At 63.7% G+C, this 55,044-nt stretch carries 55 protein-coding genes and 2 pseudogenes; 21 read left to right on the top strand and 36 right to left on the bottom strand.

Annotated features, from left to right (window positions below; genetic code table 11):
* Window positions 1-58: 58 nt before the first annotated feature.
* From NKI35_RS27605 to NKI35_RS27590, 4 genes are all read right to left on the bottom strand, one after another.
* The gene (locus NKI35_RS27605; protein WP_352741947.1) at window positions 59-1,045 is read right to left on the bottom strand and encodes a Gfo/Idh/MocA family protein; all 987 of its coding nucleotides are present in this window, start codon (window positions 1,043-1,045) and stop codon (window positions 59-61) included.
* A gap of 78 nt (window positions 1,046-1,123) precedes the next feature.
* The gene (locus NKI35_RS27600) at window positions 1,124-1,699 is read right to left on the bottom strand and encodes a YceI family protein (RefSeq protein ID WP_352741945.1); all 576 of its coding nucleotides are present in this window, start codon (window positions 1,697-1,699) and stop codon (window positions 1,124-1,126) included.
* A gap of 68 nt (window positions 1,700-1,767) precedes the next feature.
* On the bottom strand, window positions 1,768-2,346 hold the full coding sequence (locus tag NKI35_RS27595) for a cytochrome b (protein ID WP_023681382.1): 579 nt from the start codon (window positions 2,344-2,346) through the stop codon (window positions 1,768-1,770).
* A 149-nt stretch (window positions 2,347-2,495) separates the two neighbouring features.
* Window positions 2,496-3,386 (bottom strand): LysR family transcriptional regulator, encoded by an 891-nt coding sequence (locus NKI35_RS27590; protein ID WP_023687444.1) that lies wholly within the window; start codon window positions 3,384-3,386, stop codon window positions 2,496-2,498.
* Window positions 3,387-3,482: 96 nt separating this feature from the next.
* Between NKI35_RS27590 and NKI35_RS27585 the strand changes: the two genes are divergently transcribed.
* Window positions 3,483-4,478 carry an aldo/keto reductase gene (locus NKI35_RS27585; protein WP_352560028.1) on the top strand — a complete coding sequence of 332 codons (996 nt, stop codon included), beginning with the start codon at window positions 3,483-3,485 and terminating at the stop codon, window positions 4,476-4,478.
* Window positions 4,479-4,626: 148 nt separating this feature from the next.
* On the opposite strand, the gene NKI35_RS27580 is transcribed toward NKI35_RS27585, so the two are convergent.
* From NKI35_RS27580 to infC, 8 genes are all read right to left on the bottom strand, one after another.
* Window positions 4,627-5,229, bottom strand: coding sequence for a nucleotidyltransferase family protein (locus tag NKI35_RS27580; protein ID WP_023703776.1), 603 nt, complete (start codon window positions 5,227-5,229; stop codon window positions 4,627-4,629).
* Window positions 5,230-5,389: 160 nt separating this feature from the next.
* Complete coding sequence (gene pheT / locus NKI35_RS27575) at window positions 5,390-7,798, bottom strand: phenylalanine--tRNA ligase subunit beta (protein WP_023703775.1); 2,409 nt, start codon at window positions 7,796-7,798, stop codon at window positions 5,390-5,392.
* Window positions 7,799-7,800: 2 nt separating this feature from the next.
* Complete coding sequence (locus NKI35_RS27570; protein ID WP_023696009.1) at window positions 7,801-8,247, bottom strand: GFA family protein; 447 nt, start codon at window positions 8,245-8,247, stop codon at window positions 7,801-7,803.
* Complete coding sequence (pheS, locus tag NKI35_RS27565) at window positions 8,244-9,296, bottom strand: phenylalanine--tRNA ligase subunit alpha (RefSeq protein WP_032885996.1); 1,053 nt, start codon at window positions 9,294-9,296, stop codon at window positions 8,244-8,246. Before pheS ends, NKI35_RS27570 begins: the two co-directional genes overlap by 4 nt.
* A 296-nt stretch (window positions 9,297-9,592) precedes the next feature.
* Entirely contained in the window at window positions 9,593-9,994 is a 402-nt protein-coding gene (gene rplT, locus NKI35_RS27560) for a 50S ribosomal protein L20 (protein WP_023672281.1), read from the bottom strand.
* A gap of 39 nt (window positions 9,995-10,033) precedes the next feature.
* Window positions 10,034-10,237: a 50S ribosomal protein L35 gene (gene rpmI, locus NKI35_RS27555; protein ID WP_006201248.1), complete on the bottom strand. Its 204-nt coding sequence runs from the start codon at window positions 10,235-10,237 to the stop codon at window positions 10,034-10,036.
* 183 nt (window positions 10,238-10,420) lie between these two features.
* Window positions 10,421-11,059, bottom strand: a complete 639-nt coding sequence (locus NKI35_RS27550) for a methyltransferase family protein (protein ID WP_023681388.1) — start codon at window positions 11,057-11,059, stop codon at window positions 10,421-10,423.
* A 132-nt stretch (window positions 11,060-11,191) separates the two neighbouring features.
* Complete coding sequence (infC, locus tag NKI35_RS27545; protein WP_023744911.1) at window positions 11,192-11,728, bottom strand: translation initiation factor IF-3; 537 nt, start codon at window positions 11,726-11,728, stop codon at window positions 11,192-11,194.
* A gap of 248 nt (window positions 11,729-11,976) precedes the next feature.
* On the opposite strand from infC, the gene NKI35_RS27540 reads away from it, so the two are divergent.
* From NKI35_RS27540 to NKI35_RS27525, 4 genes are all read left to right on the top strand, one after another.
* Window positions 11,977-12,747 carry an alpha/beta hydrolase gene (locus NKI35_RS27540; protein WP_352741942.1) on the top strand — a complete coding sequence of 257 codons (771 nt, stop codon included), beginning with the start codon at window positions 11,977-11,979 and terminating at the stop codon, window positions 12,745-12,747.
* A 6-nt stretch (window positions 12,748-12,753) separates the two neighbouring features.
* Window positions 12,754-13,896, top strand: a complete 1,143-nt coding sequence (locus tag NKI35_RS27535) for a benzoate/H(+) symporter BenE family transporter (protein WP_352741940.1) — start codon at window positions 12,754-12,756, stop codon at window positions 13,894-13,896.
* Window positions 13,897-14,013: 117 nt separating this feature from the next.
* Window positions 14,014-14,499 carry a DUF2852 domain-containing protein gene (locus tag NKI35_RS27530; protein WP_023672286.1) on the top strand — a complete coding sequence of 162 codons (486 nt, stop codon included), beginning with the start codon at window positions 14,014-14,016 and terminating at the stop codon, window positions 14,497-14,499.
* Between the two features lie 198 nt (window positions 14,500-14,697).
* On the top strand, window positions 14,698-15,456 hold the full coding sequence (locus NKI35_RS27525) for a M48 family metallopeptidase (RefSeq protein WP_023702070.1): 759 nt from the start codon (window positions 14,698-14,700) through the stop codon (window positions 15,454-15,456).
* An 18-nt stretch (window positions 15,457-15,474) separates the two neighbouring features.
* Here NKI35_RS27525 and NKI35_RS27520 read toward each other — a convergent pair whose 3' ends face one another.
* On the bottom strand, window positions 15,475-15,693 hold the full coding sequence (locus NKI35_RS27520; RefSeq protein ID WP_023672288.1) for a hypothetical protein: 219 nt from the start codon (window positions 15,691-15,693) through the stop codon (window positions 15,475-15,477).
* A 109-nt stretch (window positions 15,694-15,802) separates the two neighbouring features.
* Between NKI35_RS27520 and NKI35_RS27515 the strand changes: the two genes are divergently transcribed.
* The 6 genes from NKI35_RS27515 to NKI35_RS27490 all read left to right on the top strand — a co-directional run bounded on the left by NKI35_RS27515 (window position 15,803) and on the right by NKI35_RS27490 (window position 21,445).
* Window positions 15,803-16,462, top strand: a complete 660-nt coding sequence (locus tag NKI35_RS27515) for a phosphoribosylanthranilate isomerase (RefSeq protein ID WP_352741938.1) — start codon at window positions 15,803-15,805, stop codon at window positions 16,460-16,462.
* 28 nt (window positions 16,463-16,490) lie between these two features.
* A complete protein-coding gene (trpB, locus tag NKI35_RS27510) occupies window positions 16,491-17,741 on the top strand; it encodes a tryptophan synthase subunit beta (protein ID WP_352741936.1) in 1,251 nt (416 codons plus the stop codon).
* Between the two features lie 2 nt (window positions 17,742-17,743).
* A complete protein-coding gene (gene trpA, locus NKI35_RS27505) occupies window positions 17,744-18,583 on the top strand; it encodes a tryptophan synthase subunit alpha (protein WP_352741934.1) in 840 nt (279 codons plus the stop codon).
* Window positions 18,584-18,684: 101 nt separating this feature from the next.
* Complete coding sequence (gene accD / locus NKI35_RS27500; RefSeq protein ID WP_023687437.1) at window positions 18,685-19,611, top strand: acetyl-CoA carboxylase, carboxyltransferase subunit beta; 927 nt, start codon at window positions 18,685-18,687, stop codon at window positions 19,609-19,611.
* A 62-nt stretch (window positions 19,612-19,673) separates the two neighbouring features.
* Window positions 19,674-20,999, top strand: coding sequence for a bifunctional folylpolyglutamate synthase/dihydrofolate synthase (locus NKI35_RS27495; RefSeq protein WP_352741932.1), 1,326 nt, complete (start codon window positions 19,674-19,676; stop codon window positions 20,997-20,999).
* A 26-nt stretch (window positions 21,000-21,025) separates the two neighbouring features.
* Window positions 21,026-21,445: a VOC family protein gene (locus tag NKI35_RS27490; protein ID WP_023696003.1), complete on the top strand. Its 420-nt coding sequence runs from the start codon at window positions 21,026-21,028 to the stop codon at window positions 21,443-21,445.
* Window positions 21,446-21,467: 22 nt separating this feature from the next.
* Here the strand turns inward: NKI35_RS27490 and NKI35_RS27485 are convergent.
* The 14 genes and pseudogenes from NKI35_RS27485 to NKI35_RS27420 all read right to left on the bottom strand — a co-directional run bounded on the left by NKI35_RS27485 (window position 21,468) and on the right by NKI35_RS27420 (window position 39,858).
* Window positions 21,468-21,715 (bottom strand): annotated as a pseudogene (locus NKI35_RS27485) (plasmid stabilization protein).
* Between the two features lie 72 nt (window positions 21,716-21,787).
* Complete coding sequence (locus tag NKI35_RS27480; protein ID WP_023696001.1) at window positions 21,788-22,069, bottom strand: cupin domain-containing protein; 282 nt, start codon at window positions 22,067-22,069, stop codon at window positions 21,788-21,790.
* 131 nt (window positions 22,070-22,200) lie between these two features.
* Window positions 22,201-22,524, bottom strand: a complete 324-nt coding sequence (gene trxA, locus NKI35_RS27475; protein ID WP_023672297.1) for a thioredoxin — start codon at window positions 22,522-22,524, stop codon at window positions 22,201-22,203.
* Window positions 22,525-22,597: 73 nt separating this feature from the next.
* A complete protein-coding gene (gene addA / locus NKI35_RS27470; RefSeq protein WP_352741930.1) occupies window positions 22,598-26,116 on the bottom strand; it encodes a double-strand break repair helicase AddA in 3,519 nt (1,172 codons plus the stop codon).
* A complete protein-coding gene (addB, locus tag NKI35_RS27465; RefSeq protein ID WP_286489094.1) occupies window positions 26,113-29,250 on the bottom strand; it encodes a double-strand break repair protein AddB in 3,138 nt (1,045 codons plus the stop codon). Before addB ends, addA begins: the two co-directional genes overlap by 4 nt.
* Complete coding sequence (locus NKI35_RS27460; RefSeq protein WP_031193990.1) at window positions 29,247-29,951, bottom strand: nucleotidyltransferase family protein; 705 nt, start codon at window positions 29,949-29,951, stop codon at window positions 29,247-29,249. Before NKI35_RS27460 ends, addB begins: the two co-directional genes overlap by 4 nt.
* 14 nt (window positions 29,952-29,965) lie before the next feature.
* Entirely contained in the window at window positions 29,966-31,477 is a 1,512-nt protein-coding gene (gene tsaE / locus NKI35_RS27455; RefSeq protein WP_352741928.1) for a tRNA (adenosine(37)-N6)-threonylcarbamoyltransferase complex ATPase subunit type 1 TsaE, read from the bottom strand.
* Window positions 31,478-31,485: 8 nt separating this feature from the next.
* Window positions 31,486-34,050 carry a sensor histidine kinase gene (locus NKI35_RS27450; protein ID WP_023672300.1) on the bottom strand — a complete coding sequence of 855 codons (2,565 nt, stop codon included), beginning with the start codon at window positions 34,048-34,050 and terminating at the stop codon, window positions 31,486-31,488.
* A gap of 307 nt (window positions 34,051-34,357) precedes the next feature.
* Complete coding sequence (gene ahcY, locus NKI35_RS27445; RefSeq protein ID WP_023681401.1) at window positions 34,358-35,758, bottom strand: adenosylhomocysteinase; 1,401 nt, start codon at window positions 35,756-35,758, stop codon at window positions 34,358-34,360.
* A gap of 205 nt (window positions 35,759-35,963) precedes the next feature.
* Complete coding sequence (locus NKI35_RS27440) at window positions 35,964-36,254, bottom strand: HPr family phosphocarrier protein (RefSeq protein WP_023672303.1); 291 nt, start codon at window positions 36,252-36,254, stop codon at window positions 35,964-35,966.
* Window positions 36,251-36,652: a PTS sugar transporter subunit IIA gene (locus NKI35_RS27435; protein ID WP_023672304.1), complete on the bottom strand. Its 402-nt coding sequence runs from the start codon at window positions 36,650-36,652 to the stop codon at window positions 36,251-36,253. The genes NKI35_RS27440 and NKI35_RS27435 overlap by 4 nt, the downstream gene beginning before the upstream one ends.
* A gap of 164 nt (window positions 36,653-36,816) precedes the next feature.
* On the bottom strand, window positions 36,817-37,278 hold the full coding sequence (locus tag NKI35_RS27430; protein WP_352595151.1) for an HPr kinase/phosphorylase: 462 nt from the start codon (window positions 37,276-37,278) through the stop codon (window positions 36,817-36,819).
* A 12-nt stretch (window positions 37,279-37,290) separates the two neighbouring features.
* A complete protein-coding gene (locus NKI35_RS27425) occupies window positions 37,291-39,072 on the bottom strand; it encodes a sensor histidine kinase (protein ID WP_023672307.1) in 1,782 nt (593 codons plus the stop codon).
* Window positions 39,073-39,156: 84 nt separating this feature from the next.
* Complete coding sequence (locus NKI35_RS27420) at window positions 39,157-39,858, bottom strand: response regulator transcription factor (RefSeq protein WP_010912942.1); 702 nt, start codon at window positions 39,856-39,858, stop codon at window positions 39,157-39,159.
* A 346-nt stretch (window positions 39,859-40,204) separates the two neighbouring features.
* Between NKI35_RS27420 and NKI35_RS27415 the strand changes: the two genes are divergently transcribed.
* The 4 genes from NKI35_RS27415 to NKI35_RS27400 all read left to right on the top strand — a co-directional run bounded on the left by NKI35_RS27415 (window position 40,205) and on the right by NKI35_RS27400 (window position 44,373).
* Window positions 40,205-41,815: a phosphoenolpyruvate carboxykinase gene (locus NKI35_RS27415; RefSeq protein WP_023672308.1), complete on the top strand. Its 1,611-nt coding sequence runs from the start codon at window positions 40,205-40,207 to the stop codon at window positions 41,813-41,815.
* Window positions 41,816-41,901: 86 nt separating this feature from the next.
* Window positions 41,902-42,336: an alternative ribosome rescue aminoacyl-tRNA hydrolase ArfB gene (gene arfB / locus NKI35_RS27410; RefSeq protein ID WP_023672309.1), complete on the top strand. Its 435-nt coding sequence runs from the start codon at window positions 41,902-41,904 to the stop codon at window positions 42,334-42,336.
* Window positions 42,337-42,489: 153 nt separating this feature from the next.
* Window positions 42,490-43,119, top strand: a complete 630-nt coding sequence (locus NKI35_RS27405) for an alpha-ketoglutarate-dependent dioxygenase AlkB family protein (RefSeq protein WP_023681406.1) — start codon at window positions 42,490-42,492, stop codon at window positions 43,117-43,119.
* Between the two features lie 123 nt (window positions 43,120-43,242).
* Window positions 43,243-44,373, top strand: coding sequence for a phosphatase PAP2 family protein (locus NKI35_RS27400; RefSeq protein WP_352741926.1), 1,131 nt, complete (start codon window positions 43,243-43,245; stop codon window positions 44,371-44,373).
* On the opposite strand, the gene coaA is transcribed toward NKI35_RS27400, so the two are convergent.
* The 9 genes from coaA to hisB all read right to left on the bottom strand — a co-directional run bounded on the left by coaA (window position 44,360) and on the right by hisB (window position 50,194).
* Window positions 44,360-45,319, bottom strand: coding sequence for a type I pantothenate kinase (gene coaA, locus NKI35_RS27395; RefSeq protein ID WP_023672313.1), 960 nt, complete (start codon window positions 45,317-45,319; stop codon window positions 44,360-44,362). The two genes, NKI35_RS27400 and coaA, sit on opposite strands and share 14 nt — an antisense overlap.
* 132 nt (window positions 45,320-45,451) lie before the next feature.
* Window positions 45,452-45,775 (bottom strand): phosphoribosyl-ATP diphosphatase, encoded by a 324-nt coding sequence (locus NKI35_RS27390; protein WP_352653149.1) that lies wholly within the window; start codon window positions 45,773-45,775, stop codon window positions 45,452-45,454.
* Window positions 45,776-45,783: 8 nt separating this feature from the next.
* Complete coding sequence (hisF, locus tag NKI35_RS27385) at window positions 45,784-46,590, bottom strand: imidazole glycerol phosphate synthase subunit HisF (RefSeq protein WP_023687423.1); 807 nt, start codon at window positions 46,588-46,590, stop codon at window positions 45,784-45,786.
* Complete coding sequence (locus tag NKI35_RS27380; RefSeq protein WP_352653147.1) at window positions 46,587-47,423, bottom strand: arginase family protein; 837 nt, start codon at window positions 47,421-47,423, stop codon at window positions 46,587-46,589. Before NKI35_RS27380 ends, hisF begins: the two co-directional genes overlap by 4 nt.
* Window positions 47,420-48,166, bottom strand: a complete 747-nt coding sequence (hisA, locus tag NKI35_RS27375) for a 1-(5-phosphoribosyl)-5-[(5-phosphoribosylamino)methylideneamino]imidazole-4-carboxamide isomerase (protein WP_352519343.1) — start codon at window positions 48,164-48,166, stop codon at window positions 47,420-47,422. The genes NKI35_RS27380 and hisA overlap by 4 nt, the downstream gene beginning before the upstream one ends.
* Before the next feature lie 3 nt (window positions 48,167-48,169).
* Window positions 48,170-48,460 carry a DUF1330 domain-containing protein gene (locus tag NKI35_RS27370; RefSeq protein ID WP_023672318.1) on the bottom strand — a complete coding sequence of 97 codons (291 nt, stop codon included), beginning with the start codon at window positions 48,458-48,460 and terminating at the stop codon, window positions 48,170-48,172.
* A gap of 1 nt (window position 48,461) precedes the next feature.
* A complete protein-coding gene (gene hisH, locus NKI35_RS27365) occupies window positions 48,462-49,112 on the bottom strand; it encodes an imidazole glycerol phosphate synthase subunit HisH (protein ID WP_023695990.1) in 651 nt (216 codons plus the stop codon).
* Between the two features lies 1 nt (window position 49,113).
* Window positions 49,114-49,590 (bottom strand): DUF2628 domain-containing protein, encoded by a 477-nt coding sequence (locus NKI35_RS27360; RefSeq protein ID WP_023695989.1) that lies wholly within the window; start codon window positions 49,588-49,590, stop codon window positions 49,114-49,116.
* 4 nt (window positions 49,591-49,594) lie between these two features.
* Complete coding sequence (hisB, locus tag NKI35_RS27355) at window positions 49,595-50,194, bottom strand: imidazoleglycerol-phosphate dehydratase HisB (protein ID WP_023672321.1); 600 nt, start codon at window positions 50,192-50,194, stop codon at window positions 49,595-49,597.
* Window positions 50,195-50,430: 236 nt separating this feature from the next.
* On the opposite strand from hisB, the gene hslV reads away from it, so the two are divergent.
* The 6 genes and pseudogenes from hslV to NKI35_RS27325 all read left to right on the top strand — a co-directional run.
* On the top strand, window positions 50,431-50,982 hold the full coding sequence (hslV, locus tag NKI35_RS27350; RefSeq protein ID WP_023672322.1) for an ATP-dependent protease subunit HslV: 552 nt from the start codon (window positions 50,431-50,433) through the stop codon (window positions 50,980-50,982).
* Entirely contained in the window at window positions 50,972-51,499 is a 528-nt protein-coding gene (locus NKI35_RS27345; protein ID WP_352463450.1) for a GNAT family N-acetyltransferase, read from the top strand. The genes hslV and NKI35_RS27345 overlap by 11 nt, the downstream gene beginning before the upstream one ends.
* Before the next feature lie 4 nt (window positions 51,500-51,503).
* On the top strand, window positions 51,504-52,103 hold the full coding sequence (locus tag NKI35_RS27340; RefSeq protein WP_352741923.1) for a DUF2585 domain-containing protein: 600 nt from the start codon (window positions 51,504-51,506) through the stop codon (window positions 52,101-52,103).
* A 4-nt stretch (window positions 52,104-52,107) separates the two neighbouring features.
* Window positions 52,108-53,421, top strand: a complete 1,314-nt coding sequence (gene hslU / locus NKI35_RS27335) for an ATP-dependent protease ATPase subunit HslU (RefSeq protein WP_023703756.1) — start codon at window positions 52,108-52,110, stop codon at window positions 53,419-53,421.
* A gap of 274 nt (window positions 53,422-53,695) precedes the next feature.
* Entirely contained in the window at window positions 53,696-54,652 is a 957-nt protein-coding gene (locus NKI35_RS27330) for a DUF1402 family protein (protein WP_352463452.1), read from the top strand.
* Between the two features lie 91 nt (window positions 54,653-54,743).
* Window positions 54,744-55,044, top strand: a pseudogene (locus NKI35_RS27325) (IS4 family transposase); the annotation flags it as partial.

Here is a 55,044-nt window from a genome sequence, read left to right as displayed (position 1 = left end):
TCCGCATGCACAATGCGGACGCCCTTCTCCCATGAAATTACCGGCTAAGATTGGTGTATCAGACGGCTTCCCAGCCTTCCTTGCCGCCGGCGCGGAAGATGGCGTCGATGACCTTCTGGTTGAGCACGGACTCCTCCAGCGTGAAGACACGCTCCTTGCCACCCTGTGCCGCCCTGGCAAACGTCTCGACCTCGCGCCGGTATTGCTGCGTGCCGGGAAAGCGGAACACCTGCGCCTCCGTATGGTTCTGGTTGTGCAGTTCGATGCGGTGATGGTCGTAGAGCCCGGCATTGAACGGCGAGAACACCTCGATGAACCCTTTCTCGCCGTGGAACACCATCACCTGCCGCGCCGCCATCTGCGTCGACAGATAGAAGGACAGTTCGAAATCGCCGAAATCGGCGCGGATCGAGGAATAGATGTCGGTGCCGAATTTCTTGTCGCGCTCGATCGTCGCCTGCACGCGCAGCGGCTCCTTGCCGGTTGAAAACCGCGTCGACACCGTCGGATAGACGCCGATATCAGGCAGCGCGCCGCCGCCGAGATCGAGCTGGTTGCGCATGTTGGTGGGATCGACATTGTAATAGGAGAAGGCGCCCTGCACATGGCGCAGCCGGCCGATGGCGCCATCGGCGATGAGATCGCGCACCTTGATCCATTGCGGGTGGTAGATGACCATGAAGGCCTCGCAGACCAGCACCTTCTTCTGGTCGCGCAGCTTGATCAGCGGTGCGATGTTCTTGGCGTCGAGCGCCAGCGGCTTTTCCACCAGCACATGCTTGCCCGCTTCGATGGCCTTGGCCGTCCACTCGACATGCTGCGAGGTCGGCAGCGGGATGTAGACGCCGTCGACGTCTTTCGAAGCGAGCAGCTCCTCATACGAACCAAAGGCATGCCTGGCGCCGAACCGCTCGCCCAGGGCCTCGGCCTTCGACAGGTCGCGGCTGGCGATCGCGGACAAAACGCCATTCTCGGCCTCGACGATTGCCGGCAACAATTGCTCGCGGCCGATCTTGGCCGTCGACAAAACACCCCATCGGAACATCAGGCTTCTCCTATCGATTTACAGGCGAGGAGGTTTGCCCGAAATTGCGGGAAAAGCCAATGCGGATCGCTGGTCCTGCTAGCCTCGCTTGCCCGTCAGCGTCATGTCGAAATTGACGATATTCGAATAGATCGGCGTGCCGACATCCATGCCGTAGCGGGAGCGCAGCACCTTGCCGGTGACGTGGAATTTTATGACGCCACCCTTCAGCCCGCCGAGCTCGGCAGTGAACTTTTCCGCAAACGTCTTGCCGCGCGCCGTCAGCCGGCCGCTGACCAGCGCCGTGGTGTCGCTGGTGCGGGTGACGCTGGTCGAGCGGAACTGGATTTCGGGGCTGTTGGCGACGTCGAATACCGCATCGGAGCGCAGGAACGCGTCGATGCGGCCCTGGCCGGTGCCGACGCTTTCGGGATAGATGGTGAAGTTGACCGCGGAACGGCCGACATCGCTGTTGTCGATGCGGATGGAGCCCTTGAAGCGGCCAAAGACGCCGTCGAGGCCGCCGCCACCGACCTTGCCGATGGAGAAGCGAATGCTGGAGCTGGTCGGGTTGACCGTGTAGCTGCCGGCTGCGTCGCCGAGGTCCACAGCGGCGGAGACAGGCATGGCAAGGCAAGCGGCAACAGCCGCCAATCCGAAGATGCGCGCATACATGGGTTTTGTCCTTCTGGGGCAGGCGAAGTGTTGCGCCCTCACTCCAATGAACGAATGCGCGGCGCGCGCTATTCCATGTCCTGATCTGACGAAGGCGTGATCATGCGCGTGAGCACGCTGTCGCGCAGCCAGAAATGATGCCGCAGCGCCGCCAGCGCATGCAGCGCAACCAAGGCAATGCCGGCATAGGCGAGATACCAGTGTGCTGCCGCCCAGAAGTTTTCCGCCGCATCGGACACGCCGAGCGGCAGGTTCGGCATCACGAAAAGGTTGAACGGCATGCTGGGGATCTCCAGCATCGACACCGAAACCAGTGCCCAGCCGGACAGCGGCACCGCGAGCTGGAAGCCATAAAGTGCCAGATGCGCCAGCGGCGCCGTCCGACGCTCCAGGCCTCCGACCGAGGCCGGCAAGGCCGGGGCCGCATTGCCGAGCCGCCAGGCAATGCGCAGGATGAGGAGGCCGAGCAGCAGGAAGCCGAAGGATTTGTGCAGCTGGATCAGCTCGAAGGCGGTGCGCTGGCTGGTCAACCGCACCATGATGAAGCCGAGCATGAACTGGCCGATGAACAGGATGCCGATCAGCCAGTGGAGGACGATCGCCGCCCAGCCGTAGCGGGTTGAGTTGTTGGTGATGAATGCCGGCATGGCTGGTGAACGAATGGCAGCTGGGCTTTCTTCCACCCTCCCCCTTGTGGGGAGGGTCGGCGCGAAGCGACGGGGTGGGGGTAGCGCCCTACGAAGACTCCCACCCCGATCCGCTACGCGGATCGACCCTCCCCACTAGGGGGAGGTGGCTAAGCACCGACCTTGAAGAAATCCACAAACGCCCGCAGCGCCGGGCGCATCTGGCGGCGGCTGGGGTAGTAGACGAAGAAACCGTCGAAGGGCGGACACCAGTCTTCCAGCACGCGGATCAAGCGACCGTCGGCGAGCGGCGCGCGCACATAATCGTCGAAGACGAAGGCGAGCCCAGCGCCGTCGACCGCCGCCTGGGCGATCAGATGGTCTTCGTCGAGGATCAGCGGCCCTTGCGCCGCGATCTCGATCTCTTCGCCATCCTTCTCGAATTCCCAGCGGTAAAGAATGCCGCTGGAAAAACGGAAGCGGATGCAGCGGTGGTCGGCAAGATCGCGCGGATGGCGGGGTCTTGGCATGGTCGCGAAATAGGATGGCGCGCCGACCACGGCGCCGCGAAGGTCCGGTCCGATGCGCACCGCGATCATGTCGCGCTGCAGGCTCTCACCGAGCCGCACGCCGGCATCGAAGCCGCCTTCGACGACGTCGGTGAAGCGATCCTCGATGACGATTTCCAGGACGATGTCAGGATAGGCCGCGGCAAAGCCGCCGAGCCTGGGCGTCAATGCCAGGTGGGCCGCGGTGCGCGGCACGGTCAGCCGCAGGTTCCCGGCCGGCCGGTCGCGCGCCTCGATCGCCGTTTCCAGCGCCAGATCGATCTCGGACAGCGCCGGCCGCAGCCGTTCGAGCAGCTGCGCGCCCTCCTCCGTTGGTGCCACGCTGCGGGTGCTGCGCGCCAAAAGCCGCACGCCCAGCCGCGCCTCCAGGCTGGACACGGCATGGCTCACTGCCGAGGGCGCGATGGCCAGTTCGCGCGCCGCGCCGCGAAAACTACCGCATTGGGCGACTGTTGCCAGTACAGCGAGTTGAGAAAGATGCGCTCGGTTCATTGCTCTATTTTATAGAACAGCCCGTGCGAATGACAGCTAATTATCGAACGTAAAGCTAGGCGCTATCTCTGTTTCATCGCAACAAGGAGATGCGCCATGAAAACCCGCAAACTTGGTACTGAACTCGAAGTCTTCCCCGTCGGCCTCGGCTGCATGGGTATGAGCTTCGCATATGGCGGTCAGGCCGAGGCGGATGCAATCGCCACGCTGCGCCGCGCTGTCGAGATCGGCGTGACGTTTTTCGACACCGCCGAAGTCTATGGTCCCTTTGAGAACGAGATCCTTCTCGGCAAGGCGTTGAAGCCGGTGCGCGACAGGGTGACGATCGCCACCAAATTCGGCTTCAAGATTTCCGAGGAAGGCTCAGGCCTCGAACGCATGGTCGGCGTCGACAGCCGCCCGGAGCACGTCAAGGCAGTGGCGGAAGCCTCGCTGAAACGGCTCGATACCGATGTTATCGACCTCTACTACCAGCACCGCGTCGATCCCAACGTGCCGATAGAGGACACGGTCGGCGCCATGGCGGAACTGGTGCGCGACGGCAAGGTGCGGGCGCTGGGCCTGTCGGAGGTCAGTGCCACCACCATCCGCCGGGCGCACGCCGTGCATCCGATCGCTGCCGTGCAGAGTGAATATTCGCTGTGGAGCCGCGACCCCGAAGACGAAGTGTTCGATGTCTGCCGCGAACTCGGCATCGGCTTCGTCCCCTACAGCCCGCTCGGTCGCGGCCTGCTCACCGGCACCATCGCCAAGCCCGAGGCCCTCAGCGACGACGACTGGCGCCGGACCTTGCCGCGTTTCCAGGCCGACGCCATGGCCGCTAATGCCAAGGTCGTTGCGACGCTGGAAAAGCTGGCGGTGGAAAAAGGCGTCACCTCGGCCCAGCTGGCGCTGGCCTGGGTGCTGCACCAGGGCGACTTCATCGTGCCGATCCCCGGCGCAAGAAAGATCCGCCATCTCGAGCAGAACACAGCGGCGGCCGGGATCGAGCTGAGCGCGGCTGAGGTCGCGGCGATTGGAGATGCGCTGTCGCCGGACAAGGTGGTTGGCAAGCGCTATACGGAGGAACTGTTGGCGCTGGTGAATGGGTGAGTGCCTTTACCCTCCCCCTTGTGGGGAGGGTCGATCCGCGAAGCGGATCGGGGTGGGGGTCCTCGTGAGGCGCACCCCCACCCCGTCTCTCTGTCTCCGCCTCGCTGCGACAGCGAGCCGACCCTCCCCACAACGGGGAGGGTAAGTCTCACCACGGCACCACCGTAATCTCCGGCCAGCACGCCTTCGCCCTCGCCCCCTTGGCCTCATGCGTGCGCCTGTTATCCATCAGCCGGTTGGGCGTGATGCGAAACGCGAAGAGGTCATCCAGCTCGAACGGCGCCACGACCTCAAGCTGCCCATCTGCATCGTATCGCACCCCGACCGCATGCGTCTTCGAAGCAAAATAGCTCACCGACTCGCTGGAACTCGTATAGCGCGGGCAGGGCTGGCCGAATTTCTGCGGATACCACAGATGCACCCGTGCCTGGTTGCGCACCTCGGCCGGCAGAGCCAGCCCCTCGAAATGCTGCGCGGCTCGACGGATGACCGCGTCCTCGGCCTCGTAGGACAGGTCGCTGTCATCGAAGTAGAAGAGATCGACATCCTTGATGCCGTAGCCCGGCGCCTTGCCGGTCAGGTGGTTCCAGACGCTGTTGTAGAGCGCACCGGACACCACCAGCCAGTCCGGCAACGCCAGCGTGCGGGCCCGCTCCAGCGCGTCGCTGACGAGCGCATCCGCCAACACCATGGCGAGAAACGCTTCGCGCTGGGCTTCGAACGGCAGACCGGAATAGCGCAGATGGTCCATCGCCCTTTGGAGAGCGATTCGCAACTGCCGGCAATCCTCAGAAGCAATTCCAGGAAAGGTGTGTAGCGGTTTTACTGGGAAAGCGCGCCGCGCTTTCCCTAAGACGCGCTTTCCCTAAGAATTGCGTGAAGTCGAAATACGTAGGGCGGCGTTAGCCGCTCTACGTTCTCAGCATGCCGCCCGTTTGCTTGCCAACATTGTCGACGATGCGCTTGGCCAGCGCCTCGAAATCCTCGTCGGTGAGCGTCTTTTCAACCGGCTGGATAGATACTTCGATGGCAATCGACTTCTTGGCGGTCCCGAGAGATGCCCCCTCGAACACATCGAACACCGAAACGCCGGTGACCAGCTTCTTGTCGGCGGCGAGCGCCGCGCGCACCAGCGCGCCGGCCTCCACCGTCTTGTCGACGACGAAAGCAAAGTCGCGCTTCACCGCCTGGAAGGCGGACAGCTCCAGCTTTGGCTTGGTTTTCGTCGGCTTGGCCTTCGGCTCGGGCACGGCGTCGATATAGACCTCGAAACCGCAGATCGGTCCGGAAACGTCCAACCCCTCCAGCGTCTTCGGGTGGAACTCGCCGAACGTGCCGAGCACTGTCTTCGGGCCGAGCTTGATCGTGCCGGAGCGGCCGGGATGATACCAGGCCGGACCGCCTGGCTCGATCTGCAGCCTGTCGACCGGCGCGCCGCAGGCTTCCAGCGCTGCAATCGCGTCGGCTTTGGCGTCGAACACGCCGACCGGACCGGAATTGCCGGCCCAACTGCGGCCGGAACCGTCGAGCTTGGCGGTGCCGCGGCGCACACCGGCGGCAACGCGCCGCTGCTGGTCGGGGCCGTCGCCCTCATAGGTACCGGAGACCTCGAACAGCGCGACATCGCCGATGCCCTTGTCGGCATTGCGCTGCGCGGCGACGATCAGGCCGGGCAACAACGAGGGCCGCATATCGGACATGTCGGCTGCAATCGGATTAGCGAGCTTCAGCGCCGTCTGGCCGCCGCCGAACAGTTCGGCGTGTTTGGCCGGGATGAACGACCAGGTGAGAACCTCCAGCATGCCCCGCACGGCGAGCGAGCGCTTGGCAGTGCGGGTGCGAACCTGCAGCGTCGTCAGTATCTTGGAGTTGACCGCGTCATGCGCGCCGAGCGGCTGCGGCGCGATGTTGTCGACGCCGTGGATGCGCATCACTTCCTCGACCAGGTCGGCCTTGCCGTCGACGTCAGGACGCCAGGACGGCACAGCGACATCGACGACGTCGCCCGAGCCTGACGGCTTGAAGCCGAGGCGGGTCAGGATGTCGAGGCTTTCCGCCTTCGGCACCTCGATGCCGGTCAGCCGCTTCACTTCCGAGATCGGGAAGGAAACGATCTTCGGCTTGTAGCCGGCATAGCCGACCACCTCCGTCTCGGTCGGCTCTCCGCCGCAGAACTCCAGCACCAGCTTTGTCGCCAGCTCGACGCCGGGCACAATGAATTCCGGGTCGACGCCACGCTCGAAACGGTAACGGGCATCGGTGATGATGCCGAGCGTACGGCCGGTGCGGGCCGTGGTGATCGGATCCCAAAGAGCGGATTCGATCAGCACGTCCGTGGTGTTCTCGTCGCAGCCGGAATGCTCGCCGCCCATGACACCGGCGATCGATTCGACGCCATTGTCGTCGGCGATCACGCACATCTGCGGCGTCAGCGTGTATTCGCGCCCGTCAAGCGCCAGCACCTTCTCGCCGTCGCGTGCGCGGCGCACGACGAGATTGCCGGCGACCTTCTTGGCATCGAACACATGCAGCGGCCGGCCACGGTCGAAGGTGACGTAGTTGGTGATGTCGACCAGCGCGCTGATCGGGCGCAAGCCGATGGCGATCAGCCTTTGCTGCAGCCATTTCGGCGACGGCCCGTTCTTCACGCCTTTCACCAGGCGCAGCGCGAAACCGGGGCAGAGCTCCGGCGCCTCGATGGTCACCTTGACCGGCGTTTCACCTTTGCCAAGGACCGCTTCGACCGGCGCGGTCTTGAGCCGGCCAAGCCCGCTTGCCGCCAGGTCCCGGGCGACGCCGTAAATGCTGGTCGCATCCGGCCGGTTCGGCGTCAGATTGATCTCGATCACCGGATCGTCGAGATGCGCGTAAGCCGCGAAGCTGGTGCCGACAGGCGCATCGGCCGGCAGGTCGATAATGCCATTGTGCTCATCCGACAGCTCCAGCTCGCGCTCGGAACACATCATGCCATGGCTCTCGACGCCCCGGATCTTGCCGACGGTCAGCGTCACGTCGATACCGGGCACATAGGCGCCGGGCGCGGCGAAGGCGCCGATCAAGCCGGCGCGGGCATTCGGCGCACCGCACACCACCTGGACAGGGGCTGCGCCATTGCCGGTGTCGACGGTCAGCACCCGCAGCCGGTCGGCGTCGGGATGCTGCACCGCCGTCAGCACCTTGGCGATGACGAACGGCTTCAGGCCGGCCTTGTCGTCGACATGCTCGACTTCGAGGCCGATCGAGGTCAGCCTCTCGACGATCTCGTCGAGCGTGGCGTCGGTGTCGAGATGATCCTTGAGCCAGGAAAGGGTGAGTTTCATCACTATGTTCCGTTTTGTCTGTACCCGCCCGGACCTTGTCCATCGGGTCTGGGTACGCTTGTCTTCAAATGGCGCGGCAAGTCGTCGGGCATATGCACGAAGGGCAGCTGCTCGCGCACATAGGCATGGTGCGTCGGCCGGAAATAGGCCGGCATGTCCATGGCGCCCAGCATGAAATAGATGTGGTCTTCCAGCCGCTCGTCGACATAGGCGATAGGCGAGCCGCAAATGCCGCAGAACGAGCGCGTCACCGGCCCGTTCTCGTACATCTTCAGCGCCTTGCCGGTGAAAGCCACCTGCTCGGTCAGGAAGCCGACAAAGGCCGACACCGGCGCGCCGCTGGCGCGCCGGCAATCGCCGCAATGGCAATAGCTGATATGGTGCGGTTCGACTGATGCCTCGAACCGTACCGCGCCGCAGCGGCAGCCACCCGTGTGCGGCGCCGTCATGCGGAAAGACCTCCGAACAGCGTCGGCATGTCGAGCGGCCTGAAACCGTAATGCGACAGCCAGCGCACATCGGCGTCGAAGAAGGCGCGCAGGTCCGGCATGCCGTATTTCAGCATGGCGATGCGGTCGATGCCCATGCCCCAGGCAAAGCCCTGATATTCGTCGGGATCGAGCCCGCCGGCGCGCAGCACATTGGGGTGGACCATGCCGCAGCCGAGGATCTCCATCCAGTCGGAGCCTTCGCCGAATCGCACTTCGCCGGGCCGCGAGCGGTCGCACTGGATGTCGACCTCGAGGCTGGGCTCGGTGAACGGGAAAAAGGACGGCCGGAAGCGCATCTTGACCTGCGGCACCTCGAAGAAAGCCTTGCAGAATTCTTCCAGCACCCACTTCATGTTGGCGACATTGGCCGATTTGTCGATCACCAGCCCCTCGACCTGATGGAACATCGGCGAGTGGGTAGCGTCGGAATCCTGCCGGTAGGTCTTGCCGGGAATGACGATGCGGATCGGCGGCTTCTGCTTCTCCATGGTGCGGATCTGTACCGGCGAGGTGTGCGTGCGCAACAGCTTGCGCTCGCCCTTTTCGTCCGGCTGGAAAAAGAAGGTATCGTGCATCTCGCGCGCCGGATGCCCTTCGGGGAAATTCAGCGCGGTGAAATTGTAATAGTCGCTCTCGACATCGGGACCTTCTGCGATGGCAAAGCCGAGATCGCCGAAGATCGCCGCGATCTCGTCGATGACCTGGCTGATCGGATGGATGCGGCCGCGCTCGGCCGGCGATTGCCGCACCGGCAGCGTCACGTCGACCGTCTCGGCGGCAAGGCGCGCCGTGACCGCCACATCCTTCAGCTCGACCTTGCGTGTCGTCAGCGCTTCGGTGACGCGGTTCTTCAGGCCGTTGATCGCGGGGCCCTTGACCTGGCGCTCCTCGGCGCTCATCGCGCCCAGTGTCTTCAGCAATTCCGAGATCGACCCCTTTTTGCCGAGAGCCGCGACGCGCACGGCTTCGATAGCAGCCTCATCGGCGGCCGACGCGACGTCGGCCATCAGGGAGTTTTCGAGAGTATCCAAGCCGGTAGCTATGTCGTTCACGGTCAAACTCGCTGTGTTGGGAGTCAACTTTGAGGTGAAAGTCACTTTCAAGTTGAAAGTTCAGCCATAAGAAAAACCCGCGCCAGCCGTGCCAGCGCGGGTTCCCCAATCAGAATTGCGAATGCTGGGAAGCGCTGGGCTCGGAGCCCGATCCCGAAAAGTTGCAGACTTTTCGGAAAGATCGCGCTCCTCGCTAAATTTCCCTGAGCATGATGTTGTCCAAAAAGTCAGCAACTTTTTGGCATCATGCTCTAGGCGACAGCGCTTTCAAAAGCATTCGGGGTGGTGTTCTTCAGATATTCGAGCGCGACCTTGGCCTTGGCCACGAGTGCGGCGAACGCCTGCGGTTCATGGATGGCCATGTCGGACAGGATCTTGCGATCGATCTCGATACCGGACTTGTTGAGGCCGTCGATGAAGCGGCCATAGGTCAGGCCATGCTCGTGCGTCGCGGCGTTGATGCGCTGGATCCACAGCGCGCGGAACGAGCGCTTGCGGTTCTTGCGGTCGCGATACGCATACTGCATCGACTTTTCGACCGCCTGCTTGGCGATGCGAATGGTGTTCTTGCGGCGGCCGTAGAAGCCTTTCGCGGCTTTCAGGACCTTCTTGTGCTTGGCGTGCGAGGTGACGCCTCTTTTTACGCGTGCCATGTCATGATCTCCTTAAACGCTGTTCCTGAAACCGAATGCTCAGAGGCCGTTCGGCAGAAAATTCTTGATGACCTTCTTGCCATCCGGTTCAGCCAGAACCATCGTGCCGCGGGCATTTCGAATGAACTTGTTGGAACGCTTGATCATGCCGTGACGCTTGCCGGCCGCAGCCGACAGGACTTTACCCGTACCTGTGATCTTGAACCGCTTCTTGGCGGCCGATTTGGTCTTCATCTTGGGCATTTTGCTACTCCGTATTGGTGGCGCACAATCGCGCTTCTTGTTCGCTTCGGGCGGACCAAAGCCCGAAAAGCAAATGAAACCGCCACGGCATGCCCTGCCGGGCGGTTTTCTTGGAACGGCGGTCCTATACGTCAAAGCGGGCTGGCGCGCAACACCCGAGCGGCTGCGACGCTCTCTCCGCGATCAGGGCAGCCTAAACAGCACCGGCAGAATGCCCGATTGCTGGGCGCCATCGATGGTCTCGAACACCGGCAACGCCACCAGAAACACCAGCCCGTCGAGCAAGGTGGTCAGCAAGAGGCGCGGCTTGAAGCTGCCGGTGTCGCCTTCCTGGTAGAGCGACAGCTGGGGGAAGAAACGCGGCACCCGCGCCAGATAGGCTGTATAGGGCGCGCCGAGAACCTCCTTGAGATACCGTTCCTCGCGCAGGATGACGATGTGGAAGGCGCCGGCGCACAAAAGCGCAAACAGGACGATGCCGGAGAACGAGCCGATCTGCGCCCCGACGCCGGCGGCGGCAACGGTCGAGAACACGTAGAGCGGATTGCGGGTGATCGAATAGGGGCCGCCGGTGACCACTTCGGAGGATTTGCGCCCGCCGATATAGAGTGTCGACCACAAGCGGCCGACGACGCCAAGGAAGATCAGCAGCACGCCGACCATCTCGATCGTTTCATGCACCGGGGTATCGGGCGGGAAGGTCGACTGGCCGAACAGCAGTGCCGCAAACAGCACCACCACCAGCACCGCAAGCACCATCCGGCGCATGTGCTGGTAGCCGCCCAGCTCCTTGATGGGCGCAGGGTTGATTTCATTGGCCATGTCGGGAATCCGATCGTCGAGAAGCTTTGCCGGCGATCGCGGCGTCTGGACAGGAGAATCGGCGTCCCGCCGATCGCCGGGACGCCATGAGACAGGATTCAGGCGGATTTAGAGCGCAACGCCCGAACTGATCTAGCGCGGGGCCAGCACCATCATCATCTGGCGGCCTTCCAGCTTCGGCTCGGCTTCGACCTTGGCGATGGTAGCCGTCTCCTCGCGCACCTTGTTCAGGAGCTGCATGCCGAGTTCCATATGCGCCATCTCGCGGCCGCGGAAGCGCAGCGTCAGCTTGACCTTGTCACCTTCCTCGAAGAAGCGCCGCACGGCCTTCATCTTGGTTTCGTAGTCATGGCTGTCGATGTTCGGGCGCATCTTGATCTCCTTGATCTCGATGACCTTCTGGTTCTTGCGCGCCTCGGCCGCCTTCTTCTGGTTGGCGTATTTCAATTTGCCGAGATCGAGAATTTTGACGACAGGCGGCACCGCATTGGGCGAGATCTCGACCAGATCGAGCCCTGCCTCTTCGGCGAGCAGCAATGCGTCGTTGATGGAAATATCGCCGCGGTTCTGGCCATCGGCGTCGATCAGCTGGACCCGGGGAACCCGGATATCACGGTTGGAGCGCGGGCCATCTTTGGTGGGCGCCGCTGCTTTGAAAGGTCTGCGAATGGTCGTGGTCTCCTTGGCCGTTTCGTTCAGGGTTTCAATCTAGAAATGTTCAGGACGCGCCAATGTGGTGAGCGCGCGGGCGGAGTCAATAGCACAGCGCTGACAGAAAATCACCCTGATCGCAGGCCTGCACCAAACAAAGGATGTCGCGAGCACTTTCCGCCTCGCCTGTGCCTGTGTCAAAAGACCGGCGAGTAAAAATCAGGCTCCCACAATCAGGCCCCCAGAACCAGGATTGATCCACAGCCATGACCGCGACCGCCCTAACCCTGCTGGATGTCGACGGCATCGATATCGCGGTTCGCCATTCCTCGGGCGCAACGCCCGGCGTCGTCTGGCTCGGCGGCTACAAATCCGACATGCTGGGCACGAAGGCGCAGACGCTGTCGGATTGGGCGGCCAGGGAAGGCCGCGCATATCTGCGCCACGACTATTCCGGCCATGGCGAATCCGGCGGCGCCTTTGCCGACGGTACCATTTCGAAATGGCTTGGCGAGAGCCTCGCCGCCTTCCGGCATTTCACCGAGGGCAAGCAAATCCTGGTCGGCTCGTCGATGGGCGCCTGGATCGCGCTGCGCATGGTGCAGGAGCTGCGTAAGACGGGCGACAGCAATGTGGTTGGCCTGGTGCTGCTCGCGCCGGCGCCGGATTTCACCGCCGAGCTGGTCGAGCCGGCTCTGACGGAGGAACAGAGGCGCGACCTCCGGGAGAAAGGCTTTTTCGAAGAACCTTCGGACTATTCCGCCGAGCCTTACATCTACACAAGCGCGCTGATCGAGGACGGCAGGGCGAACCGGGTCATGACCGGGCCGATCGATACCCATTGCCCCGTCCACATCCTGCAGGGTCTGGCCGACGCCGACGTGCCGGCAAGCCATGCGCTGAAGCTGGTCTCGCTGCTGCCGGCCGACGACGTCACCTTGTCGCTCATTCCCGACGGCGACCACCGCCTGTCGCGGCCGCAGGATCTCGACATGCTGCTGAGGGCGGTGGGCGACATGGTTCAGCGGGCGGGGTAGGCGAGAATGCGCATTTCCATCCCGATATCCGCCTTTGTCGCGGCAATCGTCGGCTTCGGCGGCACGCTGGCCGTCGTCATTGCCGCCGCCAAGGCGGTTGGCGCCACGCAAGCCGAGACCGCGAGCTGGGTGACGGCAGTGTGCGTGGCGATGGCGATCGAATGCTTGTGGCTGTCCTGGCGCACGAAAATACCCATCATCACCGCCTGGTCGACACCGGGCCTGGCGCTGATGGCGGCATCGAGCGGGTTTACCATGGCTGATGCGGTCGGCGCCTTCATCGTCACCAGCTTGATGTTGATCGCCACCGGCCTGTTCAAGCCGCTGACCCAGCTGATATCAAGGATACCGGCGTCAGTCGCGTCCGGCATGCTGGCGGGCATCGTCGTCACCTTCGCGCTCAATGCCGTCAAGACCATTCCGGTCGACCCCTGGCTGATCCTGCCGCTGATCGCGGCCTTCTTCGTCATTCGCCTGTTCAACCCGGCGCTGTCGGTGCTGGCGGTGCTGATCGGCGGCGGCATCGCCGCATTCCTGACAGGCCGCGTCGGCGGACTGCCGGCGCCGGAACTGTCGACGCTGACGCTGATTGCCCCGCATTTCAGCGCCGCAGCTGTCATCGGCCTGGCGCTGCCGCTCTACCTCGTCACCATGGCGTCGCAGAACCTGTCGGGTCTCGCCGTCTTGCGCGCCGCCGGCTATCACCCCGAACCCGGCCCGCTGATCGGCGTCACCGGCCTGTTCTCGCTGCTGTCGGCGCCGTTTGGCGGCTCGACCACCAATCTGGCCGCGATCTCTGCGGCGATCTGCACCGGGCCGGACGTCCATCCCGACCCGGCCGAGCGCTGGAAGACCGGACCCTTCTATGCACTTGCCTATCTGATCTTCGCGGTTTTCGGCGCCTCGCTGGTGGCGATCTTCGCCGTCCTGCCGCAGAGCCTGATCGTTCTGGTAGCCGGCCTGGCGCTGATGGGATCGCTCGCCAACGCGCTGTCGATCGCCCTCAAGGACGAGGACCAGCGCATGGCGGCTACTGTCACCTTCGTTGTCACCGCGTCGGGGCTGACTTTGTTCGGCGTTGGCGCCGCCTTCTGGGGCTTGGTCGCCGGCCTGGTCATGCTTTTCCTCGAAGCGCTCAAAAAGCGATAATCATTTCAGGACCTTGTCCGGTTTTGGCGGACGTTGTCTTGAATCGCCGTTTTTCTCATCCCATTTCGAATCCACGCAGCCGCTCTTGGCTGTCTCCAACCGAAGGAATGGGAGAAAATGAACACATCCGCATTGATCCGCCCGGCCTGGACGCCGGCGACCATCGCGCTGATGGTGATCGGCTTCATGGTGTTCTGGCCGCTTGGCTTCGCCATGCTCGCCTACATCATCTGGGGCGACCGGCTTGACGGCTTCAAGCGCGACGTCAACCGCGCCACGGACGGCATCTTCGCCGGCTGCCGCCGCGGTTCCGACAAGGCCGCGCGCTGGGGCCACGGTTCGGCCCGCACCGGCAATGTCGCTTTCGACGACTGGCGCGAGAAGGAACTCGAACGCCTCGCCGAAGAGCGTCGCAAGCTCGACGAGATGCTGAGCGAGTTCGATGAGTACGCCCGCGAATTGCGCCGCGCCAAGGACCAGGACGAGTTCGACCGCTTCATGGCCAACCGCAACAAGTCGACGGCGCCTGCGAAAACAGGCTCGGCCGAAACGGCCAAGCCCGCGACCCCCAAGCGCAAGGGCCCGAACCTGCTTGACGACTGAGGCTGCGCGCATGACCCCGAAAATCGGAACCGATTTTCGGAAAGGTTCATGCGCCGAATTAGAGTGCTATAGCGTCCTGTGCGCGTCAGAGACGCGCGGCGCTGTAGGACAGGCCTTGGCATGATGGACGGCGTCGCGCGAGCGGCGCCGTTTCTTTTTTGTTCTGGTCGTTTTCCTCGAATCGCGTATCGTTCAGCCATGTCCTTCGGCTTTTTCCGCAACCTGACCAAACCAAAACCCTCGCCTGTCGAAGAGCGAGAGCACGTCGTTGCCGGCCGCACACTGCCGCTCAGGATCGTCGAGAGCGCCCGCGCACGGCGGCTGACGCTGCGCATCGATTCGGGCGGCCAGGGGCTGCGCATCACCGTGCCGCCGGGCCTGCGCCGCGGCGAGGTGGAGAAATTCCTTCACCGCCACCAGGACTGGCTGGAGCAGCGTCTGGCCAAGGTACCGACACGGCCGCAAGTGCGCCCCGGCATCAAGATCCCGATACGCGGCGTCGCGCATCGCATCGTCCACGAACCGTCGAAACGCGGCACCGTCACCGTGTCGCGCGACGAGCGCGGTCCGCTGCTGATCGTCCATGGCGAGCGCATACATTTGCCGCGCCGCATCGCCGATTTCCTCAAGCGCGAGGCCAAGAAGGACATCGAGAAGCTGGTGGTCAAGCATACCGAAGCCATCGGCAAGCGCGCCAAGGCGATCCGCTTCAAGGACACGTCGAGCCGCTGGGGCTCCTGCACTTCCGACGGCAATTTGTCCTTCTCATGGCGCATCATGATGGCGCCGACGCCGGTGATAAACTACCTGGTCGCGCATGAAGTGGCGCATCTCAAGGAGATGAACCACGGCCCGAAATTCTGGAAATTGTGCGAGCAGCTCTGCCCCGACACCGACCGCTGCAAGGACTGGCTGAAGAGGAATGGTGGGGCGTTGCAGGCGATTGTGTTCGATTAGCCTGCGCCGGCGCCGCGCTCAATCATCATTGGCCGCATTAAGCTCTTCAGGCCGCAGCCCTTCGTCGCCATGGCGCGGCCATGGCAGGAAATTCTGCTCGAACGCATCGCTGCCGAAATAATCCAGGACCCGGTGCGCTTCTGCCCCGTCGAAGGCGGCCTTTTGCATCAGATGCGCGATGACGTCGCGCGCTTGCGCGATCTTCTGCCTGAGTTCGGCTATGCTCTGGTCGGCCATTCGTCTGCTCCGCCTTGCTTCTCCCATCAATAGGTAGCGCCTTTGGCGTTGCCGGCAAACAGCATGCTTTTTCTCGACTCTTGGCCGGTTTCGTGCCAAGCCCCGCGCCATGGCGCTCGATATCAAGATCTGTGGATTGAAGACCGATGAGGCAATGGCCGCGGCATTGGCCGGCGGCGCCAGCCATGTCGGCTTCATCTTCTTTGCTAAAAGCCCGCGCTATGTCGAGCCTGCGGCAGCCGGCCGCCTGCGCGAGGCGGCAATCGGCAAGGCCAGGGCGGTCGCCGTGACCGTCGATGCCGATGACGCATTCCTGGATGAGATCGTCGCCAAAATGCGCCCCGACATCCTGCAGTTGCACGGCACGGAGACGCCCGAGCGGGTGGCAGAGGTGAAAGCTCGCTACGGCCTGCCTGTCATGAAGGTGTTCTCCGTCAGTGAGGTAGCCGATCTCGAGCGGCTAAAGCCGTTCATCGGCGTTGCCGATCGCTTCATGTTCGATGCCAAGCCACCAAAGGGCTCGCAACTTCCGGGCGGCAATGGCGTCGCCTTTGACTGGCGCATCCTGGCCGGCCTTGACGCCGGGCTCGATTACATGCTTTCCGGTGGGCTCAACGCCGCCAATATCGGCGACGCCCTGAGATCAGCCAATCCGCCCGCGATAGACATTTCGTCGGGGGTGGAAAGCGGTCCAGGCGTCAAGGATCCGGCGCTGATCGAGCAGTTTTTCCGGGCAGTCAGGGCCGTGCGCGACGACCGCGCCGCCTGAACACTTTTTTCGAACCAGGAGATCGGCGATGGACCAGCCGGCGACACCCAATTCCTTCCGCACCGGACCCGACGAACAGGGCATGTTCGGCATCTTCGGCGGCCGCTTCGTGGCCGAGACGCTGATGCCGCTGATCCTCGATCTGGAGCGGCACTGGAACGAGGTCAAGAACGATCCGGACTTCAAGACTGAGTTGACCAACCTCTCGACCCACTATGCCGGGCGGCCGTCAAAGCTGTATTTCGCCGAAGGCCTGACCAAACATCTTCGTGAGGTTTCCTCGGCGAAGGGCCTCGGGGGCGGCGCCAAGGTCTATTTCAAGCGCGAGGACCTGAACCACACCGGTTCGCACAAGATCAACAATTGCCTCGGTCAGATTCTGCTCGCCAAGCGCATGGGCAAGAAGCGCATCATCGCCGAGACGGGCGCCGGCCAGCACGGCGTGGCGGCGGCCACAGTCGCGGCGCGCTTCGGCTTTCCCTGCGTGGTCTATATGGGCGCCACCGACGTCGCCCGCCAAAGCCCCAACGTCTTCCGCATGAAGCTGCTCGGCGCCGAAGTGCGGCCGGTCACCGCCGGCCACGGCACGCTGAAGGACGCCATGAACGAGGCGTTGCGCGACTGGGTCACCAATGTCGAGGACACTTATTACCTGATCGGCACTGCCGCCGGCCCGCATCCCTATCCGGAGCTGGTGCGCGACTTCCAGTCGGTGATCGGCATCGAGGCGCGCGCCCAGATCCTCGAACAGGAAGGCCGGCTACCCGACACCATCATCGCCGCTGTCGGCGGCGGCTCGAACGCCATCGGCCTGTTCCATCCGTTCCTGGATGACAAAGAAGTCCGCATCATCGGCATCGAAGCCGGCGGCCGCGGCCTTGACGGCATCGAGCATTGCGCCTCGATGAATGCCGGCGCGCCCGGCGTGCTGCACGGCAACCGCACCTATCTCCTGCAGAACGCCGACGGCCAGATCCTCGACGGCCATTCGATCTCAGCCGGCCTCGACTATCCCGGCGTCGGCCCCGAACATTCCTGGCTGCGCGATTCCGGCCGCGTCGAATATGTGCCGATCCTCGACGACGAGGCGCTGGAAGCCTTCAAGCTGACGACACGCGTCGAAGGCATCATCCCGGCGCTGGAATCCGCGCACGCCATCGCGCATGCGGTCAAGATCGTGCCGGATATGGACAAGGACCAGATCGTCATCGTCAACCTGTCGGGACGCGGCGACAAGGATGTGCACACAGTGGCCTCGATGCTGGGCATGGAGATCTGATCATGGTGACCCGCATCGACCGCCGCATGGCAAAACTGAAGTCCGAGGGCCGCCCGGCGCTCGTCACCTATTTCATGAGCGGCGACCCCGACTACGACACCGCTTTGTCGATCATGAAGGCGCTGCCCAAGGCCGGCGCCGACATCATCGAAATGGGCATGCCGTTTTCCGATCCGATGGCCGATGGACCGGCGATCCAGGCCGCCGGCCTGCGGGCGCTGAAAGGTGGCCAGACCCTGGTCAAGACGCTGAAGACGGCGGCTGATTTCCGCGCCACCGACAATGAAACGCCGATCGTGCTGATGGGCTACTACAACCCGATCTACATCTACGGTGTCGACCGCTTCCTCAAGGACGCGATCGCCAGCGGCATTGACGGGTTGATCGTCGTCGACCTGCCACCGGAGATGGATGAGGAACTCTGTATCCCTGCGCTGAAGGCCGGCATCAACTTCATCCGCCTGGCAACGCCGACCACCGATGACAAGCGCCTGCCCAAGGTGCTGCAGAATACGTCGGGCTTCGTCTATTACGTGTCGATGACCGGCATCACCGGCTCGGCTTTGGCCGACACCGGCAAGGTTGCCGCCGCGGTCAAGCGCATCAAGGGCCACACCAACTTGCCGGTCTGCGTCGGCTTCGGCGTCAAGACCGCCGAGCAGGCGCGCATCATCGGCGCCAATGCCGACGGCGTCGTCGTCGGCACCGCGATCGTCAACGCGGTCGCCAATGTGCTGGGACCGAGGGGCGAGAAGACCGCCGACCCGGCCGAGGCGGTCGCCACCCTGGTCAGCGGACTGTCTCAGGGCGTGCGTTCGGCCCGCCTTGCTGCTGCCGAATAGTTTCCCTACTTAGGCCTTGTGCAAGTCGTTATCCCAAAACCGGTTCCCACTTTTGGGCGACATGCACGAGCCAACTCTTCGTCAGGACAGGAACCGAAGCGATGAACTGGATCACCAACTACGTTCGCCCGAGGATCAATTCGATGCTCGGTCGGCGCACCGACATGCCCGAGAATCTCTGGATCAAGGATCCCGAGACCGGCGAGATGGTGTTCCACAAGGACCTGGAATCCAACCAGTTCGTCATCCCGTCATCGGGCCATCACATGAAGATTTCGGCCAAGGAACGGCTGAAATTCTTCCTCGACGACGGCAAATACGAGCAGCTTGAGAACCCCAAGGTCATGCAGGACCCGCTCAAGTTCCGCGACGAGAAGCGCTACACGGACCGGCTGAAGGACGCCAAGGCCAAGACCGGCCTGGAAGACGCCATCATCAATGCGCTGGGCACGGTCGAGGGCCTGCCGGTTGTAGTGACGGTGCAGGATTTCGCCTTCATGGGCGGCTCGCTCGGCATGGCCGCGGGTGACGCCATTGTGCACGGTTTCGAGGTCGCCTTGCAGCGCAAGCGGCCGCTGATCCTGTTTGCCGCCTCCGGTGGCGCGCGTATGCAGGAAGGCATCTTGTCGCTGATGCAGTTGCCGCGCACCACGATCGGCGTCGATCGGCTGAAGGAAGCCGGCCTCCCATACATCGTCGTCTTGACCAACCCGACCACCGGCGGCGTCACCGCCTCCTACGCCATGCTGGGCGACGTGCATATCGCCGAGCCCGGCGCGCTGATCGGCTTCGCCGGCCCGCGCGTCATCGAGCAGACTATCCGGGAGAAACTGCCGGACGGTTTCCAGCGCTCCGAATATCTGATGGAGCACGGCATGGTCGACATGGTGGTGTCGCGGCTGGAACTGCGCGAGACGATTTCACGGCTGTTGAAAATCCTGCTCAAACTGCCGCAGGAGCAAAAGCCGCTGGAGCCGGAAATCCTGCCGCCGTCGGTCATCCCGACGGAAGCCCGCCCGCAGGCCTGACGCGACATTTCTGGCCGCAAACCGCGATTGCGTGCACCTGCGCGCATGCGTAGGATTCGCTCATGACAACGCTTGCCGCAGATCGTGAAATCGAAGCCCTGATGGCGCTGCATCCGAAAGGCTTCGACCTTTCGCTCGACCGCATCACAAGGCTGCTCGAACGCCTCGGCAATCCGCAGGAGCGGCTGCCGCCGGTCATCCATATCGCCGGCACCAACGGCAAGGGCTCGTGCGCGGCCTTTTCGCGCGCGCTGCTCGAAGCCGGCGGCCACCTTGTCCATGTCCACACTTCGCCGCATCTGGTGAACTGGGCCGAGCGCTACCGACTGGCGGCCGAGGGCGGCGGCCGGCTGGTCGACGACGAGACCTTCGCCGAGGCCATCGCCCGCGTCGCCCGGGCCAATCAAGGCCAGAAGATCACCGTCTTCGAAATCCTAACCGCCGTCACCTTCATCCTGTTTTCCGAACATCCGGCTGCCGCCGCCATCATCGAGGTCGGCCTTGGCGGCCGCTTCGACGCCACCAATGTCGTTGCCCGGCCGGCGGTGTCGGTGGTCATGCCGGTGTCGATGGATCACGAAGCCTATCTCGGCGACCGGGTCGAACTGATCGCCGCCGAAAAGGCCGGCATCATGAAGCGCGGCTGCCCGGTGGTCATCGGCGCGCAGGAGAGCGAGACGGCGCTGCAAGTGCTGATCGAAACCGCCGAGCGGCTGGATTGCCCGACCTTCGTCTACGGCCAGGATTTTCTCGCCTTCGAGGAAAACGGCCGCATGGTCTATCAGGATGAGGACGGGCTGATGGACCTGCCGCCACCGCGCCTGCCCGGGCGCCACCAGTTCGCCAATGCGGCGGCAGCGATTGCCGCCGTCAAGGCCGCCGGTTTCGAAATCAGTCATCGCGCCACTGAGAAGGCGATGGCGAGCGTCGCATGGCCGGGCCGCATGCAGAAACTGGTACAGGGCCGGCTGATGGAGCTGGCGCCCAAGGGCGCCGACATCTGGCTCGACGGCGGCCACAATCCGGGCGCCGGCATGGTCATTGCCGAGGCGCTGGCCGAGCAGGAGGAAAAGAACCCGCGGCCGCTGTTTCTGATCTCCGGCATGATCAACACCAAGGACCAGAGCGGCTACTTCCACGCCTTCAAGGGCCTGGCACGGCATGTCTACACCGTGCCGGTGAGCATGAGCGATGCCGGCGTGCCGAATGACGAGCTGGCGGTGCGGGCGACCGAAGCCGGCCTCACGGCCGAACCGGTCAGTTCCGTCGCCAGTGCGCTGATGCTGCTGCGCGACACCTGGGACGGGCCGGCGCCGCGCATCCTGATCGGCGGTTCCTTGTATCTCGCCGGCGCGGTGCTGGCCGAAAACGGCACGCCGCCAACCTGAAGCCATTTCACTGCGAGGAGCCCATCATGATCAAGGTCAAGCAACTCGCCCATGTCTGCATCTTCGCGCATGATCTGGAGGCGACGCGAAGCTTCTACCGCGACGTGCTTGGCCTCGACACCCGGTTCAATTTCCTGCGCGACGGCAAGATCTTCGGCTTCTACCTCAATTGCGGCGGCCGCAGCCATGTCGAGGTGTTCCAGAAGGACGGCACTGCATATAGCGAGCAGAACCAGATCAATCATTTCTGCCTTGAGGTCGAAGATCTAGACGCGGCGATCGCCCACATCAAATCGAAGAGCATCGACGTTACCGCCAAGAAGCATGCCTGCGACGACACCTTTCAGGCCTGGATCCGAGATCCCAACGGCGTGAAGATCGAGCTGTTCGAATACACCGCAAAAAGCGCGCAATTCGCCGGCGGCGACCGCATCGCCGACTGGTGAGCTGTGTTGGTGTCGACGAGGATCAAAGCTCCGGCCCTGTATGGACCTTGCGGCTTTTCCGGATGATTTCTTCCAGATCGATATCCGCGCCACTGCTTGCCGTCAGGCGGGAGTAGAAGGTGGACGCCGGTTCTCGCCCCGCCTCCCGAATCTCATAGGATTCAAGCGCCGTTCGACGATGTCTGCGATCGAGCGGTTTTCGCGATGAGCAAGACGATGCGCAAGATCTCGTGCTTTTGCGCTGCGGACGGAAAGCCGGGGTTCGGCCATTTCAAAATACCTTCGAGAAAATATATCCCCCATTTAGGACGAGCCATCAAGATGGCAGAGGATGGCAAGCCATCACCTTAGCTCAATCTCGATGAAGGCATACTCGCCGTCATTGGCGCTAATGACGTCGTGTTCGACGCCCTCCTTTCGGAAATAGGGCGCACCCTTCTTCATCTCGGCAAAACTCTCGCCGTCCTTGGTCACCAGCTTCACCTTGCCATCCATCAGCGGTACCACGACATAGTCGTGGCCGTGGCGATGCCAGCCGGTGTTGTCGCCGGGCTGGAACCGATACTCGGTGACAATAACGCGCTCGTTGTCGATGAAGACGGTGGCCTTGGCGGATCCGGTCATTCTGTCTCTCCTGTCCAGCCTCAAGCAGAAGACATGGAGCCTTCAGGCGCGAGGGCCAGAGAGGTCAGGCGATAACGCCAAAGAAAAGCCCGGCGCGAGGGCCGGGCTTAACTTCAGAAACTCCTACAGGATCAGGCGAGGCTGCCATTGATCCAGTGCGACAGCGCGGTCTTCGGCGCGGCGCCGACCTTCATGTCGGCGACTTCGCCGCCCTTGAAGATCATCAGCGTCGGGATCGAGCGCACGCCGAATTGGGCGGCAAGCTCGGGGTTCTCGTCGATGTTCAGCTTGGCGATCTTGATCTTGTCGCCGAGTTCGTTGGCGATCTCTTCCAGCGACGGACCGATCATCTTGCAGGGGCCGCACCATTCTGCCCAGAAATCCACGACGACGGGCTGCGAGGCGTTGAGCACATCGGCCTGGAAATTGCTCTTGTCGACCTTGACGGTGGCCATACGAAAATCCTTTCGAAATTTATCTCGCACCAAATGTGGTGGTTCAGCAGCCCTTCTTCAAGCAGAACTTGTGTCACGCTCCCGTGAGTCGGGCAAGGGCGTCATCCATCGCCTGCGCCGGCAGTTCGATCAGCCTCGGCGCCTCGGTAAACAGCAGAGCCGCCGTCACTGCGCGGCCGGGGTAAAGTGGCTTGAGCAAGGCGCGGTAGAGCGCCAGCTGCAGTATATAGGCTGGCGGCACCTGGGCCAGGCTCGCTGGCGCCGGCCGGTTGGTCTTGTAGTCGACGATCGATACGCGCCCGGGCGTCACCGCCAGCCGGTCGATCTTGCCGGAGATCGAGCGCAGCCTGCCCTTGACCTCGATACTGCCCATGACGGCCACTTCGGCGCGGGACGAGGGCGAAAACAGCCCGGCAAAACGCGAATCTCTGAGGATCGCCATCACCGAAGCCAGCGCCTTGTTGCGCTCGGCCTCCGGCCAGTCGGCGCCGGCTCGAATGAGATACTGCGCCGCCGCGCCTTGCTGTTCGTCTTCGGCAAAACCGGGCAGCATCTGCAGCAGCTTGTGCAGCGCCAGCCCGCGCATCACGGCAAAACCGGGCTCCGCTTCGCTGTCCAGCACCGGCGAACGCGTATCGACGACCGCCTCCTTGCCCTCGTCGATCAGCGCCGACGCGCCGGAAGGCGACAGCGGGCGCGGCAGCTCCTCATAAGGCGGTAAGGGCCGGAACAAGCCCACCGGCAGCGGCGGCACCTGTTGCGGCAGCCGCGACTCGTCGGCTGCCGCTTGCGCCACCGGCGGAAGCTTGGTCATGACGAAACGGTGCACCGGCTCGCTGCTGGCGGGGTGGCGGCGCTCGGTGCTTTCGGGTGCACCTGTCAGCGCGCGGCTGACGATCGAATGCCAGGTGCCGGTGCTGGGCTGACGCTTGCCGTGATAGCCGCAGACGATCAGCCGGTCCTCGGCGCGCGTCATGCCGACATAGAGCAGCCGGCGGTATTCGTCGTCGGCAAGCTCCCGCGCCCTGGCCGAGGCCGCCTTGGAGAAGCCGTTCGCGACATCGGCGGCCGAGCGCCAGAGATAGCCCTTGCCGTCGAAATTGCGGCCCGAAGCGTCGAACGGCATCAGCCGCGGCAGATGCTGGTCGCTGAACGGCGCCGACCCGCCATCGACCAGGAAGACAACAGGCGCTTCCAGGCCCTTGGCGGCGTGCACGGTCATCACGCGGACCTCGTCGCGCGTCTGGTCCATCTCGCGCTTGATCTCCGGGCCGGTGTTTTCCAGCGTCGCCAGGAAAGCCTCCAGCCCCGGCAAGCCGGTGCGTTCTTCGGCCAGACAGAAACTCAGGAACTCGTCGAGAATATCGCCGGCTTCCGGTCCAAGCCGGGCGATCATCTTCTTGCGCAGGCCGTCGCGCGCCAGCACCCCGGCGTAGAATTCGAACACCGGCCGGAACGCCGCCTCGTTGGCCCAGCCGTCGAGCCGGGCAACGACATCGGTCAGCGCGGTATTGTCGCCAGCATGCTGGCGTAATGAGGCGATCAGCGATGTTCCGGCTGGCCGTCCGGCGCCAAGCGTAAAAAGCGTCTCCTCCGACACGTCGAAAACCGGGCTGCGCAGCACGGCGGCGAGCGACAGGTCATCCTGCGGCTGGATGAGGAAATGGCCGAGTGCGATCAGGTCCTTGACCGCGATGTGGCCGGGCAGGCTCAGCCGGTCGGCGCCGGCGACGGGAATATCGCGGTCCTTCAGCGCGCGCGACAGCGCATGGACGAAGCGGTCGCGCTTGCGCACCAGCACCAGTATGTCGCCGGCCCTTAACCTGTGTCCCTTGCCCTCGATGATCTCGCGGTCCTTGAGCCAGGTCTGGATGGTCGCAGCCACGTGCTCGGCCACCCGCACAGCCGGCGCGCTGGCATGATTGACCGGCAACGTCCAGTCGTCGGGCTCCTCGACGGCGTCAGCGCCGAGCGACGGCCAGACCTCGACATAGCCAGGCGCGTCGTTGCGGATCGCCTTGTGGTCGAGCGGATCGGGGTCATGGCTGATGCCGCGCCGCACGCCCGGATCGGCAAAGACGCGGTCGACGGCGGCAAGCACGTCGTCGGTCGACCGGAACGACCAGGTCAGTTTCAGGTCGGCAAACGAAGCATTGGCGGCGTTCACGCGTCCGGAAAACAAGAGCCGGCTGTCGGCGAAGGAATCCGGCGCGGCACCCTGAAAGGAATAGATCGACTGCTTTTCGTCGCCGACGGCGAACACCGTGCGATTGGTCGTGCCGCGCTGGCCGTGGCCGGCAAAGAACTCCTCCGCCAGCCGCTTCACCACCTCCCATTGGTCGGGGCTGGTGTCCTGCGCCTCGTCCAGCAGGATGTGGTCGATACCCTGGTCGAGCTTGTACTGCACCCAGGGGCCGGCATCGGGCCGCGCCAGAAGGTTGACGGTGCGGGTGATGAGGTCGTTGAAATCGAGAAAGCCGCGGCTGCGCTTCAGGCGCTCGTACCGCACGATCAGCCAGTCGGCTATGGTCAACGCCGCGACCGTGCCTTCCAGCATCCGGAACAGCGCCAGCCGGTCGGAGACGTCTGTTATCGACTTGACGGCCGCCAGATAGCGCTCGGGAAGGTCGGGCAGCCGGCCGAGCAGCGCCTTCTTGAACAACTTTGAGGGATCATAGGGGTCGCCATCGGCCTTGAGAAAGGCTTTGCCGAGCATCTGCAGCCGGCGGGTCGGGTCCGTCTCGGCAAAGGCCAAGCGGGCATAGGGCAAGAGATTGTTGAGCACGGTGCGGGCGTCGGCGGCCTCGGCGGCACTGGCGAACACTGCAAAGAAGTCCGGCAGGAAACCCGGCAGCGGCCATACCGATGCCGCTATGTCTTCGGCGCTCTGCCCGGGGCGAAAATGGAATTCGTCGAACAGGGCCTGAAAGCCGCCGCCGTCGCGCCGGACCGCATCGATGAAGCCGCGTAAGCCGTCGCGCTTGCGCACGATTTCGGCGAGCAGCGCATCGAGTCCGTGTTCGCCGCCGCGCTCCAGCACGGTGGCAAAGGCCTCGGCCAGTCCGGTGTCTCCGGCTGACGTGCCCGAAATCATGTCGCGGCGGGCGCCAGCAAACAGCGAGGCCTCCATCTGCGGATCGAGCATTTCGAAATGCGCCGGGATGTTGGCCTCCAGCGGAAACTGGTGCAGCACCGATTCGCAGAAGGCGTGGATGGTCTGGATCTTCAGCCCGCCCGGCGTTTCCAGCGCTTCGGCAAACAGCCGGCGCGCCCGCCGCATCGTGTCGCGGTCGGGTCGGCGGCCGTCCACCGCCTCAATCTTTGTGGCAAGCTCGGCATCGCCGAGCGCCGTCCATTCCGACAGGGTCGAGAACACGCGGTTCGACATGTTGGCGGCGGCCGCCCGCGTATAGGTCAGGCACAGGATCTTCGACGGATCGGTGCCGTTGAGCAGCAGCCGGATGACGCGCTGGGCCAGCACATGCGTCTTGCCCGAGCCGGCATTGGCCGAAACCCAGGCCGAGTTCTTCGGGTCGGAAGCGCGCGCCTGGTTGGCGGCGGTTTCGCTCGGGACGGGATAGGCTTTTTTCATGCCTCCCCCGCCTCGTCATCGCTGTCGCCACCGGCCGACCATTCGAGCACGCGCGCCAGATGGTCGTAATCGCCATCGCTCTCGCCCTCGCGAAACGGCAGCGCCCGCGACAGGTAGCCGGTCGTCGGATCGGCATAATGGACCAGCAGCTTTTCCAGCCGCGCCCAGGCCTCCTCGGCGAGGTCTTCGGCGGTCCGGGGCTGGCGGTTGTAGTCGAGGATGGATTCCTCGAACACTTCGCCATTCGGCTTCAGCCGCACGAATGCAAGCTGCGAGGGTTCGCGCGCGCCAAGCCCCTTGAAGGCGCCGCGCCGGAGCAGCGCCCCTTCGAGCGCCAGCTGTGGCGCCAGCAGCGTGTGCGCCTGCGCCTTGGATGGCGAGGAGCCGGTCTTGTAATCGAGAATGTCGGCCATGCCACCGGCCAAAAGGTCGACGCGGTCGGCATAGCCGGACAGCGTCACACCGGTACGGCCGACAGCCGTCTTTTCGGCGCGCTCCTCGGCATGCCGCCGGGCGACGGCAGGGGCGCGGCCGCGCTCCCATTCGATGATGTTGGCGGCGAGCTTTTCGAAGCGCGGCCACCACACCGCCTCGACATCGGCGGGTAGGGCAATGTCGGCGAAGCAGGTCCGGCCGGCAGCGATGAGGCGTTCCAGAGCTTCGGGCGCGCGGGGATCCGCCACCTCTGTCGAGAACAGATGCAGGATGTCATGAAACAGCGTGCCGCGCTCGGCCGCACCGGGATCGCGGATCACCGGCTCGAGCGGCAGAAGGCTCAGAATACGCTTGGCATAGACCGCATAGGGGTCGCGGCGCAGCGTCTCGATCTCGGTCACCGAGAAGTGGGTGGGCCGCATGCTCAGCGGCGGTTTCGGCTGCGGTCGCGGCGCGAAATGCTGCCGCTCGCCGGCATCGAGCGCGCGCGCCCAGGCAAGCAATTCGTCGCCGCGCCCGCGCAATGCGGCCGCCGGATCCTTGCCGATGAAGGTGAGGATGCGCTGCAGCCAGCGCGACGGCACCGCCGGTGCGTCGCCGGCTCGGGCGGAGCGCGTCAGCACCACCTTTTTCGCCCCCATCGCCATCTGGAAGTCGTGGGCGGCAAGGCCGATACGGCGCTCCGGCGGCTCGAGATCGATGCCGGTCTTCATCAACCGCGACATGAAGCGATCGCTTTCCGGCTTGCGTGGCCACACGCCCTCGTTCAGCCCGCCAATGACCAGCGTGTCGACATTCTGCAGCCGCGCTTCCAGCGCCCCCCAAATGGCGATGTTGCGGTCGGTGCCTTGCCCGGGCTTGACCGTTTCCGGTGCTACCAGCGCGTCCATCACATCAGGCCATTCGTCGGCCGGGAAGTCGAACGAGGCCGAGGCCGCGACCACACCGCGCAGCAGCTCGGCGAGTTTCTCGCCGGCGTCGCCGGCATAAAATTCAGCCAGGCTGCGCTCCGCCGTGCGGCCGAGATTTTCCAGCGCGGCGACGCTCGCTCTGGTCAACGCGACAAGATCGGCATTCTCTTCACCGCGAAAGGCGGTCAGCGGCGCCAGTGCCGTCACAAGCCGGCTCAGCATATCGCGGGCATCGTCGATGCCGCGCACGCTCAGGCGCGAAAACCAGAAGGGCTGGCGCTTGTCCCCGCTCAGCCCGGCGAGACGCTCCTCGAACAGTGCTGGCAAGGCGGCGATGTCGGGGCGTCCGGTGCCGCCGCGCAGCGCCACGAGTTCGATGAGCTCGGCGGCATGGCGCACGCCGGTGCGCTCAAGTCCGAGCCCGAGCAGCGGATGCTTGAGCAGCGACAAAAGGCCGACGGGATCGCCGGGCCGGAATACCGCTTGAAGTGTGAGCCGCAGCAGGCTGGCGGCAGGCGTGTTGGCGAGCGGCGTGCCGCCGGAATCGTCAGCGATCACACCGAAGCGCAACAGCTCGGCCGAGACGCGCCGCGCCAGCCCGCGGTCGCCGGTAACGAGCGCTGCCCTGTGCCCCGGCTGTTCCACGGCGGTTTTCAGCGCGATGGCGATCGCCGCCGCCTCGTCGCGTTCGCTGGCGGCTTCGACCAGCGTCACATCGGCGAAGGCCTCGGCGATATCCAGGGCGTTGAAGCGTATGCGGGTCTCGGCCCATAGTTCCGTGGTCTCGGCCGGACGCAGCGCCTCGCCGACAAGGGCCGCGCGGAGCACCAGTGCGGGCTCGGCGGCGACCACTTCCTCGACATCGCCACGCAGCACGCCAACCTTGCCGATCAGCTTGGCCATGCCGTATTGTGGGTGGCCGAGCAGTGCCGGCCGCGCACCGGGCGCCGCAATCGCGGCAAAAGACGGTTCGTCCAGCATCCCATCGAGCCCGGGCAGCACCACGGCGCCGTTAGGCAGGCTGGCGACCGTGGCAAGCAGTTCAGCCGTGGCCGGAATAGAGCCCGTCGAGCCGGCGGCGATCACCGGGCCTTTGGGCGGGTTGCGTTCCAGCCGCTTCGCCTCGCGCCGGATCAGCGCATTGCGGTGCGCGGCCGGGTTGGAGCGGTCGCGCTCCTCCAGCAATTTCGGCCAGGCCTCGGTGACGATACGGAGGAAATCGAGCGTCACCAGCCACCAACCGGCAAGATTGCCGGTGACCAGATCGGCAAGCCTGGTCCAGTCCGTGCCTTCGGTTTCGATTTCGTCCATGAGCCGGGCGAGGTCGCGCGCCAGCCAGATCGCATCGGCGGCGGAGGCCGGCACGACAATCTCTTCGTTGAACATATCAAGGACATGCGCCGGCAGGGTGCGCTTCCAGGCCTGCACCAGCGGCGCCAGCAGCAGCAGGCGTTCGATGGCTGCGATCGGCGGCGCCATTTCAAGCTCGGTCGGCGTGCCGGCGTCGAAGGCGGCTTCGTCCTGGTCGAACTCTCCGAGCGGGCGGATGACCGGCAGGATCGCCGAACGGCGGCTCCCTCCCGGTCCCGAAAGCGCGTCGACAAAGGCGCCGCGCAGCGCACGGGCCGCGCGCCGTGTCGGCACATAGATGGTGACATCAGCCAGCGCCAGCGGATCGCCGTCGAACCGGAAGCCGGGCACCAGCCGTCCGGCCAGCAAGGCCTCGGCCAGAGTCGGCAGGAATGGCGCTCCGGGCGGGATCGAAAGAACGCGGCGCGCGCCGCTCATACCACCTTCGCGAGAGCGTCGGCGACCGCCGCTTCCGCCTGCGGAATGGCGTCGGGAGTGCCGACGGTGATCCAGCTTCCGCGCATCTGCATGCCGAACAGACGGCCAGAGGCGATTGCCTTGTCGAAATGGGTGTTGAGCGAATGCGCCCCGGCCGGCGCATCCCTGAAGATGGCGGGATTGACGATTGCCGCTCCGGCATAGATCAACCCGGCCGGATCGCCTTTCGAGCGCCGCAGGCCGCCATCCGGCGCCATCAGGAAATCCGTGCCGACACCGTGTCCGGTGGCCGAGTCGAGATCGGTAAGCATCAGCAGAATATCCATTTTCGCGCCGTCCCATGCAAGGGCAAGGCGCTCGAGGCTGGGCTGGCCGCTGTCGATCCAGAACGTATCGGCGTTGATGATGTAGAAGGGGTCGCTGCCCAGCAGCGGCAATGCCTTGACGATGCCACCCGCCGAATTCAGCAGTGCGTCGCGCTCGTCGGAAATGACGATCTTTGGCGCCCGCCTGTGGGCGATATGGGCGACGATCTGGTCCGGCAGATAGTGCACGTTGACGATGGCTTTCTCGACGCCGGCCGCTTCGAGACTGTCCAGCCCCCAGTCGAGCAAGGTCCTGCCGGCGATCCGCACCAGCGGCTTCGGCATGGTGTCGGTGATCGGCCGCATGCGCTTGCCAAGACCAGCCGCCAGCACCATCGCTGTGGTCAAGGTCACGGGAGCCGTTCCTCCAGCAGGCCATGTGCCATGTAAAACTCCTTCAACTGAGCCAGCGCCGGGTGCGCCAGCGCCCGCCTGAGATAATCGCGGATGCGCGGCAGGTGTCGGAGATAATAGGGCTTGCCGTCGCGCTTTTCGAGCCGCACGAAAATGCCGAGGATCTTCGAATTGCGCTGCGCCGCCATGATCGCATAGGCCGCGCGGAAGGCGTCCTCATCGAAGCCGCCGGCGGCGTGGCGCGCAGCGACATAGGCGTCCACGGTCCGCTGCTCGATATCGGGCGAAACGGTGACGCGGGCATCCATGGCCAGCGACGCAACGTCATAGGCCGCCGGACCCATCAGCGCGTCCTGGACATCGACGATGCCCAGCCGGTCGTGGCCTTTGCGGTCACCGCGCCAGATGATGTTGGGCGAATGGAAGTCGCGCAGCATCAGCGTGTATTCCTGTGTGTCCAGCCGATCGAGAACCGCGTTCCATTCCCTGTGATAGCCGGCGCGTAAAGCCTCGCTTGCCGGGCTGCCGGTCACCATCGGCACATACCAATCGACCAAGAGATCGGCTTCGATCAGCATGGCGGCGCGATCGAAGGGCGGCACCTCGTGGAAGACGCCCGGCACGGCCTCCATGCGCTGCGGCCAGGTCTTCCCATGCATCATCGCCAGCAATTCGGCCGCTGCCGCGTAGCGCTCGGCCACCGGCTCATCATTGCCGTCGAGAAAACCTTCCGAGCCCAGATGCTCCAGCAGCAGAAAGCCCCGTTCGAGATCCTCGGCATGGATTTTTGGGACACTGACACCTTGCGCCAGCAGCGCCTTGTCGATGGCGACGAAAGCGGTGACCGACTGCGCCGTGTGGGCGATCACGGCATAGGGCTTGCCGTCCCGCACCGGCGGCCCCAGCACCAGCCGCGGCGAATTCATCAGCACGCGCGGCGCAAGGCCGGCGAGCGAAACAATCTCGTAAGAGCGCGCCGAGGCGTCGCCGACGAAATGGCGCCGCGCGGCGTCGCCCCAACCGGCCGTTTTGAGGAAATCGCGCATCGCCAGCGATCGCGCCACGCGTTCGAAGGCAACGCCTTGGCCCGATAGTTTCGCCAATCGTCCTTCGTCCTGATGGACGAGTTCGATCCAGATCGACGTTCTCGGAAAAGCGGCCTCCGCCCGTTCCGGCCACTCGACAAGGGCAGCGCCCTGCAGCAGCGCCTCGTCGAAACCCAGCTCGTCCATCTCGCCGGCCGAGGACAGGCGATAGAGATCGAAATGGTGCACGGGGATGCGCGTGTCGTAGCTTTGCACCAAGGTGAAGGTAGGGCTCGGCACATCGAGGCCGGCATCATCGGCCAGCGCCCTGATCAGGGCCCGCGCCAGCGTCGACTTGCCGGCGCCGAGATCGCCCTTGAGCGCCAGCACGTCGCCCGGCCGCAGCGCCATGGCCAGGTCTTCGCCGAGCCTTGCGGTCGCAGCCTCGTCGGCGAGAAAACGCTCCGGCACAACAACAGTCATCGAGCGCGCTACTCGGCCGCGGCGCGGATGCCCGACGGTGCATCGGGGAAGGTGCAGATGACGGTGGTGCCCTTGTCCTTGCCGGTCTCGATGCGCACGCTGCCGCCGTGCAGCTCGACAAAGCTCTTGACGATCGACAGGCCTAAGCCCGCACCGCGCCGGCGCCCGCCATTGGTGCGCGGCTCAAAGCGGCGGAACACCGAATCGAGCAGGTCCGGCGGCATGCCGGGGCCGTTGTCATGGACGGAGAATTCCACACCTTGCTCCAAATGCCGGCAGGCAAGCGTGATAGTGCTCGCCTCCGGCGCGTAATTGGCCGCGTTGCTGAGCAGATTGTACAGGATCTGGCGAACCCGGGTCTCGTCGCCGTGAAAACTCTTCGGCGCCGCAGCGGCATCGATCCGGAGCTTGATCGAATGCTCTTGCAGCCGGTCGGCGACCAGTTCGGCCGCGGCCTCGATGGTGCGCTCGACGCTTACCTCCGAAATGTCGAGCTGCATGATGCCGGCGTCGACGGTGGCGAGGTCGAGTATGTCGTTGACGATGGTGAGCAGCACCGAGGATGACGAGCCGACATGCTCGACATATTCGCGCTGCTTTGGGCTGAGCGGTCCGGTCGCCGGCAGCGACAGAAGCTCGGTGAAGCCGATGATGTTGGTCAGCGGCGAGCGCAGCTCGTAGGAGACGTGCTGCACGAACTCGTTCTTCAGCTGGTCGGATTTCTGCAGCGCTTCGTTCTTGTCCTTCAGCGCGCGCTCGACATTGACGCTGTCGGTGACGTCCACAAAGGTCATCATCACCTGGCCGTTGGGCAGCGGGATGACGGCGTAGCTGAGCACGGTGCCGTTCTTCAGTTCGGTCTGGCCATGGCGGTCGCGGCGCTCGTCGTCGAAACCGGTGATGGCGGCGACGAACCCGCCCCACGGGCTGTCGACGGCGCGCTGGTCGCTGAGATCGCGGATCGCCGAGACATGGACGTTGGGCTTGATCACATCTTGGCTAAGTCCCCACAGCGCGACAAAGGCCGGGTTCGACAGGCGCAGCCGCCCATCGGGACCGAACACCGCGACGCCTTCGGCCAGATTGTCGAGCGTTTCGCCCTGGACCCGCACCGCCGTCTGGTAGCGGCTTTCCAGGTCCATCTTCTCGGTCAGGTTCTCGAACACCCAGGTCACGCCGCCCTTCGGCTGCGGGTTGGCCACCACGCGGATGGTCTTGCCGTCGGGCAGATGCCACCAATGCTCTTGCGATTCCACCGCGCGGTAGGCACCAAGCAGGCCTTCTTTCCAGCGCCGCCATTCCGGCTGCTCGGCGATCTTGCCTTCGCTGCGCAGCCGGTCGAGCAGCAGCGCATTGTCGGGCGCGCTGTGCAGGAAGCCCGGGTCCAGCCCCCACAGTTTCTGGAACGCCTGGTTGAAGAAGCGCAACTTCTCGTTGGCATCGAAGATCGCCACCGCCGTGTTGAGCTGGTCGAGCGTGTCGGCATGGCTGCGCACCGTGCGCTCATATTCGCCGCGAATGGTTTCGGTGGCGCTGGTGTCGCAGGCAAGGCCGGCCGAGCCGTCGGCACCGGCGAAGTCGGTGACGGCGAACACGCGGCGGTCGCCCTCGATCACTGTCGACAGCGTTTGTTCGAAGATTGGGCGCGATTTGTGCTGCGCGGCGATCTGTTCGCGCGCCTGGGCGCCGAGGAATTCCTTGGCTTCGCGCACCGCGGTCTCGGCGTTCGGTGCCTCGACCGCTCCGGCATAGGCACGGTTGACCCATTTCAGCCGCCCGTCGGTGGCGCGCAGCCAGGCCGGCATCGGCAAGGCGTCGAGCAGGCCGATCATGGTCTCGTAGTCGGCGGCCAGACGCTGGTTCTCGATCTTCAGCCTGGCTTGGCTCCTCTGAGTTTCCGACAGCGAGACGAAGCGCACCAGCACATGCGCGGCGCTCTTGCGGCCATGCACTTCAAGCGGCGCCCCGGCCTGCGATTCGATCACGAGATCAAAGGGTTTCGCTTTCTCGCGCAGACCAGCGACGGCATTTTCGAGCGCCGCCGCCGAGCGCGGCATCAGCCAGCGGCCGAAGGCGAGGAAGGCTGCACGGTCGTCCGGCGCACCGCTTTCCAGCGGCAGCGTGCCGATCAGCTCCGGCTTCTTGTTCTCCGACGCCCAGACGATGACGCGCTGGTCACGCAGATTGAGCAGCGCCTCGGAGCGCTGCAGCGCCGCATTGATGTCGGCAATGCGGGCTCTGAGTTCGACATTCTGCGCCGAGGTGCGGGCTCTTTCGCGGATCAGGAAGATGGCCGAGACCAGTGCCGCGCCCATGACGCCGACGAACATGGCGAGCTGGATGACTTCGACCGCGCTGACCGACAGTCCGGCCTTCTGCGCAATGGCCGGCTCGGCATGGGCGGCAAACGAGGTGAGCGGGCCGGCAAGAGCTGAGGTGGCAAGAAAGCCGGCGGTGCGGGCGCCAACGCGCCTCTTCAGGCCACCGCCTGTCGTGACGGAGCCATTGCTATCGGAATCGTCATGGCCGCCGGAAACGGCCGATCCCGCGCGAGGCGGGTTTTCCCCCGGCATGCCTTGGTCCTCTTCGCCGCCTGAATGCAAGACCGCCTAGATCAGGATCACGTTTGATGAAACGCCCTTCTGACCTAACTCTTTTCTAAAGAGCATGATCTTTTCCGAAAACCGCTTCCCACTTTTCGCTGACGCGGTCCTTCGGTTCGAATCATGCTCTCGATGCGTACGCCGGCCTCGTCCCCGGCCCACGAATCAGCACAATAGCGCGTGCTGGAATCGGCGTGAAGAATCATCCGCGCAAAAAAGAAGCCGGGCGAAAAGTCAATCGCCCGGCTTCAATATCTAGTGGTAAACGCCGCTTTGGCTAATAGCGGTAGTGTTCCGGCTTGAACGGACCCTGCGGGGTCACGCCGATATAGGCGGCCTGTTCGCCGGAAAGTTCGGTCAGGCGGGCTCCAAGCTTGTCGAGATGCAGACGCGCCACCTTCTCGTCGAGGTGCTTGGGCAGCACATAGACCTGGTTCTGGTACTGGCCGGGCTTGGTGTAGAGCTCGATCTGCGCCAGCACCTGATTGGTGAACGAAGCCGACATCACGAAGCTCGGATGACCGGTCGCGTTGCCGAGGTTGAGCAGGCGCCCCTCGGACAGCAGGATCATCCGCTTGCCGTCCGGGAAGGTTATCATGTCGACCTGCGGCTTGACGTTGGTCCATTGCAGGTTGCGCAGCGACGCGACCTGGATCTCATTGTCGAAGTGGCCAATATTGCCGACGATCACCATGTCCTTCATCGAGCGCATGTGGTCGAGGGTGACCACATCCTTGTTGCCGGTGGTGGTGATGACGATGTCGGCGGTCGGTGCGGCATCTTCCAGCGTGACGACTTCAAAGCCGTCCATCGCCGCCTGCAGCGCGCAGATCGGATCGACTTCGGTGACCTTGACGCGGGCGCCGGCGCCCTTGAGCGAAGCCGACGAGCCCTTGCCGACGTCGCCATAGCCGCAGACGACCGCAACCTTGCCGGCCATCATGGTGTCGGTGCCGCGGCGGATGCCGTCGACCAGCGATTCCTTGCAGCCATATTTGTTGTCGAACTTCGACTTGGTGACCGAGTCGTTGACGTTGATCGCCGGGAAGGGCAGCAGGCCCTTCTTCTGCAGCTGGTAGAGTCGGTTGACACCCGTGGTCGTCTCTTCGGTGACGCCGCGGATGGCTTCCTTCTGCTTGGTGAAGAACCCGGGCGAAGCCTTCAGCCGCTTCTTGACCTGGGCGTAGAAGTATTCCTCTTCCTCGCTCTGCGGGTTGGACAGCACGTCCTCGCCGGCTTCGGCGCGGGCGCCGATCAGTATGTACATGGTGGCGTCGCCGCCATCGTCGAGGATCATGTTGGAGAGGCCCCCATCGGCCCACTGGAAGATCCTGTCGGTGTAGTCCCAATACTCCTCGAGCGACTCGCCCTTGACGGCGAACACCGGGATGCCGGCCTCGGCGATGGCTGCGGCCGCATGGTCCTGGGTCGAGAAGATGTTGCACGAGGCCCAACGGATATCGGCGCCAAGCGCCTTCAGCGTCTCGATCAGCACCGCGGTCTGGATGGTCATGTGCAGCGATCCGGTGATGCGCGCACCTTTCAACGGCTTCTTGTCGCCGAATTCCTCGCGGCAGGCCATCAGGCCCGGCATTTCGGTTTCGGCGATATCGAGTTCCTTGCGGCCCCAGCCGGCAAGCGAGATGTCGGCGACCACATAGTCCTTGCTACCTGTCATGGCAGTGCTCCGGTGTGATTTGTCTTCAGAATGCGCCTGCGCCACACGGCGCGTCGAAGGGCGCGGAATGCCGGCCTGACTAGCAGATCGCCGCCAAGACGACAATGGGATATAAAGAAATCTTTATGCGCGTATGTGTTTACGGGGATGCATGCCGCCCAAAAGTATCCCGCGGTTTGGGGCAACGGCGTTCAAAGCAAAAACTTCAGCACTCTTCGCCGAAGCGCGAGGCGACCAGCTGCTCCAGCGCGTCCATCGCCGCTGCGGCTTCAGCGCCACTGGCGGTGACGCGGATCGAATAACCGGGGCTCGCCGCCAGCATCATCAGCCCCATGATCGAGGTGCCGCCGACCTTGAGACCATCCTTCTCGACATGGACGGTGGCGTCGAAGCCGCTGGCGACCTGGACGAACTTCGCCGAGGCGCGCGCATGCAGGCCGCGCTGGTTGACGATCGGGAACTCGCGCACGATCTCACCGGGCGACAGCGCGTTCATTTGCTGCTCAGCAGCTGACTTGCGACGTTGATGTATTTGCGCCCCGCGGCCTGCGCCTCGTCGAGCGCGGTCGCCATGTTGTCGCCCTTGCGGATCGATGACAGCTTGATCAGCATCGGCAGGTTCATGCCGGCGATGACCTCGGTGCGACCGGATTCCATCACCGAAATGGCGAGGTTGGAAGGCGTGCCGCCGAACATATCGGTCAGAACGATGACCCCGGTCCCGGTGTCGACGCGGCCGACGGCGTCGACGATATCGCGCCGACGCTGCTCCATATCGTCATCGGCGCCGATTGCCACGGTTTCGAAATTGTCTTGTGGCCCCACGACATGTTCCACGGCATGGCGGAACTCGGCGGCCAGTTGACCGTGCGTTACAAGCACGAGTCCGATCATTCTATGGTGGCTCCCGTCATCGCCGCTTCACAGGCGCTTTTTATGCTCGCCGGCCATCCCAGGCGGCGGGAGCGCTATCTTGTCGACGCGCGGCGCGTTGACAAGCCCAAAATTGCGTCAGCCATGGCCAATTTGACGCATTGCAGCAAAAAACCGGCGGCGGATCATACGAAAGGCGCAATCGCGAGCCGCGCCATTACCGCCGGCAAAGCCGCAGTGACGTTGCGCTGAACGAGGTCGATGCGCGGCACCACACAGCCGGCAATGGTCGCGGTCGACTCTTCCTGGAAACGCGCGATCGCGTCTGCGGAAACCATCCGGATTGCCAGGTCGATGACCCCCACAGGTTGGAACAAAAGCGGCTTCGGACCAAGCCCGGGCACCTCTGCGAGGCCGGCAATGCTGGCGGGCGCATGGCAGACCAGCCGCCCGAAACGCGCCGCGACAAACAGCTGGTCGTCGCCGATCAGCCGCGCAAACAGCCCGAGCCGGCTGAAATGGTCGATGAGCGCCAGCGCCAGCGTTGTCTTGCCCGAGCCGGACGGCCCGGTGATCAGGACGCCCCGCTCGCCAATCAGGACTGCGGTGGCATGGATGTTCTCGGGTTCCGCGGTGGGATCGGGCATGCGCAGCCGCGATCAGCCTTCGGCCGGCAGCGTAACGACGAAGCGCGCGCCCTTGATGTCGCCGGGCTTGGTGCCGGGGATGTTCTCGGCGGTCAGCGTGCCGCCATGGGCTTCGACGATCTGCCTGGATATCGACAGGCCAAGCCCCGAATTCTGGCCGAACGCCTCGCCCGCCGGGCGGTCGGTGTAGAAGCGCTCGAAGATGCGGTCGATGGCGTCGGCGCGGATTCCGGGGCCGTTGTCGTCGACGGTGACGATGTTGACCTTGCCCGAGCGTGCCAGGGAAATGGCGATATGGCCGTGGTCCTCCGGCACGAAGGAGCGGGCATTCTCGATCAGATTGGTGATGACCTGGCCGATCCTCAGATCATGGCCGGTGACGAAATAGCCTTTGACGCCTTGCGGCAGCTTGGCGGCCTTGAATTCGATCTCGACAGCCTTTTTGTTGCGCGTCGCTTCGCGCGACACGGCGACGAGATCGGTAATGAATTTCTTCAAATCGACCGTGGCGGCATCCTCACGCGCCAGTTCGGCGTCGAGGCGCGAGGCATCGGAAATGTCGGTGATCAGCCGGTCGAGACGCCGGACATCGTGCTGGATGATCTCCATCAGCCTGCCGCGTGAATTGTCGTTCTTGGCCAGCGGCAAGGTCTCCACCGCGCTGCGCAGCGAGGTCAGCGGGTTCTTCAGCTCGTGCGAGACATCGGCGGCGAAGCTTTCGATCGCCTCGATGCGGGCATAGAGCGCATTGGTCATGTCGCGCACCGCGACCGACAAATTGCCGATCTCGTCCTGGCGGTCGGAAAAGTCGGGGATCTCCTCGCGGCTCTTGACGCCGCGCCGCACCCGCACTGCCGCCGCCGATAGCCGGCGCAGCGGATTGGCGATGGTGGATGCGAGCAGCATCGACAGGATGGCGGTGACCAGGGCGGCGATGCCGAACACGCGCAAAATAGCCTTGCGCTCGGCGGCGACGATCTTGTCGATGTCGCCGCCTTCCGTCGACAGCATCAGCACGCCGAGAACGGCGCGGAAGCGCTGGATCGGCACCGCCACCGAAACGATCTGCTCGCCTTGTTCGCTCACCCGCACGATCGTCGATGGACTGCCGGTCAGCGCCTTGACCACTTCCGGGAAGGCCGCACCGTTGCCGCCGGGCTGCTCATGGTAGACGGGCAGGTCCTTGTTGCGGAAGAAGTCGAAGACGAATTTCTGCACGCGCTCCAGCATATCCGGCTGCTCGTCCTCGACCGGCGGCAGGTCGTAGCGCAGGATCTGGCCGCGCGAATAGAGATGGCGCGAATCGAGCAGCAGATTGGCGTCGCGGTCATAGATGCGGGCCCGGGTGCGCGTCGGCGAAATCAGCCGCCGCAGCACCGGCGCGACGCGCTCGGGATTGATCGGGAAATCCAGATTGTCGAGCTGGTCTGAGCCCGGCCCCAGGCTTTCACCGGCCTGCAGTTCGAGCAGTTTTTCCGGATCGATGCTGATCGAATCGGTCTCGACCGTTGCCGACGCGGCAATGGCGCCGGCGATGATCTCGCCCTGCGTCATCAGGCTTTCGACGCGGGCGTCGATCAGCCCGTCGCGGAAGGTGTTGAGATAGAGGATGCCGGTGACCAGCACGGCGAGGCCGGCCAGGTTGAGGAACAGGATGCGCCGGGTCAGGCTGGAAAAGATGTGGTGGCCGAGGAAGCGGCGCATCGGCACCGTCAACCTCGACAGGAATGCGGGCAGAATCCGCGACCGCCTGACAGCGCTCGTTCGTCTGCTCCGCTGTACATCCACTGCCATCGAATAGCAGCTCCCGCCTAGTCTTTGGTTTTATGCATGTCGTCGTCCCAAAAACGCGACCACTTTTGGGCGACATGCATCAACTCAAGCTTCGCGGAACCGGTATCCGACTCCGTAAAGGGTTTCGATCATTTCGAAGTCGTCATCGACGGCCTTGAACTTCTTGCGCAGCCGCTTGATGTGGCTATCGATGGTGCGGTCGTCGACATAGACCTGCTCATCATAGGCCGAATCCATCAGCGCATCACGGCTTTTTACCACGCCGGGGCGCTGCGCCAGCGAGTGCAGGATGAGAAATTCGGTGACCGTCAGCGTCACCGGCTCGCCCTTCCAGGTGCAGGTATGGCGTTCCTGGTCCATGACCAGCTGGCCGCGTTCCAGCGAACGGGCCTGCTGGCTGGGCGCCTTTGCCGCAGCTTCGCGGGCGCTGGCGCGGCGCAGCACGGCGCGCACCCGCTCGACCAGCAGGCGCTGCGAGAACGGTTTGCGGATGAAATCGTCGGCGCCCATCTTGAGGCCGAAAAGCTCATCGATCTCATCGTCCTTCGAGGTCAGGAAGATCACCGGTAGGTCGGACTTCTGCCGCATCCGGCGCAACAGCTCCATGCCGTCCATGCGCGGCATCTTGATGTCGAGGATGGCGAGATTCGGCGGCCGCGCCGCCAGGCCTTCCAGCGCCGACGCACCATCCGTGTAGGTCTCGACGCGATACCCCTCGGACTCGAGGGCGATCGACACCGATGTCAGAATGTTGCGGTCGTCATCGACAAGCGCGATTGTTGCCATTTCAAGCGGCTCCCTCATGAGCTGTCCCTTCTGTCTTAGAGAAGGGGCTTTTGCAGGACAAATTAGGTACAAAATGTGGCACAGGCTCCACCCGCTGTCGCGGACGGCTTGCCGGCGGCCCCATCGGAACCTCTACACGGGTTGGACGAACACTGTGTGCCAATCCTTTGGGCAACCACTGTGATTTTTTGCACATATAAACGATTTAAACAACTTTCAAAATTTTTAAATCGATTAATGATTTGATATCATTCGAGTTTTCTGGTTCTCACCGTCTCAGCCCCTAACGCGGGCTCGCCGGAAACGCGCCGGCAAAGTGCGGCGAATCCAGAAGAAGGGACCCTTGATGTCGGAAGTCGGCAAACGCAATTCTGCTTGCGCGATCGATCGTATCGGCCTGAAAACCACCGGCACGGTGCATTATAATTTTGGTGCGGCCGCCCTTTATGAGGCAGCGATCCGTCGTGGCGAGGCCCGGTTGACCGCCGGCGGCGCGCTGCTTGCCGAGACCGGCCAGCACACTGGCCGCTCGCCCAAGGACAAGTTTGTCGTCCGCGATGGCGCCACCGAGCCCCATGTCTGGTGGGACAACAACAAGGCGATTTCGGCGGGCCAGTTCGAAATGCTGCTCGCCGATTTCCTTGTCCACGCCGCGAATAGCGATCTCTATGTGCAGGACCTCGTCGGCGGCGCCGATGCCGAGCTGAAGCTGCCGACGCGGGTCATCACCGAATTCGCCTGGCACTCGCTGTTCATCCGCAATCTTTTGATCCGCCCGCAGGCCGCCGAGCTCGAGGATTTCGTGCCGGAGATGACGATCATCGACCTGCCGTCCTTCCGCGCCGATCCGGCCCGCCACGGCAGCCGCACCGAAACGGTGATTGCGGTCGATCTCACCCGCAAGATCGTGCTCATCGGCGGCACTTCCTATGCCGGCGAGATGAAGAAATCGGTGTTCACCATGCTCAACTATCTGCTGCCGGAAAAGGGCGTCATGCCGATGCACTGCTCGGCCAATGAGGGCCCGGGCGGCGACGCAGCGATCTTCTTCGGGCTTTCCGGGACGGGCAAGACGACGCTGTCGGCCGATCCGTCACGTACGCTCATCGGCGACGACGAGCACGGCTGGGGACCGCACGGCATCTTCAACTTCGAAGGCGGCTGCTACGCCAAGACGATCCGGCTGTCGGCCGAGGCCGAGCCGGAGATTTTCGCCACCACGCAGCGTTTCGGCACGGTGCTGGAAAATGTCGTGCTCGACGCCGACCGCGTGCCGGACTTCAACGACGGCCGGCTCACCGAAAACACGCGCTGCGCCTATCCGCTGGATTTCATCCCCAATGCCTCGAAGAGCGGACGGGCCAGCCACCCGAAAAACATCATCATGCTGACCGCCGATGCCTTCGGCATCATGCCGCCGATCGCACGGCTGACCCCGGCGCAGGCGATGTACCACTTCCTCTCCGGCTACACCGCCAAGGTGGCCGGCACCGAGAAGGGCGTTACCGAGCCGGAAGCGACGTTCTCGACCTGCTTCGGCGCCCCGTTCATGCCGCGCCACCCCAAGGAATACGGCAATCTGCTGCGCGAGCTGATCGCCCGCCACGGCGCCGATTGCTGGCTGGTCAACACCGGCTGGACCGGCGGCGCCTACGGCACCGGCAAGCGCATGCCGATCAAGGCGACGCGCGCCTTGCTGGCCGCAGCGCTTGACGGTTCGCTGAAGGCGTCCGGTTTCCGCACCGACGCCAATTTCGGCTTCGAGGTGCCGGTTGCTGTGCCTGGCGTCGACAGCGCCATTCTCGACCCGCGTTCGACCTGGGCCGACAAGGCAGCCTATGACCGGCAGGCAGCGCGATTGGTCGGCATGTTCGCCGTCAACTTCGAGAAATTCGAGAGCCATGTCGATGCCGTCGTGCTCGGCGCAGCACCCCGCCTGCAGGAAGCTGCGGAATAGTCGAGGCGTCTTCACCGAAGCATCCTTGAAAGGCGCGATCTCGATCGGGCCTTTTCTTTTTTGGTCCGCCGCGCCATGACTGCGGCATGCCTATCGACGACATCATCATATCAGACGAAGCCGTAATCCATCCGGGCGACCTGCACGAGGATTTCATCCGCTCGTCGGGTCCCGGCGGCCAGAACGTCAACAAGGTGGCGACCGCCGTCCAATTGCGCTTCGACGCCGCCAATGCGGCTGGCCTGTCCGAACGCGTGCGCGCGCGCACGATCAAGCTCGCCGGCCAGCGCGCCACCAAGGACGGCGTCATCGTCATCGAGGCCGGCCGCTTCCGCACCCAGGAGCAGAACCGGGCCGATGCCCGGGCAAGGCTGACGGCGCTGGTCGCCAAGGCCGCGGAACCGCCGCCGCCGCCGCGCAAGAAGACCAGGCCGTCGAAAGGCTCGGTGGAGCGGCGGCTGCAAAGCAAGGCAGGGCGCGGCACGATCAAAAAGCTGCGCGGCCGGGTAGAGAACGACTAAGGACCGCGCCGACTGCGTGCATAAAGCGGCCTCCCCTGCCGCAGCCGCAAGGTTTCACCATTGCCACAGAAAGGGAGGCCGACAACGGTGGCTTTCGGGTCGCCGTTTCTGATTGGCGGTGGCATGGTTTCAGTATCAACCGGAGGCGAAGTCATGCTCGTTCTGCCCAAAGGCGTCCGCCACATGCCTGGTTATCTGTCCCGCGCGGCGCAGGAAGCGCTGGTCGAAGAGGTGAGGACCATTGTACAGCGGGCGCCGCTGTACGTGCCGGCGATGCCGCGGACCGGCAAGGAGATGAGCGTGCGCATGACCAATTGCGGCACGCTCGGCTGGGTCACTGACAAGGAGCTGGGCTATCGCTACCAGCCAACGCACCCACTCACCGGAGAGCCATGGCCGCCGATCCCGGACGCGCTGCTGCAATTGTGGCGGGAGGTCGCCGCCTATCCGAATCCGCCGGAGGCCTGCCTGGTCAATTTCTATACGCAGGACGCCAAAATGGGTCTGCACCAGGATCGCGACGAAGCCGATTTCTCGGCCCCAGTGGTCTCCGTGTCACTTGGCGACGATTGCCTGTTCCGGGTCGGCCAAGTGACGGGCAGGGGGGCCACACGCGACGGCGGTACCAAATCGTTCCGCCTGAAAAGCGGCGACGTCGTCGTGCTCGGCGGCGAAGGCCGGCTCTGCTTCCACGGCGTCGACCGCATCTATCCGTCGACCTCGGCGCTGCTGAAAAATGGCGGCCGGATCAATCTGACGCTGCGGCGGGTGACCTTGCCTTGAAGAGGTGAGAGTGCATTCTTGCACTTACTGAACCACTGACCTTGCGAATAAAAGTCCCTAACGGAATTTAAGGTTTCGGCCGCTAGTCTGCGCCAAAACGTCATCATTCCCGGTGTGGATACCATGCTCGAAATCGAAGTGATTTGGCGCTACATTCGAAATGCCGCATGGCGCACGGTTTCGATCGCCCGCTCGGATGCATCGCTCTACCTGTTCATTGGCATCTACACTGCAACGGGGCTGGGGTTTCTGGCTTGGGTCGGCGCGCTCCATCGCACCGCATACCAGACCTACGTGCCGATATGGCTTATGGTTTTCGGTTTCGTGCTGCCGGCGGTATCGCTTCTCCTGGAAACCGGCTGGCTTTTGCATCGATTTGAGCGTCGGCGGAAATTTGCTGCGGGCAAGATGTTCTCAGCCGAGCGGATGGCGGTTCTCTTTTCCGGCATATGTCTGTTGATGGGCATCATGATTTTCCAAAGCACCTTCACCTCGGTCAAGAACGGCATGTCCGTCCTGTGGAAAGGTTTCCCCTATGATCGCGCCTTGGCAGATATCGATGCCTATCTGCATTTCGGCACTGATCCGTGGCGATGGCTCTACGTTATCGGCAAGCATGACTGGGTACGGGAATCCGTCGGATGGAACTACGACATGCTGTGGTTCATCATTTGCTACAGCATGCTGTTTTTCATGGTCACGTCACCACGCACCACGCATCTGAAGAGACGCTATGTGCTGTCCTTCATGGTGGTGTGGGTAGTCGTCGGAAACATCCTGGCCGGGCTGTTCATGTCGGCCGGACCGGCGTTCTACGGCTATGTCACCGGCGATGTGCCACGCTTCGGTGAACAGCTTTCGTTTCTTGCGCAAAGCCCGTCGGCGAGTTCCGCCGCCGTGTACCAGCAGTATCTGTGGACGCTCCAGACCGAGGGTGTGACTGGACTCGCGTCGGGAATATCGGCATTTCCAAGCGTTCATGTCGCCTTGATCACCCTGAATGCGGTGTATACCTGGGAGTACGACCAGCGGTTGGGCGCCATCGCATTTCTGTATGTCGCCTTCATAGTCGCGAGTTCGGTCTATCTTGGTTGGCACTATGCGATCGATGGTTATGCGGCGGTCGCGCTCACGATCGTCCTATGTGCGGCCGTCCGCAAGCTGGTACCCGACGGCGAAATCCTGATGCCAGGCCCGGCCCGGCAATCGGCGGCTGGCGGCAGCCGCCCGGAGGCGGCCGTCACAGTTTCCTGAGCGCCACTTCCTCGACCAGATGATTGGCGCCCTTGCGCAGGATGAGGTCGGCCCGCGCTCGTGTCGGCACGATGTTCTCGCGCAGGTTTTTCAGGTTGATGTTGGCCCACAAGCCTTCCGCAATGGCACGCGCGGCGTCTTCCGAAAGCTGCGAATAGCGGTGGAAGAAGGAGTCCGGATTGCGGAAGGCCGTCTCGCGCAGGCGCATGAAGCGGGCGATGTACCATTGGTGGATCAGCTTTTCGTCGGCGTCGATATAAATGGCGAAATCGAAGAAATCCGACAGGAACGGCACTATCTTGCCGTCCTTCGGCAATTTGCCGGGTTGCAGAACGTTGATGCCTTCGAAGATCAGAATGTCGGGCCGGTCGATGGTGACGAACTCGCCGGGGATGACGTCATAGGTCAAATGCGAATAGACGGGCGCGCGGACATTGCGCTGGGCCGACTTGATGCCCGAGAGGAAACGCAGCAGCGCACCGACATCGTAGCTGTCGGGAAAGCCCTTGCGCTCCATCAGATTGTCGCGTCGCAACACCTTGTTGGGCAGCAGGAACCCGTCGGTAGTGATGAGATCGACCTTGGGGCTCGACGGCCAGCGCGCCAGAAGCTCCTTCAGCACGCGCGCCGTGGTCGATTTGCCGACCGCAACCGAACCGGCAATGCCGATGATGAACGGTGTCTTGACCACATCCAGCGCGTTGAAGAAGGCCTGGCGCTGGCGAAACAGCAGCTGGCTGGCCTCGACATGCGCCGAAAGCAGCCGCGAGAGCGACAGATAGATGCGCTTGACTTCTTCCAGGTCGACCGGATCGTTCAACGAGCGCAGACGGTTGATCTCGTCTTCGCCCAGCGTCATCGGCGTGTCGGCGCGGAAGTTCGACCATTGCTCGGCCGAGAAGAAACGATAGGGGGAATATTTCTCGGTCGGAGCGAGCTGGTCCATCGAGTTTCCTGCCCTCTAGAGCATGATGCCGAAAAGTGTGAAGCGGTTTTCGGGCGACATCATGCTCCCTCTGTCAATTTAGAGACGGATTCAGATTTCAGGCCTCGGCCCGAAATCATCCGGCTCTAGCGGTCAGCCTTTCGGCCGGGATGCCTTTTCAGTGACGCCCGAACGGCCGGTGCGGCCCTCAAGCTCCTTCAGCACCTCGCCCAGCGAAACGCCGGCGATGCCAAGCACGACGAGCCAATGATATATGAGATCGGCACTTTCGGAAACGAGGGCTTTCTCGTCGCCCTTGACGGCGGCAATGACGGTCTCGACTGCCTCTTCACCAAGCTTCTGCGCCGCCTTGTCGATGCCTTTGGCGAACAGTTTTGCCGTCCACGAGTCCGGGTCGCCGGAACGGGCGCGTTCGCCAATGATCGTTTCCAGATCGGACAGCGAAAATTCAGCCATGGCGCAGTCTACAGCCTTTGTGGAGTGGATTGAACCGGATAGTCCAGCCGCATCGGCAGCCCGGCCTCGGCCATATGCGCCTTGGCTTCCGTAATCGTGTAAGTGCCGAAATGGAAGATCGAGGCGGCGAGCACGGCGCCGGCATGGCCGTCGCGAATGCCCTCGACCAGATGATCGAGCGTGCCGACGCCGCCCGACGCGATCACCGGCGCGCGCACCGCATCCGCTATCGCGCGGGTCAGCGCAATGTCGTAACCGGCCTTGGTGCCGTCACGGTCCATCGAGGTCAAAAGAATCTCGCCGGCGCCGCGATCGACCATCTTTCGCGCAAACTCGACCGCATCGATGCCGGTCTTTTCACGGCCGCCATGGGTGAAGATCTCCCAGCGGTCGGCTTCATTGGGTGCCGACACCTTCTTGGCGTCGATGGCGACGACAATGCACTGGTTGCCGAACTTGTCGGCGGCTTCCGCGACGAAATCGGGGTTCTTCACCGCCGCAGTGTTGATCGACACCTTGTCGGCGCCGGCCAGCAACAGTTTGCGAATATCGGCCACCTGGCGCACGCCGCCGCCGACGGTCAGCGGCATGAAGCATTGTTCGGCGGTGCGGGCGACGACGTCGAAGATGGTTTCACGGTTGTCGGACGACGCGGTGATATCGAGAAAGCAAAGCTCGTCAGCGCCGGCCGCGTCATAGGCTTTGGCCGCCTCGACCGGATCACCGGCATCGATGAGGTCGACGAAATTGACGCCCTTGACGACGCGGCCGTTCTTGACGTCGAGGCAAGGGATGACTCGGGCCTTCAGCATCAGCCCTTCTCCATCGTCGCCAGCAACTCGCTGAGCAGTTCGCCGACCAGCGGCGGAACCTCGGCCTGCGCATCGAACGCCGGATCGTAGGCGGAAATGGTGATGCCGGAAATCGGCAGCAGGCCGGCCATGCCGCAGACAGCCTGGCGCAGCTGTTTCGGCTCCGGGCCGCCGGGCGTGGTGTAGCGGTTGACCTGCAGCGCCCCGGGGTCGTGCACGTCGAGATCGAGATGCAGGTGCACCCGCTTCGCATCCGGCGCCTTCAGCCTGCCGCTCGCCGTCGCCCAGTCCGGGCATTCGGTGCGGATGACCGGCAACGTCTTCAACAGCTCCGTTTCGGCCGGATCGAGATCGCGCGCGTTGACCAGCACGCAGCGCGCCGGATCGATCGGCCTGAAGCCGGGGATGGCCGAGGCCATCGGCTTCCAGCACAGGCCGAGAACCGTGGCCAGCGCCATGCCGTCGAGAAAGCCGAAGATGGACGTCTCCGGCGTGTTGAGATCGCCATGCTGGTCGGCCCAGATGATCGCATCGGCATCCTCGCCGGCAACCGCACCGGCCGATGTCAGGCAATTGCCGGCCAGCACGATGGGAAACCGGCCGCGGTCTATGGCGATGCGGACCTCGCCGGAGACGGCACCGCACACGGCAAAGCCGGTGGCGATCTCGCGCTGTTGTTCGTCGCCAACCCTGCCGATATCGGTGACGACGACGTCATGCCCGGAGAGCGTCAGCGCGTCGACAAGCCCGCCGGCGACGAGTGCATCCGGGCCTCGGCCCATGCCGCCGTGATAGTGGCCGCTGTCATAGGAGGCCAGGATGATGGAGATTTTCACGGCCGGGTCTCCATCGCCTTGCCCTGCAGCACCGCCAGCGCCTCGGCCGGGTCGATGCGCCCGTCATAGAGCGCGCGACCGGAGATGGCGCCTTCGAGTTTCTTTGCGTCGGGCATGGTCATGCGCACGATGTCGGCGATCGAGGCCAGCCCGCCCGAGGCGATGACCGGGATCGACACCGCATTGGCAAGGTCGATGGTGGCATCCCAGTTGATGCCGGTCAGAACGCCGTCGCGGTCGATATCGGTGTAGATGATGGCGGCAACGCCGGCGCCCTCGAATTTCCGCGCCAGTTCGATGACGCCGAGGCTGGAGGCCTCGGCCCAGCCTTCGACCGCCACCTTGCCGCCCTTGGCATCGATGCCCACGGCGATCTTTCCAGGAAATTCCTTGCAGGCTTCCCGGACCAGGTCGGGATCGCGCACCGCCACCGTGCCGAGGATGACGCGGGCCAGCCCGCGGTCGAGCCAGTCCTCGATCTGCGCCAGCGTGCGGATGCCGCCGCCGAGCTGCACCGGGTTTTTCGTCGCCTTGAGGATGGCGCCGACCGCCGCGCTGTTGACGCTCTGGCCCTTGAAGGCGCCGTTGAGGTCGACGACATGCAGCCATTCAAACCCTTGCTCTTCGAAGGCCTTGGCCTGGGCCGCAGGGTCGTCATTGTAGATGGTCGCGGTCGCCATATCGCCGTGCTTCAGCCGCACGCACTTGCCGTCCTTGAGGTCGATGGCCGGAAACAGGATCACCGTTCAGACCCCTTCCACAATGGCGAAATGCGAGGTCGAATAAGCGCGCCGGAATTTCAGCGCTGCCTGGTATTCGGGGGAATGGAAGCAAGCCAGCGCGACCTCGTAGCTTTCGAACTCGACGATCACATGGCGATTGCCGGATGGCCCTTCCGGGCTTGACGACTGACCGCCTCGCGTCAGGAATTTCGCGCCGTATTTGTCGAACGCCGCTTTGTTGGCGGCGATGTATTTCGGATAGTTTTCCGGATCGGTCACATCGACCATCGCCATCCAGTAGCCCTTCTTGCTCATCTCAAGGCCTCCAGCGCAGGAAGTTGGTGATCAGTGCCAGGCCGAGCGCCTGGCTCTTTTCCGGATGGAATTGCATGCCGGCAAGGTTACCGCGCGCGACCGCCGCCGTTACCGGGCCGCCATAATCGGCGACGGCCAGCACTTCGTCCGGCCTTGTCGCGTCGAGATGGTAGGAATGAACGAAATAGGCGTGCAGACCCTTGGGCCCGGTCGCAATACCCGAAAACAGCGGGTGCTTGCGCTCCAGATCGATGGTGTTCCAGCCGATTTGCGGGATCTTCAGTGCCGGATCGGCGGGCGTGATCTCCTTGACGTCGCCGGCAATCCAGCCGAAGCCCTTGGTCACGGTCTTTTCCAGGCCGCGCTCCGACATCAGCTGCATGCCGACGCAGATGCCGAGGAACGGCCGCGCCTTGGCGATCGCTACCTCTTCCACCGCTTCCCACATGCCGGCGACGCCGCGCAGGCCCGCCGCGCAATCGGCATAGGCGCCGACGCCGGGCAAAACGATGCGGTCGGCGCTGCGCACCCGCTCGGCGTCGGCGGTCAGCTCGATGGCAGCGGCAATGCCGGCTTCATGCGCGGCGCGCTCGAAGGCCTTGGTGGCCGAGCGCAGATTGCCCGACCCGTAATCGATGATGGCAACCCGCATCTCAGGCTTTTCCCGGCGTATGGCTCAGGCCCAGCGTCAGCCCGGTCTGCGTCGGCCGGGCCAGGCTGGCGTCCGGCACGATGCGCGGCAGCGGCGCCGGCTCGTCGGCAAGCGCCTCGGCGTCCAGTGTCTGGCGGATGTCGGCATCGTCAGGATTGTCGGCTTCGACGACGCCCCATTCATGCCAGCCGCGGCAGCGCAGCGCTGCGATCCGCAGCCCTTGGCCTTCCAGCCCGATATAGAGCGAGACCAGTAAAGACAGTGCGGAGCCGGCCCAGTCCAGTCCCAGCCATTGGCCGAGCACCGAGATGAGCCCCATGGCGACGAAGGCGAGCGCGGCCTCGATCCACAGCCTGTGCCAGGCGAGCCACAGCGGCGCCACCAGGAAAGCCAGCCAGGAAAAACCGTCGCGGACCAAAACGGTTGCGTCGGCCGCCTCGGTGCGGCCTGGCGGTTCCATCACGACATAGATGGCCATCAGCCTACCCTTTCAGAGATCCCTTGGTGGAGGGAACCGCTTCCGGCTGGCGCGGGTCGCGCTCCAGTGCGAAACGCAGCGCGCGCGCCACCGCCTTGAAGCAGGTTTCGGCAATATGGTGATTGTTGGCGCCATAATGGTTGGTGACATGCAGCGTGATACCGGCATTCTGCGCCAGCGCCTGGAAGAATTCACGCACCAGTTCGGTGTCGAACGTGCCGATCTTGGGCGACGAGAAGGCGACATTCCAGACCAGGAACGGACGGCCCGACACGTCGATCGCGGCCCGCGTCAGCGTCTCGTCCATGGCAAGGTCGACAGAGGCGTAGCGCATGATGCCGCGCCGCTCGCCCAGCGCCTTGGCCAGCGCCTGGCCGATCGCAATGCCGGTGTCCTCGACCGTGTGGTGGTCGTCAATGTGCAGGTCGCCCTTGGCCTTCACCGTGATGTCGATCAGCGAGTGGCGCGACAGCTGGTCCAGCATGTGGTCGAAGAAGCCGACGCCGCTCGACATGTCGGATTTTCCGGTGCCGTCGACATGGACCGAGACGCTGATCTCGGTTTCCTTGGTCTTGCGGCTGACTTCGGCGGAACGGGACGCCATTACCTTGTCCTTGGCTGAGGGGTTCGAAACTCAAGACGGGGTTCCAAGCTGTCATTTGCTTGAAAACGAAAGCCTTCTAGCAGCATGATCCGGCGATTGCCAGTTGCGATGCGGACAGCCACCGGCCATGGCGGACGCCGTTTGCAATCACCCGCCCCATGCATACATATGGCCGATCGAAATCACTCTACCGCGCGCCAATCGCCTTATCGGGATCGCGCGAATCGGAGCTAAAAATGTCGAATGAACTGAGCATGCACGCCACGACCATCGTGACGGTGCGCAAGGGCAACAAGGTGGTGATCGCCGGCGACGGCCAGGTCAGCCTTGGCCAGACCATCATGAAAGGCAATGCCAAAAAGGTGCGCCGCATCGGCAAAGGCGGCAATGTCATTGCGGGTTTCGCCGGCGCCACGGCGGATGCTTTCACCCTTCTGGAGCGGCTGGAAGCCAAGCTCGAACAATATCCCGACCAGTTGACGCGCGCCTGCGTCGAGCTCGCCAAGGACTGGCGCACCGACCGTTATCTGCGCCGGCTGGAAGCGATGATGCTGGTGGCCGACAAGTCGGTTTCGCTGGCGCTCACCGGCACCGGCGACGTGCTGGAGCCCGAATTCGGCGTCATGGCCATCGGTTCCGGCGGCAACTATGCGCTGGCCGCTGCCCGCGCGCTGATGGATAGCGACAAGGATGCCGAGGAGATCGCCCGCAAGGCGATGCAGATCGCCTCCGACATTTGCGTCTACACCAACAACAACTTTGTTGTCGAAACGCTCGATGCCGGCTAACCCGCCGGTGCTCTATGATTTTCGACCGGTTACCGAAAAAGACCTGCCGATGATCGCCGGCTGGCTGGCCGAGCCGCATGTCGCCGAATGGTGGGACGATCCGGAGACGGAAATCGCCGAAATCGGGGAGCACATCGACTCTATTTCTGTAGAGCCGCTGATCGTCGAGCTCGACGGCAGGCCGATCGCCTATCTGCAGAGCTACGATCCGCATCTGGAAGACGGCCATCCCTATGCCGACCAGCCGTTCGGCACGCTCGGCATCGACCTGTCGATCGGCGTGCCGGACCTGGTTAGCAAAGGTCATGGCTCGGCGATCGTCAGGCAATTCGTCGAGCAACTGTTCGAGGAAGGCGCGCCGCGCGTCATCATCGATCCGCATCCCGACAATGGCCGCGCCATCCGCGCCTATGAAAAGGCGGGCTTCAGGGCTATCGGTCGCAGACACTCTAGATATGGGGACGTCGTGCTGATGGCTGTCGATGCCAAAGACAGCGACGCGGAAGAAGGGGAATGAGTTGATGGCGACACCGGGCACTGCCAAAAATTACTCGGCCTACGAAGACAGCTGGCGGATGGGGCTTCTGCTCGTGCTCGCTCTGCTCATCTTCCAAGCCGGCGCGCTTTACGGCATGGGCCGCACGCCGATCTGCACCTGCGGTTACGTCAAACTCTGGCACGGTGTGGTGAACAGTTCGGAGAATTCCCAGCATATTTCCGACTGGTACACGTTCTCGCACATCATCCACGGCTTCCTGCTCTACGCCTTGGCCTGGTTCCTGTTCCCGCGCTCGCCAATCGGTCTGCGCCTGGCATTCGCCGTCGTCATCGAGGGCGGCTGGGAACTCCTGGAAAACAGCCCGTTCATCATCGAGCGCTACCGCGCCGGCACCATCTCGCTGGATTACTATGGCGACTCGATCATCAATTCAGTGTCCGACACGCTGGCCATGGCTCTGGGATTTGTGATGGCGCGAAAGCTACCTATATGGAGCATCGTCGGCCTCGCCCTCATCTTCGAACTGGGTGTCGGCTACCTCATCCGGGACAATCTGACGCTCAACGTGATCATGCTGCTGCATCCGTTCGAGTCCATCAAGCAGTGGCAAAGTGGAATCTAGTGATATGACCACCTTCTCTCCCCGTGAAATCGTTTCGGAACTCGACCGCTTCATCATCGGCCAGAAGGACGCCAAGCGCGCCGTGGCCATTGCCTTGCGCAACCGCTGGCGCCGCCAGCAGCTGGAAGGCCAGATGCGCGAAGAGGTGATGCCGAAGAACATCCTGATGATCGGCCCGACCGGCGTCGGCAAGACCGAGATCTCGCGCCGCCTGGCGCGACTCGCCGGTGCGCCCTTCGTCAAGGTCGAGGCCACCAAGTTCACCGAAGTCGGCTATGTCGGCCGCGATGTCGAGCAGATCATCCGCGACCTGGTCGAGATCGCCATCGGCCTGGTGCGCGAGAAGATGCGCGAGGACGTGAAGGCGCGCGCGCACCTCAATGCCGAGGAGCGCGTGCTGGAAGCCCTGGTCGGCAAGACGGCGAGCCCGGCGACCCGCGATTCCTTCCGCAAGAAGCTGCGCGACGGCGAGCTCGACGAAAAGGAGATCGAGATCGAGGTTGCCGACACCGGCACCGGCGGCATGCCCGGCTTCGAGATCCCCGGCATGCCGGGCGCTAATATCGGCGTGCTCAACATCAACGACATGCTGTCGAAGGCGATGGGTGGCAAGAAGACCAAGGCGCGCAAGACGACGGTCAAGGAGTCCTACGCGCTGTTGGTCAACGACGAGTCCGACAAGCTGCTCGACCAAGACGAGGTGGTGCGCCGGGCGCTCGACGCGACCGAAAATGACGGCATCGTCTTCCTCGACGAGATCGACAAGATCGCCTCGCGCGAAGGCGGCATGGGCGCCGGCGTCTCGCGCGAAGGCGTGCAGCGCGACCTGCTGCCGCTGATCGAAGGCACGACGGTGGCGACCAAATACGGACCGTTGAAGACCGACCACATACTGTTCATCGCCTCGGGCGCCTTCCATGTCTCCAAGCCGTCCGACCTGTTGCCGGAATTGCAGGGCCGCCTGCCGATCCGTGTCGAGTTGCGGGCGCTGGAGAAGGACGATTTCATTCGCATCCTCACCGAGACCGAGGCCAGCCTCATCAAGCAGTATATCGCGCTGATGAAGACCGAAGGCGTCGACCTCACCTTCACCGACGATGCCATCGATTCGCTGGCCGGCATCGCTGTCGACCTCAACGCTAGCGTCGAAAACATCGGAGCGAGACGCCTGCAGACGGTGATGGAGCGCGTGCTGGACGAGATCTCCTACGACGCGCCCGACCGCAACGGCACCAGCGTCGCCATCGATGCCGCCTATGTGGAAAAGCATGTCGGCGACCTCTCGCGAAACACAGATTTGTCGCGATTCATCCTTTAAACGAGGGCGCCGGTTCATCCGGCGCCGGTATTAGAGCGCCGCGCGTCCTTTGGACGCGCAAAGGTCGCTCTAGCAGTATTGAATCGACGTATCGGACTTTCCAAAAATCGGTTTCGATCTTTGGGCCGATGCTTAGGCAACAATCCGGCTAACAGGTTGATGTGTGGCCGGATGGTATCATCGGACCACCTTTCGTCTTGCCGGCTGCAGGGGCGCTCTCGACTCGACCGGGAGCTTTACCTAGTTTGCGCGGCAATTCTCTAGGCGGCGGCGCATGAAAAAACTGATCCTGCTCATTCTCGGCTTGACGCTGGCGGCGACGCTGTTCGCGGCTGACGCGGCGACATTGGTGCCGGCGGGCAACCGCAATGCCGTGCAACCTGACATACCGGGCGCCTCGAGCCGCCGCACCCAGGCGACCAACACCACTTTCCAAGCCAAATACCGCAAGGTCTACGCCTTGCTTCAGAACGACGCCGAACTGCGCGCCAAGATCAGGAAGGCCGCCGCTGCCTACGGCATCAATCCTTTGCACATCGTCGGCGCCATCGTCGGCGAGCACACCTACAATGTCGACGCCTACGACCGGCTGCAGACCTACTACGTCAAGGCGATCTCCTACCTCTCCAGCAAGCTGTCCTTCGCCTATGACGGCGAGGACATCACCGATTTCGTGCAGCGGCCGGAATTCAAGAAATGCACGATGTCGGACAGCTACGACCTGTGGGAATGCCGCGAGCAGGTGTGGAACCGATCCTTCCGCGGCAAGACCGTCGACGGCACCAGCTTTCCCAACGACCGCTTCGGCGCCACCTTCTTCCAGCCCTATTATGCCGGCCAGACCTTTGGCCTCGGCCAGCTCAACCCGCTGACCGCGCTGCAGATGAGCGATCTGGTGCACAAGGTGTCGGGGCTGCCCGAACTCGATGTCGGCGATCCCAATGGGGTCTACAAGACCATCATGGATCCGGATCTGACATTGCCCTACGTCGCAGCGACGATCAGGAAGTCGATCGACGCCTACAAAAACATTGCCGGCTTCGACATCTCAGGCAATCCGGGGCTGACCGCCACGCTCTACAATGTCGGCAATCCCGAGCAGCGCGCCTATGCGCTGAAAGCAGAGAACGACAAGCGCCGCGCGGCGGGTGAGACGGTCAAACTGCCGGAAGAGAATTATTACGGCTGGCTGGTCAACGACAAGCTGGACGAGCTGAAGGCGCTGTTTTAGCGGGCTTAGCTCAGCCGTCTACCTCCCCCTTTGTGGCATAGGCGCTAAGATAGGTATTGCCCTGCGGAATCGGGTGTGATTCTACACTGCGATGACACACGAATCGCTTGTTGATGACGGCTGGGCCGAGACGATTGAGCTTCTGGGCGGCGAAGAGTTGATCGCAGGAAGTGCCCGCGAGACGAAGGCGTTCCTGCGCCCGCGGGGCGTCAGGTCGGCGAGCGACCTGTTGCGCCTGACACTGGCTTACTGCCTTGGCAAGGTTGGCATGCGGGGCGTCGTGGCCTGGGCGGCGGCGAGCGGGATTGCCGACATTTCGGACGTGGCGTTGCTTGGCCGGCTGCGCAATGCAGGACCATGGCTGCAGCAGTTGATTGGGCACCTTTTGAAGC

The organism is Mesorhizobium sp. M0676 (assembly GCF_040320535.1).
Taxonomy (GTDB): Bacteria; Pseudomonadota; Alphaproteobacteria; order Rhizobiales; family Rhizobiaceae; genus Mesorhizobium.
The sequence above is the reverse complement of the archived record's forward strand: the minus strand, read 5'-3'. Positions and strand labels throughout refer to the sequence as shown.

Bases quoted from the DNA above. Each gene is read 5' to 3' on its own strand.
- NKI35_RS27415 (WP_023672308.1), top strand. From the start codon at position 40,205: ATGTCGGAAGTCGGCAAACGCAATTCTGCTTGCGCGATCGATCGTATC.
- NKI35_RS27525 (WP_023702070.1), top strand. From the start codon at position 14,698: ATGTCCTTCGGCTTTTTCCGCAACCTGACCAAACCAAAACCCTCGCCT.
- coaA (WP_023672313.1), bottom strand. From the start codon at position 45,319: ATGGACCAGCTCGCTCCGACCGAGAAATATTCCCCCTATCGTTTCTTC.
- NKI35_RS27440 (WP_023672303.1), bottom strand. From the start codon at position 36,254: ATGAACGCGCTGTCGCCCGGTGAGATCGTGCGCGAGTTCCCGATCGTC.
- NKI35_RS27520 (WP_023672288.1), bottom strand. From the start codon at position 15,693: ATGGCCGACCAGAGCATAGCCGAACTCAGGCAGAAGATCGCGCAAGCG.
- hslV (WP_023672322.1), top strand. From the start codon at position 50,431: ATGTCGAATGAACTGAGCATGCACGCCACGACCATCGTGACGGTGCGC.
- NKI35_RS27530 (WP_023672286.1), top strand. From the start codon at position 14,014: ATGAACACATCCGCATTGATCCGCCCGGCCTGGACGCCGGCGACCATC.
- NKI35_RS27480 (WP_023696001.1), bottom strand. From the start codon at position 22,069: ATGACCGGATCCGCCAAGGCCACCGTCTTCATCGACAACGAGCGCGTT.
- NKI35_RS27340 (WP_352741923.1), top strand. From the start codon at position 51,504: ATGGCGACACCGGGCACTGCCAAAAATTACTCGGCCTACGAAGACAGC.
- NKI35_RS27490 (WP_023696003.1), top strand. From the start codon at position 21,026: ATGATCAAGGTCAAGCAACTCGCCCATGTCTGCATCTTCGCGCATGAT.
- hisB (WP_023672321.1), bottom strand. From the start codon at position 50,194: ATGGCGTCCCGTTCCGCCGAAGTCAGCCGCAAGACCAAGGAAACCGAG.
- pheT (WP_023703775.1), bottom strand. From the start codon at position 7,798: ATGAAACTCACCCTTTCCTGGCTCAAGGATCATCTCGACACCGACGCC.
- NKI35_RS27330 (WP_352463452.1), top strand. From the start codon at position 53,696: ATGAAAAAACTGATCCTGCTCATTCTCGGCTTGACGCTGGCGGCGACG.
- NKI35_RS27425 (WP_023672307.1), bottom strand. From the start codon at position 39,072: ATGGCAGTGGATGTACAGCGGAGCAGACGAACGAGCGCTGTCAGGCGG.
- NKI35_RS27400 (WP_352741926.1), top strand. From the start codon at position 43,243: ATGCTCGAAATCGAAGTGATTTGGCGCTACATTCGAAATGCCGCATGG.
- NKI35_RS27345 (WP_352463450.1), top strand. From the start codon at position 50,972: ATGCCGGCTAACCCGCCGGTGCTCTATGATTTTCGACCGGTTACCGAA.
- NKI35_RS27450 (WP_023672300.1), bottom strand. From the start codon at position 34,050: ATGCCGGGGGAAAACCCGCCTCGCGCGGGATCGGCCGTTTCCGGCGGC.
- pheS (WP_032885996.1), bottom strand. From the start codon at position 9,296: ATGGCCGACGTCGCGTCGGCCGCCGATGAGGCTGCTATCGAAGCCGTG.
- addA (WP_352741930.1), bottom strand. From the start codon at position 26,116: ATGAAAAAAGCCTATCCCGTCCCGAGCGAAACCGCCGCCAACCAGGCG.
- NKI35_RS27580 (WP_023703776.1), bottom strand. From the start codon at position 5,229: ATGGACCATCTGCGCTATTCCGGTCTGCCGTTCGAAGCCCAGCGCGAA.
- NKI35_RS27595 (WP_023681382.1), bottom strand. From the start codon at position 2,346: ATGCCGGCATTCATCACCAACAACTCAACCCGCTACGGCTGGGCGGCG.
- ahcY (WP_023681401.1), bottom strand. From the start codon at position 35,758: ATGACAGGTAGCAAGGACTATGTGGTCGCCGACATCTCGCTTGCCGGC.
- NKI35_RS27360 (WP_023695989.1), bottom strand. From the start codon at position 49,590: ATGGCCATCTATGTCGTGATGGAACCGCCAGGCCGCACCGAGGCGGCC.
- NKI35_RS27540 (WP_352741942.1), top strand. From the start codon at position 11,977: ATGACCGCGACCGCCCTAACCCTGCTGGATGTCGACGGCATCGATATC.
- hslU (WP_023703756.1), top strand. From the start codon at position 52,108: ATGACCACCTTCTCTCCCCGTGAAATCGTTTCGGAACTCGACCGCTTC.
- tsaE (WP_352741928.1), bottom strand. From the start codon at position 31,477: ATGACTGTTGTTGTGCCGGAGCGTTTTCTCGCCGACGAGGCTGCGACC.
- NKI35_RS27590 (WP_023687444.1), bottom strand. From the start codon at position 3,386: ATGAACCGAGCGCATCTTTCTCAACTCGCTGTACTGGCAACAGTCGCC.
- NKI35_RS27570 (WP_023696009.1), bottom strand. From the start codon at position 8,247: ATGACGGCGCCGCACACGGGTGGCTGCCGCTGCGGCGCGGTACGGTTC.
- rpmI (WP_006201248.1), bottom strand. From the start codon at position 10,237: ATGCCCAAGATGAAGACCAAATCGGCCGCCAAGAAGCGGTTCAAGATC.
- rplT (WP_023672281.1), bottom strand. From the start codon at position 9,994: ATGGCACGCGTAAAAAGAGGCGTCACCTCGCACGCCAAGCACAAGAAG.
- NKI35_RS27550 (WP_023681388.1), bottom strand. From the start codon at position 11,059: ATGGCCAATGAAATCAACCCTGCGCCCATCAAGGAGCTGGGCGGCTAC.
- hisH (WP_023695990.1), bottom strand. From the start codon at position 49,112: ATGCGGGTTGCCATCATCGATTACGGGTCGGGCAATCTGCGCTCGGCC.
- accD (WP_023687437.1), top strand. From the start codon at position 18,685: ATGAACTGGATCACCAACTACGTTCGCCCGAGGATCAATTCGATGCTC.
- NKI35_RS27430 (WP_352595151.1), bottom strand. From the start codon at position 37,278: ATGCCCGATCCCACCGCGGAACCCGAGAACATCCATGCCACCGCAGTC.
- NKI35_RS27405 (WP_023681406.1), top strand. From the start codon at position 42,490: ATGCTCGTTCTGCCCAAAGGCGTCCGCCACATGCCTGGTTATCTGTCC.
- trpB (WP_352741936.1), top strand. From the start codon at position 16,491: ATGGACCAGCCGGCGACACCCAATTCCTTCCGCACCGGACCCGACGAA.
- trxA (WP_023672297.1), bottom strand. From the start codon at position 22,524: ATGGCCACCGTCAAGGTCGACAAGAGCAATTTCCAGGCCGATGTGCTC.
- addB (WP_286489094.1), bottom strand. From the start codon at position 29,250: ATGAGCGGCGCGCGCCGCGTTCTTTCGATCCCGCCCGGAGCGCCATTC.
- arfB (WP_023672309.1), top strand. From the start codon at position 41,902: ATGCCTATCGACGACATCATCATATCAGACGAAGCCGTAATCCATCCG.
- trpA (WP_352741934.1), top strand. From the start codon at position 17,744: ATGGTGACCCGCATCGACCGCCGCATGGCAAAACTGAAGTCCGAGGGC.
- NKI35_RS27535 (WP_352741940.1), top strand. From the start codon at position 12,754: ATGCGCATTTCCATCCCGATATCCGCCTTTGTCGCGGCAATCGTCGGC.
- NKI35_RS27435 (WP_023672304.1), bottom strand. From the start codon at position 36,652: ATGATCGGACTCGTGCTTGTAACGCACGGTCAACTGGCCGCCGAGTTC.
- NKI35_RS27460 (WP_031193990.1), bottom strand. From the start codon at position 29,951: ATGGTGCTGGCGGCTGGTCTTGGCAAGCGCATGCGGCCGATCACCGAC.
- NKI35_RS27495 (WP_352741932.1), top strand. From the start codon at position 19,674: ATGACAACGCTTGCCGCAGATCGTGAAATCGAAGCCCTGATGGCGCTG.
- NKI35_RS27370 (WP_023672318.1), bottom strand. From the start codon at position 48,460: ATGAGCAAGAAGGGCTACTGGATGGCGATGGTCGATGTGACCGATCCG.
- NKI35_RS27605 (WP_352741947.1), bottom strand. From the start codon at position 1,045: ATGTTCCGATGGGGTGTTTTGTCGACGGCCAAGATCGGCCGCGAGCAA.
- NKI35_RS27390 (WP_352653149.1), bottom strand. From the start codon at position 45,775: ATGGCTGAATTTTCGCTGTCCGATCTGGAAACGATCATTGGCGAACGC.
- NKI35_RS27600 (WP_352741945.1), bottom strand. From the start codon at position 1,699: ATGTATGCGCGCATCTTCGGATTGGCGGCTGTTGCCGCTTGCCTTGCC.
- NKI35_RS27420 (WP_010912942.1), bottom strand. From the start codon at position 39,858: ATGGCAACAATCGCGCTTGTCGATGACGACCGCAACATTCTGACATCG.
- NKI35_RS27515 (WP_352741938.1), top strand. From the start codon at position 15,803: ATGGCGCTCGATATCAAGATCTGTGGATTGAAGACCGATGAGGCAATG.
- NKI35_RS27585 (WP_352560028.1), top strand. From the start codon at position 3,483: ATGAAAACCCGCAAACTTGGTACTGAACTCGAAGTCTTCCCCGTCGGC.